This window comes from Flavihumibacter profundi, assembly GCF_020076305.1.
GTDB lineage: Bacteria > Bacteroidota > Bacteroidia > Chitinophagales > Chitinophagaceae > Flavihumibacter > Flavihumibacter profundi.
Map to the genome: position 1 here is coordinate 517,979 of NZ_JAIQXE010000001.1, position 57,671 is coordinate 575,649.

45 protein-coding genes and 1 tRNA gene (2 of these 46 running past the window's edge) are annotated in these 57,671 nt (G+C 43.6%); 38 read left to right on the forward strand and 8 right to left on the reverse strand.

All coding sequences use genetic code 11. The features are described 5' to 3' along the window. From LAQ65_RS02175 to LAQ65_RS02200, 6 genes are all read left to right on the forward strand, one after another. Positions 1-482, forward strand: the 3' portion of a protein-coding gene (locus tag LAQ65_RS02175; protein ID WP_224115291.1) for an aminotransferase class I/II-fold pyridoxal phosphate-dependent enzyme. The gene continues 604 nt to the left of window position 1, outside the view; 482 of the gene's 1,086 nt are visible here — the last part of the coding sequence; the start codon falls outside the window, past its left edge; its stop codon occupies positions 480-482. A gap of 219 nt (positions 483-701) precedes the next feature. After that, positions 702-3,164 carry a penicillin acylase family protein gene (locus LAQ65_RS02180; RefSeq protein WP_224115292.1) on the forward strand — a complete coding sequence of 821 codons (2,463 nt, stop codon included), beginning with the start codon at positions 702-704 and terminating at the stop codon, positions 3,162-3,164. Positions 3,165-3,192: 28 nt separating this feature from the next. Further along, positions 3,193-3,534: a hypothetical protein gene (locus tag LAQ65_RS02185; RefSeq protein WP_224115293.1), complete on the forward strand. Its 342-nt coding sequence runs from the start codon at positions 3,193-3,195 to the stop codon at positions 3,532-3,534. 81 nt (positions 3,535-3,615) lie between these two features. After that, positions 3,616-6,087: a DUF5686 and carboxypeptidase regulatory-like domain-containing protein gene (locus LAQ65_RS02190; RefSeq protein WP_224115294.1), complete on the forward strand. Its 2,472-nt coding sequence runs from the start codon at positions 3,616-3,618 to the stop codon at positions 6,085-6,087. 86 nt (positions 6,088-6,173) lie between these two features. Beyond that, the gene (gene trhO / locus LAQ65_RS02195; protein WP_224115295.1) at positions 6,174-7,220 is read left to right on the forward strand and encodes an oxygen-dependent tRNA uridine(34) hydroxylase TrhO; all 1,047 of its coding nucleotides are present in this window, start codon (positions 6,174-6,176) and stop codon (positions 7,218-7,220) included. A 313-nt stretch (positions 7,221-7,533) separates the two neighbouring features. Further along, positions 7,534-9,642, forward strand: a complete 2,109-nt coding sequence (locus LAQ65_RS02200) for an endonuclease MutS2 (RefSeq protein ID WP_224115296.1) — start codon at positions 7,534-7,536, stop codon at positions 9,640-9,642. Positions 9,643-9,668: 26 nt separating this feature from the next. Here the strand turns inward: LAQ65_RS02200 and LAQ65_RS02205 are convergent, their stop codons facing one another. Beyond that, positions 9,669-10,100: a CBS domain-containing protein gene (locus LAQ65_RS02205; RefSeq protein ID WP_224115297.1), complete on the reverse strand. Its 432-nt coding sequence runs from the start codon at positions 10,098-10,100 to the stop codon at positions 9,669-9,671. Positions 10,101-10,204: 104 nt separating this feature from the next. Between LAQ65_RS02205 and LAQ65_RS02210 the strand changes: the two genes are divergently transcribed. Then, positions 10,205-12,811 (forward strand): MGH1-like glycoside hydrolase domain-containing protein, encoded by a 2,607-nt coding sequence (locus LAQ65_RS02210; RefSeq protein WP_224115298.1) that lies wholly within the window; start codon positions 10,205-10,207, stop codon positions 12,809-12,811. Positions 12,812-12,825: 14 nt separating this feature from the next. Then, positions 12,826-13,647, forward strand: coding sequence for an aminotransferase class IV (locus LAQ65_RS02215; RefSeq protein WP_224115299.1), 822 nt, complete (start codon positions 12,826-12,828; stop codon positions 13,645-13,647). Here the strand turns inward: LAQ65_RS02215 and LAQ65_RS02220 are convergent. Continuing rightward, positions 13,640-14,635, reverse strand: coding sequence for a Gfo/Idh/MocA family protein (locus LAQ65_RS02220; protein WP_224115300.1), 996 nt, complete (start codon positions 14,633-14,635; stop codon positions 13,640-13,642). The two genes, LAQ65_RS02215 and LAQ65_RS02220, sit on opposite strands and share 8 nt — an antisense overlap. Before the next feature lie 141 nt (positions 14,636-14,776). On the opposite strand from LAQ65_RS02220, the gene LAQ65_RS02225 reads away from it, so the two are divergent. Then, on the forward strand, positions 14,777-15,268 hold the full coding sequence (locus LAQ65_RS02225) for a cold-shock protein (RefSeq protein ID WP_224115301.1): 492 nt from the start codon (positions 14,777-14,779) through the stop codon (positions 15,266-15,268). Positions 15,269-15,292: 24 nt separating this feature from the next. On the opposite strand, the gene LAQ65_RS02230 is transcribed toward LAQ65_RS02225, so the two are convergent. Further along, complete coding sequence (locus LAQ65_RS02230) at positions 15,293-17,836, reverse strand: TonB-dependent receptor domain-containing protein (protein ID WP_224115302.1); 2,544 nt, start codon at positions 17,834-17,836, stop codon at positions 15,293-15,295. A gap of 130 nt (positions 17,837-17,966) precedes the next feature. Between LAQ65_RS02230 and LAQ65_RS02235 the strand changes: the two genes are divergently transcribed. From LAQ65_RS02235 to LAQ65_RS02280, 10 genes are all read left to right on the forward strand, one after another. Beyond that, positions 17,967-18,524, forward strand: a complete 558-nt coding sequence (locus LAQ65_RS02235) for a hypothetical protein (RefSeq protein WP_224115303.1) — start codon at positions 17,967-17,969, stop codon at positions 18,522-18,524. Positions 18,525-18,677: 153 nt separating this feature from the next. After that, the gene (locus LAQ65_RS02240) at positions 18,678-19,244 is read left to right on the forward strand and encodes a carboxymuconolactone decarboxylase family protein (protein ID WP_224115304.1); all 567 of its coding nucleotides are present in this window, start codon (positions 18,678-18,680) and stop codon (positions 19,242-19,244) included. Further along, positions 19,241-20,506, forward strand: a complete 1,266-nt coding sequence (locus LAQ65_RS02245) for an MFS transporter (protein WP_224115305.1) — start codon at positions 19,241-19,243, stop codon at positions 20,504-20,506. The genes LAQ65_RS02240 and LAQ65_RS02245 overlap by 4 nt, the downstream gene beginning before the upstream one ends. 8 nt (positions 20,507-20,514) lie before the next feature. Further along, entirely contained in the window at positions 20,515-21,057 is a 543-nt protein-coding gene (locus LAQ65_RS02250) for a carboxymuconolactone decarboxylase family protein (RefSeq protein WP_224115306.1), read from the forward strand. Positions 21,058-21,081: 24 nt separating this feature from the next. Next, complete coding sequence (locus LAQ65_RS02255) at positions 21,082-21,633, forward strand: carboxymuconolactone decarboxylase family protein (RefSeq protein ID WP_224115307.1); 552 nt, start codon at positions 21,082-21,084, stop codon at positions 21,631-21,633. Positions 21,634-21,643: 10 nt separating this feature from the next. Next, positions 21,644-22,216 carry a carboxymuconolactone decarboxylase family protein gene (locus LAQ65_RS02260; protein WP_224115308.1) on the forward strand — a complete coding sequence of 191 codons (573 nt, stop codon included), beginning with the start codon at positions 21,644-21,646 and terminating at the stop codon, positions 22,214-22,216. Between the two features lie 39 nt (positions 22,217-22,255). Next, the gene (locus LAQ65_RS02265; protein WP_224115309.1) at positions 22,256-25,195 is read left to right on the forward strand and encodes a SusC/RagA family TonB-linked outer membrane protein; all 2,940 of its coding nucleotides are present in this window, start codon (positions 22,256-22,258) and stop codon (positions 25,193-25,195) included. A 17-nt stretch (positions 25,196-25,212) separates the two neighbouring features. Further along, positions 25,213-26,523 (forward strand): RagB/SusD family nutrient uptake outer membrane protein, encoded by a 1,311-nt coding sequence (locus tag LAQ65_RS02270; RefSeq protein WP_224115310.1) that lies wholly within the window; start codon positions 25,213-25,215, stop codon positions 26,521-26,523. A 97-nt stretch (positions 26,524-26,620) separates the two neighbouring features. Beyond that, complete coding sequence (locus tag LAQ65_RS02275; RefSeq protein WP_224115311.1) at positions 26,621-28,588, forward strand: glycoside hydrolase family 172 protein; 1,968 nt, start codon at positions 26,621-26,623, stop codon at positions 28,586-28,588. A 34-nt stretch (positions 28,589-28,622) separates the two neighbouring features. Beyond that, positions 28,623-30,305 (forward strand): apiosidase-like domain-containing protein, encoded by a 1,683-nt coding sequence (locus LAQ65_RS02280; RefSeq protein ID WP_224115312.1) that lies wholly within the window; start codon positions 28,623-28,625, stop codon positions 30,303-30,305. A gap of 674 nt (positions 30,306-30,979) precedes the next feature. Here the strand turns inward: LAQ65_RS02280 and LAQ65_RS02285 are convergent. Further along, a tRNA-Ser gene (locus tag LAQ65_RS02285) sits at positions 30,980-31,067 on the reverse strand. Positions 31,068-31,314: 247 nt separating this feature from the next. Here LAQ65_RS02285 and fucP point away from each other — a divergent pair. From fucP to LAQ65_RS02345, 12 genes are all read left to right on the forward strand, one after another. Further along, positions 31,315-32,598 carry an L-fucose:H+ symporter permease gene (gene fucP / locus LAQ65_RS02290; RefSeq protein WP_224115313.1) on the forward strand — a complete coding sequence of 428 codons (1,284 nt, stop codon included), beginning with the start codon at positions 31,315-31,317 and terminating at the stop codon, positions 32,596-32,598. A gap of 22 nt (positions 32,599-32,620) precedes the next feature. Further along, positions 32,621-33,385 (forward strand): SDR family NAD(P)-dependent oxidoreductase, encoded by a 765-nt coding sequence (locus LAQ65_RS02295; protein WP_224115314.1) that lies wholly within the window; start codon positions 32,621-32,623, stop codon positions 33,383-33,385. 4 nt (positions 33,386-33,389) lie between these two features. Then, positions 33,390-34,247: a fumarylacetoacetate hydrolase family protein gene (locus LAQ65_RS02300; protein ID WP_224115315.1), complete on the forward strand. Its 858-nt coding sequence runs from the start codon at positions 33,390-33,392 to the stop codon at positions 34,245-34,247. After that, entirely contained in the window at positions 34,234-35,064 is an 831-nt protein-coding gene (locus tag LAQ65_RS02305) for an amidohydrolase family protein (RefSeq protein ID WP_224115316.1), read from the forward strand. The genes LAQ65_RS02300 and LAQ65_RS02305 overlap by 14 nt, the downstream gene beginning before the upstream one ends. A 9-nt stretch (positions 35,065-35,073) precedes the next feature. Further along, complete coding sequence (locus LAQ65_RS02310) at positions 35,074-35,859, forward strand: L-fucose dehydrogenase (protein WP_224115317.1); 786 nt, start codon at positions 35,074-35,076, stop codon at positions 35,857-35,859. A gap of 9 nt (positions 35,860-35,868) precedes the next feature. Beyond that, positions 35,869-37,506, forward strand: coding sequence for a UxaA family hydrolase (locus LAQ65_RS02315; RefSeq protein ID WP_224115318.1), 1,638 nt, complete (start codon positions 35,869-35,871; stop codon positions 37,504-37,506). Positions 37,507-37,544: 38 nt separating this feature from the next. Next, positions 37,545-38,330 (forward strand): carboxylesterase family protein, encoded by a 786-nt coding sequence (locus LAQ65_RS02320; protein ID WP_224115319.1) that lies wholly within the window; start codon positions 37,545-37,547, stop codon positions 38,328-38,330. Positions 38,331-38,569: 239 nt separating this feature from the next. Further along, a complete protein-coding gene (locus LAQ65_RS02325; protein WP_224115320.1) occupies positions 38,570-40,405 on the forward strand; it encodes an ABC transporter ATP-binding protein in 1,836 nt (611 codons plus the stop codon). A 119-nt stretch (positions 40,406-40,524) separates the two neighbouring features. Next, positions 40,525-40,956: a DUF3276 family protein gene (locus LAQ65_RS02330; protein WP_224115321.1), complete on the forward strand. Its 432-nt coding sequence runs from the start codon at positions 40,525-40,527 to the stop codon at positions 40,954-40,956. Between the two features lie 167 nt (positions 40,957-41,123). Then, positions 41,124-41,831, forward strand: coding sequence for a succinate dehydrogenase cytochrome b subunit (locus tag LAQ65_RS02335; RefSeq protein ID WP_224115322.1), 708 nt, complete (start codon positions 41,124-41,126; stop codon positions 41,829-41,831). Between the two features lie 63 nt (positions 41,832-41,894). Next, on the forward strand, positions 41,895-43,868 hold the full coding sequence (locus LAQ65_RS02340; protein WP_224115323.1) for a fumarate reductase/succinate dehydrogenase flavoprotein subunit: 1,974 nt from the start codon (positions 41,895-41,897) through the stop codon (positions 43,866-43,868). Between the two features lie 20 nt (positions 43,869-43,888). Then, positions 43,889-44,653 (forward strand): succinate dehydrogenase/fumarate reductase iron-sulfur subunit, encoded by a 765-nt coding sequence (locus LAQ65_RS02345; RefSeq protein ID WP_224115324.1) that lies wholly within the window; start codon positions 43,889-43,891, stop codon positions 44,651-44,653. Positions 44,654-44,787: 134 nt separating this feature from the next. On the opposite strand, the gene LAQ65_RS02350 is transcribed toward LAQ65_RS02345, so the two are convergent. Then, positions 44,788-45,015: a YdcH family protein gene (locus LAQ65_RS02350; protein WP_224115325.1), complete on the reverse strand. Its 228-nt coding sequence runs from the start codon at positions 45,013-45,015 to the stop codon at positions 44,788-44,790. Positions 45,016-45,138: 123 nt separating this feature from the next. Between LAQ65_RS02350 and LAQ65_RS21035 the strand changes: the two genes are divergently transcribed. Next, entirely contained in the window at positions 45,139-45,273 is a 135-nt protein-coding gene (locus LAQ65_RS21035; RefSeq protein WP_262901396.1) for a hypothetical protein, read from the forward strand. Positions 45,274-45,319: 46 nt separating this feature from the next. Further along, positions 45,320-46,960 carry an ABC-F family ATP-binding cassette domain-containing protein gene (locus LAQ65_RS02355; RefSeq protein ID WP_224115326.1) on the forward strand — a complete coding sequence of 547 codons (1,641 nt, stop codon included), beginning with the start codon at positions 45,320-45,322 and terminating at the stop codon, positions 46,958-46,960. On the opposite strand, the gene LAQ65_RS02360 is transcribed toward LAQ65_RS02355, so the two are convergent. After that, positions 46,957-47,769 (reverse strand): hypothetical protein, encoded by an 813-nt coding sequence (locus LAQ65_RS02360; protein WP_224115327.1) that lies wholly within the window; start codon positions 47,767-47,769, stop codon positions 46,957-46,959. The two genes, LAQ65_RS02355 and LAQ65_RS02360, sit on opposite strands and share 4 nt — an antisense overlap. 111 nt (positions 47,770-47,880) lie before the next feature. On the opposite strand from LAQ65_RS02360, the gene LAQ65_RS02365 reads away from it, so the two are divergent. Next, positions 47,881-51,402, forward strand: a complete 3,522-nt coding sequence (locus tag LAQ65_RS02365) for a hypothetical protein (protein ID WP_224115328.1) — start codon at positions 47,881-47,883, stop codon at positions 51,400-51,402. 105 nt (positions 51,403-51,507) lie between these two features. Next, positions 51,508-52,035: a hypothetical protein gene (locus tag LAQ65_RS02370; protein WP_224115329.1), complete on the forward strand. Its 528-nt coding sequence runs from the start codon at positions 51,508-51,510 to the stop codon at positions 52,033-52,035. 71 nt (positions 52,036-52,106) lie between these two features. On the opposite strand, the gene LAQ65_RS02375 is transcribed toward LAQ65_RS02370, so the two are convergent. Beyond that, positions 52,107-53,081 carry a hypothetical protein gene (locus tag LAQ65_RS02375; protein ID WP_224115330.1) on the reverse strand — a complete coding sequence of 325 codons (975 nt, stop codon included), beginning with the start codon at positions 53,079-53,081 and terminating at the stop codon, positions 52,107-52,109. 212 nt (positions 53,082-53,293) lie between these two features. Between LAQ65_RS02375 and holA the strand changes: the two genes are divergently transcribed. After that, the gene (gene holA, locus LAQ65_RS02380) at positions 53,294-54,289 is read left to right on the forward strand and encodes a DNA polymerase III subunit delta (RefSeq protein WP_224115331.1); all 996 of its coding nucleotides are present in this window, start codon (positions 53,294-53,296) and stop codon (positions 54,287-54,289) included. A gap of 5 nt (positions 54,290-54,294) precedes the next feature. On the opposite strand, the gene LAQ65_RS02385 is transcribed toward holA, so the two are convergent. Beyond that, a complete protein-coding gene (locus tag LAQ65_RS02385) occupies positions 54,295-55,242 on the reverse strand; it encodes a bifunctional riboflavin kinase/FAD synthetase (protein ID WP_224115332.1) in 948 nt (315 codons plus the stop codon). A gap of 170 nt (positions 55,243-55,412) precedes the next feature. Here LAQ65_RS02385 and LAQ65_RS02390 point away from each other — a divergent pair, with 170 nt between their 5' ends. Together LAQ65_RS02390 and LAQ65_RS02395 are read left to right on the forward strand one after the other, a co-directional pair. Beyond that, positions 55,413-56,588, forward strand: a complete 1,176-nt coding sequence (locus LAQ65_RS02390; protein WP_224115333.1) for an AIR synthase related protein — start codon at positions 55,413-55,415, stop codon at positions 56,586-56,588. 226 nt (positions 56,589-56,814) lie between these two features. After that, positions 56,815-57,671, forward strand: partial view of a sigma-70 family RNA polymerase sigma factor gene (locus LAQ65_RS02395; protein WP_039132713.1) — the 5' portion only. 1 nt of this gene lie beyond the right edge of the window; 857 of the gene's 858 nt are visible here — the first part of the coding sequence; it begins with the start codon at positions 56,815-56,817; the stop codon is cut by the window's right edge — 2 of its three bases fall inside, at positions 57,670-57,671.

Sequence of the window (57,671 nt, forward strand, 5' to 3'; positions counted from 1 at the left end):
CACAATCAATTAATGTACACCAAAAATGTTTCGCACGGATTTATACATATGGAAAAGCTGCCGGGGCACATGGCGCAGCTGTGGTTGGCAGCCAGCAATTACATGACTACCTGGTGAATTTTTCCAGGCCATTTATTTTTACAACAGCATTACCACCGATTGCTTTATATGCTATCAGGCAGGCATACACACAATTCCCGGTAATGGTGGAACCACGCAGTCATCTCCGGCAAATGATCTCTGTATTCCAGGCAGCTGAACTGGGTTATGAAAAACTGGCATCAAAAACACCTATCCAGGGTATTGTAGTGCCAGGCAATGCTGAGGTTAAAGCACTTGCCGCGAAATTACAGGCTTCGAATTTAGACGTTCGTCCCATTTTATACCCGTCAGTACCTAGGGGAAGTGAACGCCTGAGGATCGTATTACATACGTTTAACCAACCGGGTGAAATGGAGCAATTGTTGTATTGCCTCCGCTAAGGGGTTATTTTATTAGGCCTAAAGCCAGTAAAGCAATAAATAATAAACCGAGGACCAGTTTTTTATTCCTGCTTGTTTTTGTAATGGCTGTTTCCATGGTAAAGATTTTTAAAGGATTAAGACTTCCTTGTATTAAAGACCTGAAATCAGCCAAATAGTTTGAAAGAAAACTGTTAAATAGAAATTAATATTACTTTTAGCTGTAGCAAAAGCTTGACTATGAGATTTTTGTTTCTTGCCGGCACAGCGCTGGTTACCATTGGTTTAATCTTCATTTTTGATTCGAGACAGGTCCTGCCTGCTCCATTGGGAAAATTATTGAGTCCGCAACACGGAATCTGGCAAAACGCTGAACCTGCCAATATTTCCTTTAATGATGAGCTGAGATTACCCGGACTGAAGGGAAAAACTGACGTTTACTTCGATGAGCAACTAGTACCCCATGTATTTGCCGAAGATGAACAAGATGCTTACTACGTCCAGGGCTACCTGCATGCCAAATTCAGGCTCTGGCAAATGGAATTCCAAACGCATGCTGCTGCAGGACGCCTGAGTGAAATACTGGGTGAAGGTCCGGGTGGCAGGATCCTCGATTACGACAGGAACATGCGGAGGCTGGGCATGACTTATGCCGCTGAGAAATCTGTGGCAGAGGTCGAGAAATCACCCGCTTCAAAAGCGCAGTATGAATCTTATGCAGATGGCGTAAATGCTTATATAGACCAGCTAACAGAAAGCCAATTACCCATTGAATACAAATTATTGGGCTATTATCCCGAGAAATGGACAACACTCAAGACTGCTCTTTTCCTGAAATATATGAGCTATGATCTGGCAGGTGGAGAGAGTGACCTGGAATTCACCAATGCCAGGAATAATTTTTCAAAGGCCGATTTTGAGAAACTGTTTTATTACCTGGCCGATTCTTTGAAACCGATCGCCCCCAATACACCAGAATCACCATATCCAGCTGTTGCTGCAATGGACCTGGCTCCCCCGGCAAATGCCGATTCAGCTTATTTTGGATTCCGCAGAGATAGTTTAAGTATCTCTCATGTAAATACCCATAAGCCCAACCCTGAAAACGGCAGCAATAACTGGGCGGTTGCAGGTTCCAAAACAAAAAGTGGCAGGCCTATTTTGTGCAACGATCCGCACCTTGGATTGAACCTTCCTTCCTTATGGTATGAAATGCAGATTACCACACCGAATTTCAGTGCATATGGCGCAACTTTTCCCGGTTCACCCAATGTTATTATTGGCTTCAACCAAAATATCTCTTTCGGGTTTACCAATGCCGGCCGCGATGTAAAGGATTACTACGAAATAGAATTCCAGGATGATAGCAAGGCTGCATATCTGTATAATGGGAAGTGGTTGCCTTCCGACAAAAGGGTGGAAGTAATTAAGATTAAAGGCAAGCCTGATTTGTTAGACACGGTTACCTATACCATTTTTGGACCTGTGATGTATGATGAAAATTACAGGGCCAGTGAAAAAGATGTAAGGAATCTTGCTGTAAGGTGGAAGGCCCATGACGCGAGTAATGATGGTCTGGCATTTTATGGCCTGAACCATGCAAAGAATTACCCAGAATATCTTGAGGCGATCAAAAACCTGACTTGTCCGGGCCAGAATTGCATATTTGCATCCCGCAGTGGTGATATAGCCATCTGGCAACAAGGCCAGTTCCCGGCAAAATGGAGAAGGCAGGGTGATTTTATTATGCCTGGAAAGGACAGCAGTTACCGATGGAAAGGCATGATCCCGCAGGCCGAGAACCCGCACCTGGTAAATCCTTCACGAGGTTATGTCAGCAGCGCCAACCAATTATCTGTGGATGGATCCTACCCTTATTATACGGGCGATGTTTTTCCGGTTTACCGGGGATATATTGTGAACCGGTACCTCGATACGGCAAAGCATTTGGGGCCTGAAGATATGATGCGTATGCAGACAGACAATTACAATGTAAAAGCAGAGTTCGCCAGGGATATCCTGGAGCGGGTAAACTCTGCCCAACTTGATGAAATATCAAATAAATATTACAGTATTTATAAGCAATGGGATAACCGGTATGACGTGGGAGCAGAAGGGGCTATAGTGTTTACCTTATGGTGGGCAGCTCTTGAAAAAGCCACATGGGGTGATGAATTTGGTAAAGTAGGCTTGCCATTGCCAAATCCCGGGGAGTATGTGCTGGTTGAATCCTTGCACAGGGATTCTGCTTATTCATTTATAGATAATATCAATACACCTGAAAAGGAAACCCTGGAAGATTTGTTGGTTTCCTCGCTGAAAGAAGCTTCCGATTCTTTGGAAAAGCTATCTGCAAGCGGACTTCTACCCTGGGAAAAAGTCAAAGACACACATATACGCCATTTGCTGAAAGTAATTGATCCCTTTAGCAGGCTGCACCTGCCCATTGGCGGAGGTAAAGGTGTTATCAATGCCACAGAGGCGGATCACGGGCCAAGCTGGAGAATGATTGTACATATGACAGATGATATTGAGGCATATGGTGTTTATCCGGGCGGACAAAGCGGTAATCCCGGAAGTGCTTATTACGACAATTTTGTGGATGACTGGGTTGCCGGAAAATACCATAAGCTCTGGTTAATGAAAAAAGAAGAAAATACCGATCCGCGTATTAAATGGACCATGCATTTCAGTAAATCCTGATGATTGATGAAGCCTTAAAGCAATACACATGAAATTCACTGTATCAATACTTCTTACAGCGCTGTTAAGTTTCGCATTATGCATCTTCCTGGAATGGTGGTCTATCGCTATAGCCGCATTTATTGTTGCGGCTGCCATTCACCAGGTACCCTGGAAAGCTTTCCTTTCGGGGTTTCTGTCCTTGTTCCTGCTGTGGGTAATATTATCCTGGATAATAAGTTCTGCAAACAATGATATCCTGGCACAGAAAGTTTCTATTATTATTTTAAAGAAGGAAAGTCCGGGCTTACTGATACTGGTAACCGGTATAATAGGTGGATTGGTAGGAGGATTTGGGGCACTTACAGGATGCTTTGCAAGAAAGCTATAATCCTTCGTTAAATCTCCCGGTAAAGGCTCTCGTGATGTTTGCATTAACTCCTGGCCGGTTATATTCGGACAGCCAATCATTATGAGGATAGTTGTATGCTTTTTGTTGTTGCTTGGATTTTTTCCGGCATTTTCCGGCACCATCAGTGGTTTTGTAAAAGATGACGCAGGTAAGCCGCTTGCGTATGCATCAGTTTACGTAAAGAATGGCAGGGAGGGCACTACAACAGGGGTAAATGGTAACTTCCAGCTTAACTTACCAAATGGTGAGTATACGCTTATTGCCCAGTATGTAGGGTATGCCAGGCAGGAAAAAACGATTACAGTTGTTGCGGAACCTCAGAAACTGGATTTTATACTTACCCTGCAACAGGTATCATTAAACGAAGTTGTGGTAAGGCCGGGTGGTGAAGACCCGGCGTATGAAATTATCAGGAATGCCATAAAGAAGCGAAAAGACCATTTGCAGGAACTGGACCATTTCAGCAGTGAAGTGTACACCAAGGAACAACTCCAGCTCAGGAATTTTCCGGATAAATTCATGGGTAAAAAAGTAGATTTTGAAGATGGCGATACCAGCAAACGAAAAATTTTATACCTCTCCGAAACCGTTGCGAAATATTCTATCCGGCCACCGGATAAATCAAAGCTTGAAGTTTTGTCAACACGGGTTAGCGGCAGCAGCAATTCCTTCGGTCTGAGCCTGCCGCAAATCATCAATTTTTACGAAAACAATATAGAGGCAGGCGGATTAAATCCGAGGGGATTTATATCGCCGATTTCCGATAATGCGCTTAATTTTTACAAGTATCATTTTGAAGGGAGTTTTTGGGAAGATGGTGTTGAAGTAAACCGTATCAAAGTAACCCCGAAGCGAAAGTTTGAGCCAGTTTTTTCAGGATATATAATGATTGTTGAAAATGAATGGCGCATCCACAGCCTGCAATTGAAATTGCTGAAGTCATCGCAAATGCAGGTGCTTGATACCCTAACCATAGAACAACTGTATGCACCACTAACAAAAAATGCCTGGGTGATACGAAACCAGGTATTATATCCTGCAATAAAGTTTTTTGGATTCGATGCATTTGGTAGTTCAGTTACCGTTTACTCAAAGTTCAACCTTGATGCCGAATTTGCACCGAAATACTTCAACAATGCGGTGGTAAAATATTATGAAGGGTCAAACAGGAAAGGGGCTGAGTATTGGGATTCTGTAAGACCATTGCCACTGCAGCCGGAAGAAATGCTAGACTTCCACCGGAAGGACAGTCTTGAACAGGTTCGGAAAAATCCCCGATACCTTGATTCCCTGGACCGTCTTAGAAATAAAGTATCTGTTACAGGAATTCTGTTTACCGGTGAATCTTTTGAAAGACAAAAAAAGCGAGAAACTTATTCTTTCAATCCATTGCTTCAAGCGGTAAGCTTTAATACAGTTGAAGGTTGGTTATTGAATATTTCTGGAAGTTATTCTAAAAGGATTGACAGTACTGATATCCGCAAGATGCTGTTTATAAGACCTGTTATGCGCTATGGATTCAGCAGCCAGAAATTCTACGGCAAACTGGAAGGGAGTTATAGCTATGGGAAAAAGGAATTGTCCACCGTTTCCCTTGTGGGTGGAAAATATGTTTTTCAGTACAATAACAATAATCCGATTGGCACATTTGCAAATACACTGGCATCCTTATTCTGGGAGCAGAATTATATGAAACTGTATGAAGCAGGTTTCATCAAATTCAGTTATACAAAAGAGCTTGGAAATGGCCTGAACCTTTTAAGCCGCTTGCAGTACCAGGACCGGGCGCCACTTGAAAACAGCACTTCTCAAACCTGGCGGAATGTTAAGGACCGAACCTATACCCCCAATTACCCGGTTGAAATAATGAATGCCCCGATGGAGAAGCACCAGGCAGTGATACTGGATATCGGTTTGACCTGGAGGCCGGGAGTTAAATATATAGAATTTCCAGATCGCAAAATGAACCTGGGTTCAAAATACCCCTTGTTCAGCTTTGGCTTCTCCAAAGGTATCAAAGACCTGTTGGGAAGTGATATTGATTACCTGAAATGGGAGGCGGGTATAAAAGATGACCTCAACTTTAAATTAGGCGGCGAGCTGCAGTACAATATTTCCGCGGGAGGATTTTTGCAACACCAGACGGTTCAGGTTCCGGATTACAAGCATTTTAATGGAAACCAGGTTGCCTTGGCCACAAACTACCTGAGCAGTTTCCAGGCCCTGCCTTATTACCAGTACAGCAATACGGAAAGCATATGGTTTGAAGGGCACCTTGAGCACCATTTTAATGGGTTACTAACCAATAAAATACCAGGGTTCCGGTCTTTTAACTGGTACCTTGTAGGTGGTGCAAATGGGTTATGGCTTGATGGCAACAAGCATTATGAAGAGCTATTCCTCGGACTTGAAAATATATTTAAGATTATCCGGGCAGATGTCGTTTGGTCTTTTGACCAGGGGCATTACCAGGGTGCATTTTTCCGGATTTCAGCGCGTGGCATATTATCGGGAAGTGGCAGTGCTGAATGATTTGCGCCGGAACAAAACTCTTGTTACCTTTGCGCCTGTTTCAGAAATTTTGTTCACAAGGCAAGTGTCCTTAAAATTTCCATATAATGGCTGTATTACACAATCGTGTCTCCCAGGAGGAGCTGAAGAAGCGTTTAATGGAGGAATCCGAACCCCGGATAACTATCTCCTTTTATCATTATTTTTTTATTGAAGATCCCCGGGCTTTCAGGGATGAGTTGTACAAAAACCTGCATGCACTGAAGGTATTTGGCCGGATTTACGTAGCCAATGAAGGTATCAATGCGCAAATAAGTGTACCTGCATCGTCTTTTGAAGTGATGAAGGCTTATTTGTATTCCATTGAGCCATTAAATGGGCTGCGCCTGAATATTGCAGTAGATGATGATGGTAAATCATTTTGGGTATTAAAAATTAAGGTCAGGGAGAAGATAGTGGCGGATGGCATAACTGACCCTGATTTCGATATGCGAAATAAGGGCCGGTATGTAAATGCCGTTGAGTTCAACGAACTCACCAGCGACCCGGATACCATTGTGATAGATATGCGCAACCATTATGAATATGAAGTGGGCCATTTTGAACGTGCCATTGAAGTACCCAGCGATACCTTCCGCGAACAATTGCCCATGGCCGTAGATATGATGAAGGAAAACCGCAGCAAAAACATCATCATGTATTGCACAGGTGGCATAAGGTGTGAAAAGGCAAGCGCATATATGTTACACAATGGCTTTAAGAATGTTTTTCACCTCGAAGGCGGAATCATTAATTATGCGAATTCAGTAAAGGAAAAAGGCCTTCCCAATAAATTCAAGGGAAAGAATTTTGTATTTGATAACAGGCTGGGGGAGCGGATTAGTGAAGAAATAATTGCACGTTGCCACCAGTGCGGGGAACCTGCTGATACACATACCAACTGCAGGAATGAGGGCTGCCACCTTTTGTTTATCCAATGTGAAAAATGCGCAGAAAAATACGAAGGATGCTGTAGCCATGCCTGCCAGGATACTATTCATCTGCCTGAAGAAACGCAGAAGGAATTGCGGAAAGGCATTGTAAAAGGACAACACATATTCAATAAATCAAAGGCGAGGGTGCGTCCCTTGCTGCAAAAAGACCCGGGTATATAACACTGGATGTTAAAATGCATTAACGGGGAAATTCCCGGTTGTAAACGGCATTATTGACTTTGTTTTCGGGGGTTTCAGCATTGTAAATTTGGTCCGGTAGCAAGCCTTATTTCTCACGCTGAAACCTTTTGTTATGAAAAAGAATTTCATTCCCGTTACAGTTATTATGGCGGCATTGATTATGGGTTACAGGTATACCTATTAAATTATTCACCCGCCGGGTAATACCCGGCGGGTGAAAATGGGTGAAAATTTACCCTAACTTTGCCGGTCGGCGGAAAACCGGGTTTTCGTGCCTTTACTTTGAAAACTTATGAAACTTTTTCCTGAATCGGCGGTCGTGCAACTGGAGTTTGAGAAAATCAAGACCCTGCTCGAAACGCATTGTAAAACTGAATACGCGCGTCAAAAGGCCGGAGACCTCAGGATACATACACGTCTTTCTTTTATAGAACTGGAACTGCGGCAAAGCCACGAATACCGCCAGTTGCTGCAAAATTCGGTTTACTTTCCCAATGACTTTATCATAAACCTTTCCAAAGACCTGAAATTGCTGGGAATTCCCGGTGCAGTAATGTCGGGTGAACAGTTGGTGAATATCAGGAAACTCGCAGAAAATATCCAGAATATATTCAGGTGGTTTGATAATGAACGAAGGCTGGCTTATGGAGGGTTAGCACAGGTAATTGAAGGCACTTATTATGAAAAAGGCATCCAGGCAATGATAAATGAGGTGGTTGATGAGCATGGGGTAGTGCTGGATAATGCATCAGAGGAACTGCGAAAAATCAGGATGAGTCTTTACAAAAAAAGGGCCGACCTCCGGCGGGCGTTTGAGCGGGTCGTCCAAAAATTAAACAAGCAGGGATACCTGGCTGATATTGAAGAATCTTTCCTGAATGGCCGACGCGTCCTCGCTGTTTTTGCGGAACAAAAAAGAATGATCAAAGGTATCCTCCATGGGGAAAGCGATACCCGTAAAACAGCATTTATTGAACCTGAAGAAACCATTGAACTAAACAATGATGTATACTCACTCGAGAATGATGAAAAACGCGAAGTGTACCGGATACTTCGGGCACTAACTGCAAAATTATCGGCCTATGCAGATTTGCTGAAAGCCTACCTTAATGTAACAGGCGAATATGATTTTATAAGGGCAAAAGCAAGATTTGCACAAGATTATAACGGTGAATACCCGGTGGTTGTTGATAAGGCCCATATCCATCTTGTTAATGCATACCACCCGCTTTTGTTCATCTATAACAAACGACAGGAAAAACCAACTATCCCGGTTAGTTTAACCCTCGACGATAAAAACCGTATCCTGGTAATCAGTGGTCCCAATGCCGGTGGTAAAACAGTGACAATGAAAACTGTGGGGCTTAACCAGATGATGGTACAAAGCGGATTGCTGGTGCCTGTCCATCCTTCTTCCCAGTTTGGTATTTTCAAACAATTGATGATCCATATTGGTGATACACAGAGCCTGGAATTTGAATTGAGTACTTATAGCTCCCACCTCAAAAACATGAAGCATTTCATGGAGACAGCTAATGGGAAAACGCTCTTTTTCATTGATGAACTTGGCAGTGGATCTGATCCTAACCTTGGTGGCGCTTTTGCGGAAGTGATTATGGAAGAATTGGCCAGGAAGCATGCCATGGGCATTGTAACCACACATTACCTGAACCTGAAAGTAATGGCTAACAAAACACCAGGTATCATAAACGGCGCAATGGCATTTGATGAAATGAGCTTAATGCCATTATACAAATTAATCATAGGAAAACCAGGCAGTTCTTATACTTTTTCAATTGCTGAAAGGATCGGTCTGGACAAGCGACTTATTAACCGTGCACGTGCATTGGTAGATGAAAACCATTTTAGCCTGGATAAATTGCTGAACCGAACAGAACAGGATTTGCGTGAACTGGAGAAAAGGGAAAAAGAGCTGGCTAAACTAATGAAAGAAAATGAGCGCCTGAAGAAAGAAATGGAGCAGGTAATGGATAAGGAAAAACACCGTCAGCAGGTTGAGTTACTGAAGCAGCAGAATAAAATTACCGAAGACAGGATCGACTACCTGAAAGATATGGACAGGAAGATGAAACAGATATTGATAGAGTGGAAAAAAACAACCGATAAAGAAAAGGTTATGAAAGAAATGTTCAACCTGCTTTTCAAAAAGGATGAACACAAAGTTGTTAATAAACTCCAGAAAAAAATTGACTCAAAATTCGATGAGATCGGTGGCGATATCCAGGTTGGTATAAAAGTAAAAATGAAGCGCAATCACCAGGTTGGAGAAGTCATCGAACTGAGGGGGAAGCGGGCAGTAGTGAAAATAGGACTACTTCCCATGCAGGTCGATATCAAAGACCTCGTGGCAGTTAAAGAAAAAAATATTTCCGGCTCATAACCCGCTTACCGTTCACCGCTCATAGTTTACTGCGAGTGTATATAAGTCTGTAAATGCGAAATCGTTTCCGCCTGGTTGGCAATCACCGCCTTAATTACGTCATTCACGGAAATGATGCCTGTAAGCTGATCTCCGTCAAATACCGGCAGGTACCGGATATTGTTCACCGACATCAGCTGCATGCATTCTTCAATAGAGCTGGCCGGACTAATCCTTGGTAAATCGGTGGACATGATATCGCCTACAATGGTATCGGTAGAAGACTTTCCTTTAAGAATTACTTTCCGGGCATAATCGCGTTCTGTCATAATGCCCATATACCGGTCATTTTCCAGTACCAGGATGGAACCGATATTGTTATCGCTCATAATCTTTAAGGCATCCAAAACCGTGTGGGCCGGAGCTACGCTGATTAATTCACGGTGTTTACGGGCAAGAATATCTGCTACTTTTTTCATACAGGAGCTTTATCGTTTGGCTGTATAAGATACTGATTTATTCCCAAAATGTTAAAATGCCGGTATGCTTATCTTTACCACTACCGAAACGAAAAAAGACCTGCATGAATGTTGAGCAACAGCGCCTGACTGATCCTAAGTGGAAGAAATGGGGACCCTATGTTTCCGACCGCCAATGGGCTACTGTTCGGGAAGATTATACCGAAGATGGCAATACCTGGGAAGGGGTAACCTATGATATGAGCCGAAGTTATGCCTACCGTTGGGGAGAAGATGGAATAGCGGGTATTTGTGACGAAGCGCAGCGCATTTGCTTTTCAGTGGCCATGTGGAACAAAAAGGATCCCTTTATAAAAGAAAGGCTGTTTGGTTTAACAGGGCCAAGGGGAAATCACGGGGAAGATGTAAAAGAACTCTATTATTACCTGGATAGTTCCCCTACGCATTCCTATATGAAAATGCTCTATAAGTATCCCCAGAAAGCATTTCCATATGATGAACTCTATGCCGAAAATGATAAAAGAAACAGGGAACAACCTGAATTCGAACTTGTAGACACCGGCATCTTCGACACCGGTGCGTACTTTGATGTTTTTGTCGAATACGCCAAAGCCACTCCAACAGATATCCTCATCAAAATATCTGTCGCTAACCGCAACAAGGAAGGAGCTTCCCTTTCCCTCTTACCAACAGTCTGGTTCAGGAATACCTGGTCCTGGGGAATTGACGAGTACAAGCCAAAATTAGAAGCGGATGGCCCTAATGCCATCCGGCTGAACCATGAGCGGTCCGGGCAATATTTCATGTATTGCAACGGCAATTGCGACCTGCTTTTTTGTGAAAATGAAACCAACTCAAAAAGATTCCAGGGGAAAAAGGGGATTCAGCCTATTGCAAAAGACGGGATCAACGAATTCATTGTCAATAAGAAGCGTACCACCATCAGTAAATCTAAAACGGGCACCAAGGCCTCAGCGCATTATAACCTTGTGGTTGGAGCAGGTGAAACGGTTACCGTACAGTTAAGGTTATCCAGGGAAGCGCTGGACTATCCTTTCCACGATTTCGATGCCATTTTCTGGCAGAGGATGAATGAGAATGAAGAGTTTTATACCGATTTGCAAAGGGGTGTCCTGTCTCAGGAAGACCGCAGGCTGCAAAGGCAGGCTTACGCAGGTATGCTGTGGAGCAAACAGTTTTACTATTATGATGTAGAAAAATGGTTGAGTGGCGATCCGAACAAACCCGCACCCCGGAACAGGGCCTGGGGTAGAAACCACGACTGGAGCCACCTGAATAATTTTGACATTATTTCCATGCCCGATAAGTGGGAATACCCCTGGTATGCCGCCTGGGACCTTGCTTTCCATTGCATCCCCCTGGCGTATTTAGACCCTGCCTTCGCGAAAAACCAATTGCAGTTACTTACAAAGGAATGGTATATGCACCCCAATGGCCAGTTCCCTGCCTATGAATGGAACCTGGGCGATGTGAATCCGCCAGTACATGCCTGGGCAACCTGGCGGGTATACGAGATCGATAAAAATATGCATGATGGGAAAGGGGATATTGTATACCTGGAAAGTGTGTACCATAAACTGTTATTGAATTTTACCTGGTGGGTCAACCGGAAAGACCATGATGGGAACAATATCTTCCAGGGCGGATTCCTTGGTTTGGATAATATCGGGGTATTTGACCGGAGTGCGCCTTTGCCGGGTGGCGGCCACCTGGAGCAAAGCGATGGCACAAGCTGGATGGCTATGTATTGCCTGAACCTGCTGCGCATTTCCCTTGAACTGGCGGCCCATAACCATGTATATGCCGATATGGCGACCAAATTCTTTGAGCATTTTGTGTATATCGCAAAAGCCATGAATAGTTTTGGTGAAAAAGATGCCGGCCTTTGGGATGAAAAAGACCAGTTTTTCTATGATGTGCTGAAAAAGCCGGATGGTTCAGAACTGAAACTTCGGGTAAGGTCAATGGTTGGACTAATCCCGCTCTTCGCGGTAGAAGTAATCGATCATAGCCTCTTCGCGCAGATACCTGAATTTGTGCACCGGCTTGAGTGGTTCCTGAAACATAAATCTTCTTACTCTTCCATCATATCGGAGTGGAGCAGCACACTTTCCGGCGAAAAACACTTGCTTTCCCTGATCAGGTCCGATAAACTGATCGCCATTTTGCAGAAAGTGCTTGATGAAACGGAATTCCTCAGTGAATACGGGGTACGCGCCTTATCCAGGTTCCATGAAGAACACCCATTCAATATTGAAATTGATGGTAATAGTTTTGGCGTGAAGTACCTGCCGGCAGAATCAGACAGCAATATGTTTGGCGGTAATTCCAATTGGCGTGGGCCGATCTGGTTTCCGTTAAACTACCTGATCATAGAATCTTTGCAACGGTACCATTACTATTATGGCGAAGCTCTTAAAGTGGAGTACCCTAATGGCTCAGGAAATTTCATGACCCTTGATGAGGTGGCCAATGAATTATCGAACCGTTTATTGAAAATATTCCGGACCGACGAGAATGGCAGGCGACCTGTAAATGGCGATTATGACTTATTGCAGAAAGACCCGTATTTCAAGGATTACTTTTTGTTTTATGAATATTTCCACGGGGATAACGGCAGGGGTGTGGGTGCATCCCACCAAACAGGCTGGACGGGACTTGTAGCCAAATTATTACATCCCAGGCATTAAATATTTTTGAAAGAATGAAAGCAGGATTTTGTTGGATAAATGGTGAGCTGCACACAATGGCTGATGCTTCACTGCAACTTAATGATTTAAGTATCCAGAGAGGCTATGGCATTTTTGACTTCTTTAAAGTTGTTGGCGGTGAACCGGTTTTTCTTGAAGCCCATCTTAACAGGTTGCAGTCATCTGCCGAAAAGATGCGGCTGGCGGCCGGCTATTCCAGAAAAACCCTGGTGGAGCAGATAACTGTTTTATTAGCGAAAAATCAAATGCCGCAATCAGGGATTCGTATAACCATTACTGGTGGGTATTCACATGATGGTTATGCGCTTGCCACACCCAATTGCATTATTACCCAGCATCCGCTGCAACTCAGCAGGGTTTTACCTCCCGGAATCAGGTTGGTCACCTATCCTTTTCAAAGGCAGTTACCCGAAGTGAAAACCATCGATTACCTGATGGCAATCTGGCTGCAACCGTTTATTAAAGAGAATAATGCCGATGATGTTTTATATGAATCAGGCCATATTGTAACAGAATGCCCAAGGGCTAACTTCTTTATTGTGAATGATTCAGGGGAAATCCAGACTACCAGGCACCAGGTACTGGCCGGTGTAACCCGGAACAAAATCCTGGCGCTTGCTGCAAAAGGATTTAAAATTGCGGAAAAGGATATATGGCCGGACGATATTTACAGTGCGAAGGAAGCATTTATTACCAGTACAAGCCGGCATGTAACCCCCGTCCTGTCTGTTAATGGCCGGACTATTGCCAATGGCCAGCCCGGTGAAATTACAAATTTGCTTAGCGAAGCTTTGTTGCAGGAAGTATTCAGGTAATATCGTCCATCGGGTAATGGACATTGACCTGGCGGCGGACTTCCATCATTGTTTCCTGCCATTCCCTGCTCAATGACAACGGTACGATATCACTTTCCAGTTTCCCGGCCAGGATACAGTCTGTTGCTTCCTGCATTTCAAAATTAAATCCGCGTGATGTACGTTCATCAAAATAGCTGTCAATTAGATTTTTGTCCCTGTCGTAAAGGTTAGCTTTCGTGGCTTTCCAGTATTCTGGAACTTCAATAGTTCCTTCTTCCCCAAAAAGATAAAGGGTATTGTTCATCCGGGTAACGTTAGAACTGGCCAGCATCGCGGTTATTCCCGCATACTCCATCAAAATAAAGGCACTCTCATCAACGCCTGTATGGGCAAGCACTGCGGTTGCTTTAATGCCAGTGGGTTTGCTATTGGTGAAATAAGATGCCATCGAAATAGGATAGATACCGATGTCGAGTAATGACCCTCCGGCGAGGGCAGGATTATACACCCTGCTTTCATAATTTTTTTCAAATGGGAAAGAGAAGTCCGCCTGGATCACTTTTAGCGGCCCGATCCTGCCCGCATCCAACCATTGCCTGGCTATTTTTATGGCAGGTATGAAGCAGGTCCAAAGGGCCTCCATCAAAAAGACCTTATGCTCCCTGGCAGCTGCCGCGAGAAGGTTAAACTCACGTATATTAACCGTGATCGGCTTTTCACATAAAACAGCTTTGCCATGCTGAATACATTTTAAGGCCTGCTCAATGTGGAAGTTATGCGTTGTAGCTATATACACGGCATCAACCTGCGGGCTGGTATACATTTCTTCATAGTCCATAAAAAGCGGGATATTATATTCCCTGGCAAAATTTTCCGCTTTATTCTTGTCCCTTGCTGCAATAGCCACCAGGCTCGCATTCTTTATATATGGGAAATCATTAACAAAAGCGCGGGCGATCTTACCTGCACCTATTATACCCCACCTGATGTTTTTTGGTTCGTTCATGCCAATTGATCTTTTCGTTATTGCTTTTATTGCCTGAATATAAGCTGCAAAAAGGAATTTGCAGACCAAAATGGTTGGCGATTGGGTTTCCAGGGCTCTTCCCGATAAAAAAATTCATATTTCAGATAATCTGACTGTAAAATGCGACCTTTGTACCTAAATCAATTCAGGATAACGATGGCTAAATCGCAGGAGACCTTTGGTAAAAAGGAAAAAGAAAAGAAGCGCAACAAGCAGCGGCAGGATAAAGCAGAGAAAATGGAGGAACGCAAAGCAAATGCCAAGAAGGGCAAATCTTTGGAAGAAATGATGGCGTATATTGACGAGAACGGAAATATTTCTTCAACGCCACCAGATCCGCGGCGCATGAAAACTTTTAAGGTGGAAGAAATGCAGATCGGGGTTCCAAAACAGGTGCCCGGTGAGCCTGAGGATTTAATCCGTACAGGTACAGTAACTTTCTTTAACGAGGGTAAGGGTTTCGGTTTTATTAAGGACTCGCAAACCCAGGAAAGTGTTTTTGTCCATGTGAACCAACTCACCGAGCGGATTGGCGAAAATGATAAAGTGAATTTTGAAGTTCAGATGGGACCCAAGGGCCCAAGTGCTACCAATGTAAAAAAGGCAGTTTGATGCCATCCTGAAGACAAGGGAAGTTTATCCCCTGTCTTCATCCGTGTTGGTCTCCTTACGTTTGAATAAGTCCAGGTCGTGGTTACCGAAGCGATAACTGAAGGTGAGGCGGAAACTCCTCACATTCCACCTTTGGTAAGCATCCTGGTAGAAATTTTCAGTATCTGTAATACTGCCATATTTCCAGGAATTCAGGACATCGTTGATACTAAAGGTCAGAGTTCCTGCTTTCTTTTTCAGGAAGTCTTTACGAGCAGCAAAATCCATACTATACCTTTCTTTCTGCGAGCCCTGTGGCATTACCCGGGGTGACTCATACCGGCCCGATAACTGGAAAGAAATATTGTTCGTCAGCTTTTGTTTTGGGGTTACTATTTTGTAATTGACCATAAGTTTCGAATTCCAGTTCAACCCGTAATTGCTGAGATTAAGGCCATTTACCGTTGCTTTCACATCGCGATATTGTGCCCCGAAACTGGGCGTTATATCCATATTATCTCCAAATTTCTGCCGCCAGGTAATTTCCATACCAGTCCTGTTCGTCCTGTCGGCATTGATAAAAGTTGACATTATCGCATTTGGTGAAATCGCTGCATTGTTCAGGTTGGTAAGCTCTGCCTGGCTGATGGTATCACTGTACGTAGTAATATCTGCTGTATTATTGTGGTAATAAAGTGAAACCAATACACTACCGGTTTTATATTGACGGTTATAATTCAGCTCAAACGAGTTGGTGAATTCAGGTTGTAACTCAGGGTTACCTTTCCGGATATTCATGGGGTCGCTGATATCCACATAAGGATTGATTTCCCAGAAATTTGGCCGCCTGATCCGTCGGGAAAAATTGAGCTGGATATCATTTCCCTCAGTAATCGGGTAAGTCAGGTAAAGGCTTGGGAAAAAGGCATTCCAGAGATCTTTGCCGCCAGAAGGATAATCGTACCCGAATGATTCAGAACTGTCTGGTAATTCCCCTTTGAAAGTAGATTGTTCAATTCGTATACCTCCCTGGTATTTTAATTTACCGATAACATTGGAGTAATTACTGTAAACCGCATTCACCATTTCTGTAAACCGGTAATTATTGCTGAGCGGTAATTTTATTTCACCCGTGTTGCCCATAGAGTAAACATCCAGTTTGTTGGTGGAATTATTGTGGTAACTGCGGGCTCCTAATTCAATTTTGCTTTTTTCATTGATCTGGTTTTCATAATCTGTCTGGAAAGTGAATTGCCTGCCGGAACCACTGCCCTGGCCTGCAACATGGTTTACCGGCCCTGAGGGCTGGCCATCCGGCTCGAATAGCTGGTTATTGATAATGCCGTCACCGCCATTATTCCCGCTATTATACGTGATGTCAGCGGTCCATTCCTTTCCGGTTTTTTTGTAAGTACGCCGGTAATTTAATTGTGTGCTGGAGCGGTTAAAATAATCATTCTCAAGGTTATAACGTGTACCTGTATTCGATATGGCTTGGTTTTTATCAAGATATACCTGTTGCTGGTTTTGCGTATTATTGAACCGCCCGCTGACAAATCCCTGCGAGAAAGTAAGGGTATTATGCGGATTGATAAAATAATCCGCACCAAATCGGATAGAACTGAATTTCCGTTGCCGGTCGGTGGAAGTCTCCTGGTTAAAATAATCTGTAGCTACTCCGGCTGACCTGTTTTCCCGGTATGCCATTTCTTCGGTAACACCACCGGAACTGTTATAGTTCCCGCTGGCAAAGACATTTACCTTACCCTGCCTCAGGTTCAGGCTAAGGTTGCTGTTAAACAATTGGGGTGAACCGGCCCCGATATTAAATACACCGTTTAACCCGTTTTGCCTGTTTTTCTTGAGTATGATATTAATAATGCCGCCGGTGCTGCCAGCATCGTATTTGGACGAAGGGTTAGTGATAACTTCCACTTTATCTATATCATCTGCTGGGATTTGTTCCAGCGTAAGGATAGTTGGCCGGCCATCCACCAGTATCTGCGGTGTGCTGTTCCGCATTTCAATAACTCCGTTAATGCCAACAGAAAGCGACGGGATGTTTTTCATCACATCCACCGCATTGCCGCCTTTACTCGTTATTAAACCATCTGCGTTATAAGTACGGCGGTCAACACCTAAAACCATCACAGGCTTTTTAGCGGTTACTACCACATTTTCCAGGTTTGTTGAACTACTGACAAGTTCGAATTTCCCTGCATTAAATTCATTTACCGCTTCATTTATGAGAAGGTTTTTTTCCAATTTTTCAAAACCAACGGCTGTAATGGTCAGGTGAAAGGCATTGGCCTGGGCGCTATTGATGGCGAAACCACCCTGCTTGTCTGTTATAGTGAAACGGCCTGAACTGTCTGCAGAATGGGTGCTGTCCTGTTGTATGCGCGTTATTTTGATGGTAGCTGACTCAAGGCCCTTACCTGTTTTCTGGTCAATGACCTTGCCCGTTATTTTCAGCCGTTCAGCAGGGGCTTGCTGGGCGGAAACCGAAATAGAATATGAGATTAAAACCAGGTTAAGCAGTAAAATTCTGGTTGTAGTGCGGACGAAAAAGCGTTTAATCAGAAGCATGGCGCAAAAAAAGGCTATAAATAATTAACAATTCCTTTCCTAAGTCTTAAAGAAATATTAAAATGGATTTTGACACTTATTGTTTTTGTTTAATAATAAAACAATATATTAGGGCAACTAAACAACTGCGTTGAAAAAAACGATAGCCATATTATTGCTGATAATTCATTGTTTTAATCTAGCTGGCTATCCTGTATTTTTTGCCATTTTGCAGCATTCCGCTTCGGAAAAAGTCATTTCGCAATTAGATAACGGTGAGTATAATGATTCTGAACTTGTAGAAGTGAAAGTTGCCTATTCTTTACCGTATTCTACAAACTGGAAAGAATATGAGCGCTATAACGGGGAACTGGAAATTAATGGTGTTCATTATAATTACGTGAAACGGAAATTGTATAATGATACCTTGTACTTAATGTGTATCCCCAACCGGGAAAAGACCAATTTGGGATACGCGAAAAATGATTATTTCAATTCGATCAATGGCGTAACAAATCACGGTCCGGAAAAAAAATCCCATGCTCCGGTTAACTCTATCCAGAAATCATTCGGGCAGGAATATAACCTGGATGGTAACGACTATTGCTTATCTCTTCAGGAAAGTAATATAGACCTGAAATTTCCATCTTTAAACTGTGCATTACCATACTGGTATGCAAACTCCTGTTTCCAACCTCCAAAGGCCTGATCAATCTTTATTTGTTGCATCTTGATTTCCACCTGAAAATCAGTCAGGGAAAATCATGTGCTGTCTTATCATAACAAAATGAACTGCTATGATATCCTGGCCATGCATTTATGTCCTGGCGGATTGAATTTTATTTAAGTAATAAGAATTGTTATGCCTTTTATACCATTAGAAGAGCATCTGCCCGGTATTACAGGATTATTGGAGTACCGGAAAGATACAGCCGCACCAATCCGCGAACTTACACAAATCCTGCTTCGTGGACCGTCTTCTCTAACCGAAGGGGAAAGGGAGTTGATTGCTACATTAGTCTCTTATCGTAATGAATGTACATTTTGTACTACAGCACATACCGCTGCTGCCAATGTTTTACTCGGGGAAGAAACTACGTCAGCTATGTTAAAGCAGGATATTAATTCTGCCCCTGTAAGTGAAAAACTTAAGGCCTTGCTAAACATTGCAGCACAGGTCCAGCAAAGTGGTAAAAATGTTACTGCCGATTTGATACAAAATGCAAAAGAAAAAGGTGCAACTGATCTCGAGATTCACGATACCGTCCTCATTGCTGCTCTCTTTTGCCTTTATAACAGGTACGTAGATGGACTTTCTACTGTTACGCCAACAGATCCTGCTTTTTATAATGGGTTGGGCGAAAGGCTAAAGGCCAACGGGTATAATCGTTTGCCACAAGGGTATGATCATTTAAAAAATAAACCATGACCGCATCAAGCCAGCAAAAAATTACACTTTATCACTGCGTGATGTTTGCCATCTGCTTTTTTGGGACTGCTTTTGCAGGAACGGTCTCAACACTTATGAGTGTTTATCTTCCTGTTGCAGTGACCGACCTGCTTGGCAAAACTTCCGGAGACGACCTGAATTATATCAGTTCTTACATAAATGCCATTTTCATTTTCGGCGGTGCTTTGGGTGGGGTTTTAACCGGAATTTTAAGCGATAAGGCAGGCAGGAAAACCGGTGTAATTGTTTCAATTGCCAGTTATGGCATTTTTACAATCCTTACAGGATATATGCAAACCTGGTGGGGCGTTGTGCTTTGCCGGTTTTTCAGTGGTTTTGGCTTAGGGGCAGTACTGGTTACTACAAACACATTAATGATGGAAGTATGGCCGGAAAAAACCAGGGCAATATTTATCGGGATACTTACAATTTCAATCCCCGTTGGAATATTTTCTGCAGGTGTAATTGATTATTTTGTTTCCTCCTGGCGCCAGGGTTTTTTGATTGGCATTATTCCGGTGGGGATATCCCTGCTTTCTTTTTGGGCTTTGCGCGAGTCTCCTGTATGGGAAAGTCAAAAGGGAATAATCACTGGCCGGAAACAAGGTGGGGAAAGCATTTTTGCAGTACACTACAACAAGGACCTGGTAATAGGATCAGTAATATTTGGCGCAATGCTTATTGGCTTATGGGCAATTTTTTCCTGGCTTCCAACCTGGATACAAAGCCTTATTACCAATGGCGATGGCCAGAAAGAGCGTGGCCTGAGTATGATGATGCTTGGTATGGGCGGATTAACCGGCGGCTTTTTATCTGGCTGGTTAACCAATGCAATCGGACTTCGGAAGTCAATGATCCTATGCTTTTCAGTATGCGCTGTTTTGTCTTTCCTTTTATTTAAAACGAATGCTGTTTTTTCCCCGATAATTTATGTGGAAATAATTATCCTGGCTTTGTTTTTTGGTGTCAGCCAGGGCGTACTATCGGTGTACATACCGAATTTATTTCCGGTGTCCATACGTGGAACTGCCACAGGCTTTTGTTTTAACATCGGGAGGCTCTTTACGGCGACTGCTGTTTTGTTTGTTGGTGTGTTGGTTTCCACATTAGGTGGTTTTGGTAATTCATTATTTATTTTTTCCCTTGTATTCGTGGTCGGATTAATTGTAACCATTTTTTCAAAAAAGAGCCAGGATGTTTTATCAGACAAAGTGGCTGAAAATTCCATTAACCTTCAATAATAAATCATATGGCACATATCAAAGTTGAAGTAGGTGTGCCTGGTATCAGGAGCCTGGTTATGTTCAGGCCTGAAACAGGTAAACCATTGTATGAATTGGCTCAGGTGTTATTAAGAGGACCTTCGACTTTATCTCCGGCTGAGCGGGAATTAATAGCCGCATATGTTTCGTTCCGGAATAACTGCGGGTTTTGTATGAACAGTCATGCTGCAGCAGCAAGATGTTTATATGGGGATGAAAAAAGTATTGTTGATGATGTACTTGCTGACATGCAGCAATCAGGCGTTTCACCAAAAATAAAAGCATTGCTGAATATAGCAGGCAAAGTACAGGTACTGGGCAAGGAAGTCCATGAAGAAGATATTGCCTTAGCACGGAAATATGCAGCAACCGACCGTGAGATCCATGACACGGTATTAATTGCAGCTGCATTCTCAATGTTTAACCGGTACGTTGACGGGCTGGCCAGTTGGACACCCGATGATCCGGCTGCCTATGCAGAAATGGGGCAGCGGATGGCAGATAAAGGATATGTTATTCCTAAACCTTAATCCGATTTATTAAATAAAATAAGTATGGCACATATTCAATTTGAAGAAGGTTTACCAGGCATACGCGGACCAATGGCTTTCAGGCCTGAAACTGCAAAACCTTTAAATGAACTCGCAGAACTGCTGCTTCGCAATGATAATAGTACGCTTTCACGTGGTGAAAGGGAATTGATCGGTACCTATGTGTCCTCCCTTAATGATTGCTTCTTTTGCCAGAATATTCACGGGGCAATCGCAGGACATTATCTGGAATGTGATATTTCCTTTATCGATGCAGTGAAAGAAAATTACCTGTCATCTGATATCACTGAAAAATTGAAATCATTATTAACAATTGCAGCTGCAGTACAAAAAGGAGGAAAGAAGGTAACAGCAACAATGGTGGATGATGCCAGGCAAAAGGGAGCAACCGACCGCGAAATCCATGATACGGTTTTAATTGCTGCTGCATTTTGCATGTTTAACAGGTATGTTGACGGGTTGGCTACCTGGGCACCTGAAGACAGAATGTACTACGTGAACCGGGCCGCCCGACGGGCCGAAGAAGGCTATGTTGATTTCGATATCCACCAATAAACAAACTGCTATGGAAAGAGAACCGCATATTAACCTGGGCAATAATTTCCCGGGGATAAGGGGCTTAATGGCTTTTCGGGAAGATACCGCTGCACCGATGGGTGAGCTGGCCAATATCTTGTTGCGCGATTCCATTGGATTGACTCCTGCTGAAAGGGAACTGATCGGTACTTATGTTTCTAACCTGAATGATTGCTTTTATTGCGATCAATCCCATGGGGAAATTGCCTGTATCTACCTTGACGGTAATCGCGAATTGGTAGACCAGGTTCGTACAGACTACGAGCATGCAGATATTTCAGATAAATTAAAGTCCTTACTAAACCTTGCCGGCAAAGTCCAGCAAAGCGGAAAGGCTGTCACGAAATCAGATATTGCCTACGCAAAGCTGAATGGTGCAAGTGACAGGGATATACATGACACGGTACTAATTGCTGCTGCATTCTGTATGTTTAACCGTTATGTGGATGGCCTTTCAGCAAGGGTTCCGGCCGATTTATCTTCTTATCCACTGCGTGCGCGCCAGATCGTGGAAACCGGCTATGGTAACCACATTCTTCATACAAAACAACCGGGAACCTGAGTTCCCTCAAACCATTAATTACAAACAAAAACTGATATGATGAGAAAATTGATACTGTTTGCAGCATGGCTGCTATGTATACTGTTTTTGCCTGGCCGGTTATTTGCACAGGACAGGACAATTACAGGAAAGATTACCGACCAGAATGCTATTCCACTTGCAAATGTGAGCGTGTTTATTGCCAAAACAAATATTGGCACAATTACAGATGGTGAAGGAAAATTTAGTCTCTCCGTTCCCCCGAACACAACGCTGCTGGTAAGTTCTGCCGGTTATAAAACGCAAACGATAAAAGTGGACAATACAGTTGGCGATATCCAGGTTAAATTACTGGAGGATGTTTCTAAACTGGAAGAGGTAGTGGTAACAGGTTTGGCAACCAGTGTGAAAAGAAGAAACCTGGCCAACTCTATTGCTACAATTTCCAGCAAGGAATTGCAGGGTACAGCCCCGGCACAAACTTTTGATGCGGCGCTGAACGGAAAAATTCCCGGTGCCTATATCAATGCCAATACAGGCGCACCCGGAGGGGGCTTGTCCGTAAAATTGAGAGGCGTCACTTCTATATTTGGCAATACACAACCACTGTATGTTGTGGATGGTGTATTTATGGATAACACGGCAACATCAGCTGGATTAAATGCTGTAACCGGTGCCGCTACCGGTGGTAATTCTTCAACCCAGGATAATCCATCAAGCCGGATAGCTGATTTACGAAGCGAGGATATTGAAAATATTGAGATACTCAAAGGTGCTTCTGCTGCTGCAATCTATGGTTCAAAAGCAGCAGCCGGTGTAATTATCATCACCACAAAAAGAGGAAAACAGGGAAAGACCAGGGTTAGCTTTTCACAGGACCTTGGCTATTCACAAGTTCGCAAACTACTGGGTACCCGCCCGTTGAGTGAATCAATAGTGCAGGGGCAGGGTTGGGATGTAGAAGAATACAAGGCCGCAGTTGCTGCCGGGAAAATTTACAATTATGAAAAAGAAATGTATGGAAATACCGGTTTCACCCGGAACAGCGTACTTAGTATGACAGGCGGAACAGATAAGACAAGTTTTTATTTTTCCGCTGCAACAAAGAAAGAAGAAGGTATAATAGCAAGGACCGGTTATGGCAATAATAGTTTCCGTTTAAATGTTGACCACCGGATCACTAACAATATTAAAATTGGTATAAGTACTAACTATATCAACTCTTCTTCAGACAGGGGTTTAACGGGAAATGATAACAGCGGGGTTACTTATGGAATTGCATTGTCGTCAACTCCCAGCTTTACCGAATTGCATCCGGACGTAAATGGTCAGTATCCCCGGAATAAGTATGCAGCTTCGAACCCCATTGAAACAAGGGATAAAATGACCAATAATGAAAATGTAAACCGGTTTGTAACCGGGCTTAACCTTGATGCCATTTTGCAAAAAGGAGGAAAATCAACCACCAGGTTTATTGCCAGGGGCGGATTTGATTTTTATAACCTGGTCACGACTGCATTATTCCCCAGTTCATTGCAGTTCCAGACTGTGAATAAGGGAACATCAATACAGGGATTCACCAAGAACATGAACACCAACTATATCCTTTCACTAGTGAATGCTTATACACCATCTGATAAACTTTCACTCACTACTTCAGCAGGCATTACCCAGGAAACCGGGGATTACAATAATTTGCTGAATGTAGCTACCCAGGTTATTGCAGGACAGTCGAACGTTGACCAGGCCGGAGCTCTGACGGCCTCACAATTCAGGACAAAAGTGCAGGATAACGGGATTTTTATGCAGGAAGAAGCAAGTATTATTGATGCGATTACCTTAACAGCCGGTGTGCGATTTGACAAGTCTACAAACAACGGCGATCCCAACCAGTATTATACTTATCCAAAAGCAGGTATTTCATGGAACCTTACTAAGATGGACTTCTGGAAGGGCAGTTTTTTTGAAAACTTCAAGGTTAGGGCTGCTTATGGACAGGCAGGGAATTTCCCGGCATATGGAAGCAAGTTTACTTCAATGCCGATATCAAATATAACCGGCCTGCCAGGATCTGTTGTAAGTACACAACAGGGTGAAAAAAATATAAAACCTGAAACGCAAACCGAATTGGAAGCAGGGTTTGATTTCAGTATATTCAAAGGTCGCTTAAGTATGGAGTTTAGTTATTACAACAAGAATGTTTATGACTTCCTGATGCTGAATACCTTGCCGTCATCCTCTGGTTTTACTAACCAATGGGTAAATGCAGGTGACCTTCGCAATGAAGGGATAGAAATCGGGTTAAATGCACAGCCGGTAGTAACCAAAAAGATCAGGTGGAATACTACAGTAAATTTCTGGTTCAACCGTTCCAAAGTAACCAAACTGACTATACCTCCAGTTCAACTGGGTTCTTTCGGCGTTGCCTTAGGTACCTTCCAGATTGAACAGGGCAAGTCTGCCACGCAGATCATCGGACTTACCGATGAGCCGGGATACACTGTTCCGATAAAGGTTTGGGGCGACCAGGAGCCAAGGTTCCAAATGAACAGTTTTAATGAAATTACTTTTAACAACAGGCTAAGTCTCCGTTTCCTGGTACATTGGAAATATAAGGGCGATAATATTAACCTGACAAACCTGCTCAATGACCTTGGCGGTACCAGTGCGGACTTTGATAGCGATAATAATAAGAACGGCGTTCCTGATGGGGTTGACCGTATCCATAAAATAGGATCAACAGCTACAGAGTTTATCCAGAATTCAGGCTACCTCCGGTTCAGGGAAATTGGCATGTATTATTCCTTTAACAGGCTACCTGGAAAATTAGTGAAAGCATTAAGGCTTGGTGTTTCCCTGAATAACTACATCACAATAACCAACTATGCAGGGTACGATCCTGAAGTATCCAACTTTGGTACCGGATTTTCAACCGGTGTGGATGTAGATCCATTCCCGGCCTCAAAACACGCCGCTTTCCACATTTCTGTTGATTTCTAAATAACTAAAAGAATTTTATGAAAAAGTTGATCAATATAAATTTTCTCTTTCTATTAATACTGGCTGTTTCTTTCGCATCCTGTAAGAAAGAGTACGGTAACCTGAATAGTCCCACTGTTGAAGATTACCTGGATAATGCATCAATTGACCAGTTGAATAACCTGGTAAGTGGCACAGAGTCTGCCATGCGGAATAATCTTGGTTTGTATCTCGATGATATCGGCGTACTAGGTCGTGAAATGTATCGATTTTCAGGTGCTGATCCGCGTTATGTAACCGATTTACTTGGTGGTGGTAATTCAACCCTGAGTAATTCCGGTTTTTATATTACCAATGTTTGGTCCAGCCGGTACCGTGTTGTGAAAAACTGTAATGTCCTCGAAGAAGCCGCAGCAAATAGTACTTATATTTCTGAAGCTGAAAAGAAAGGCTATAGCGGATTTGCCAAAACAATAAAGGCTTACCAATTATTGCTTGTTTTGAACCTGACCAGCAAAAATGGTATCCGGGTTGATGTGGCCGATCCGAAAAACCTTGGACCCATATTAAATGAAACAGATGCACTTACAGCAATCGCAACGCTCCTGGATGAAGCAAATACTGAACTTGCCAGTGCGCAGGTTGATTTCCCCTTATCCGATGGGTTTGAAGGGTTTAAGGATGCTGCAGGGCTTGCCAAATTTAACCGTGCCCTGGCGGCAAGGGTGGCTGTTTACCGTAAGCAATGGTCAGCTGCTCTTTCCGCATTGGAAGGATCATTTTATTCATTAGATGGTGACTTTAATACTGGCGTCTATGATGTATTCGGTACTGGTTCAGGGGACCAGTTGAATTCTGCTTTTTTCCCGCAAAACCAGGCAGGTGAAGTAAGGCTTGCGCATCCAAGCTATGCAACTGAGATTGAAGCCAGTGATGACAGGATCGGGAAAGCTTCAATGAGGACTGCGCCCACTTCCAGCAGTGGACTTACCAGCGACAGGGATGTTTGGGTATACACTTCAAGTACAGCACCAGTTCCCATAATCAGGAATGAAGAATTGATCCTGATTTATGCTGAAGCGAATATTCAATTGGGTGGTGCAGGACTTAACAATGCTGTTTCTGCATTAAATAAGATCCGCACCAAACACAACCTTGGAGTTTACTCTGGTGCTGTTACTCAGTCGGACCTGGTCACTGAAATGCTGAAACAGCGTCGCTATTCCTTATTTTTTGAAGGCCATCGCTGGATTGATATGCGCAGGTATGACCTGTTATCAACACTGCCAATTGACAGGCCGGAAGATGATATTTGGAGTGAGTTTCCGATACCCAATACAGAGCAGTAAGATAAATTGAAAAGCAGATCCCCTGATTACAGGGGATCTCTTTTTTTAATGTAAATTGGTCATTGCCTTCCCGTATTAACTACAAATCAATTTCATCATGAAGGGTGTACTTTGTTTGCTGCTGCTCACCAGTTTTGCCGGTCTTGCACAAAAGCCGGGTAATAGCCGCCAGCCCCTGGACCTTGCATTTTTCCTGCACCAACTCTATGACATAAGCACACTGCCGGTTTATGAAGAAGGTACATATTCAGCCGAAACATCCACTTATGACCGGACCGGCGGAAACAATGATGGCTTTGAAGGAACCTATTCCTATATAAGGCGGAATGCCGACAGCAGCCTTGTGATCTTTGACCAGAAAGGCCCGGGCGTGATTAACCGGATTTGGACGCCAACCCCAACTGATGATACACTTGATTTTTATATTGACGATCCATTGAAGAAGACATTTTCTATAAGGTATCTTGATTTGTTCACGGGCAAGGTCTTTCCCTTTGTTGCTCCTCTATGCGCTAATCAGCTGGGTGGCTATTATTGTTACCTGCCCATCCCTTTCAGCAGGTCCTGTAAAATAGTGTTCCGTGGAAAAATGACCCGCTTCCACCAGGTTGGGTACCGTTTATACCCACCATCTACAGCAGTTAAAAGTTTTTCGGTAACATTAGACCAGCCCGAAAAAACAGCCTTGCAGCAAGTGCAGAAGACCTGGAACCGGGATAAGCGCAGCGTTAAGGATTTCTATGGTGACAATTCAGTATCGGAACACCAGCAAACTATTACGTTGAGGCCCGGAAATTCAGCCATATTGTTCCAGTCTGTGCAACCCGGCCGGCTTGCTGGTTTTGAGTTGCTGAGCTCCGCACCATTGGATACCATCGCCAGGAACATTGACCTGAAAATCACCTGGGATGGCGATCCCCATCCGGCAGTATATTGTCCGTTGGCCGATTATTTCGGTTATGCATTCGGGAAAGCTTCCTTGCAGGGTTTACTGGCAGGGTCGGATGGTAGATTATTCTATTCCCTTTTTCCCATGCCTTATGACCGTTCTGCAAAAATTGAATTGATCTACAGGAAGACGAAGGTGCTGAATGAACTGTCTGAAGTAAAGATCATGGGCAGGTTCTATACCAGTACGAAAAAACGGGATGCATTAAGGGAGGGAAAGTTTTATGCCAACTGGAACCGCGAAAACCCGGTGACTCCGGGAAAGCCTTTCACTATGCTGCAGGCAAAAGGGAAGGGGCATTTTGTTGGCGTTAACCTGCAGGCCCAGGGATTAAATCCCGGTATTACCAGTTTCTTCGAAGGTGATGACTCCACTGTTGTAGATGGTGAGCTTCGGATGCATGGCACCGGCTCTGAAGATTTTTTTAACGGTGGCTGGTATGCGCTGCTCGATTGCTGGGATGATGGAATGAGTTTGCCCTTGTCGGGCGCGCTGGATTACTCTATTCCACTTGCACGCACAGGCGGCTACCGGTTCTTCCTTGGCGATAAAATTTCATTTACTAGCAGTTTTGTGCATACGATAGAACATGGCCCTGAGCATAACCAGGTTCCCGCAGATTATACTTCTGTGAGCTATTATTATTGCAGCGGCAATAACGCGCAGCGGGAATTGCCTGCGAACCATAACACGGACATATATGTGCCTGATACGCTGGAGATATACCCGCAACTGACTCTGACTGCCATGGATGAAAGCCTGGCTGCTGAAGCGAAATGGGACGGCACCCCTGCTAAGACCATGTACTATACGGTAGGAAACGAAACTATCCTGAAAATGTCCCTGCAGGATATCCCATTCGGGGAATATGATGTTTACCTGGATTACCGGACCACAAGCGGATCTGCACAATTTTCCTTATGGCAGCGGCAAACGCAGCTGACTGAGTGGACTGATGCATGGTCCTCCCAACCCACTAAAATTGATATGCGAAAAATGGCGCGGGTCAGGCTAAGCGAACTCAACCATTCCCTTAGTTTCCGGTTCAGGACCAGTCCGCAGCGGGATAAATTTATCCTCTGCAGGATGGTGTTAATCCGGAACCATTACCATTAACCGCAACCATAATTACCACAAATTATAGGATCAAATGAAACACAGCATTACCATCGCTTTTTGCTTTGCGGCACTATTTGTTGCGGCTAACGAAAAAGATCCGGTTATAAAAACAGCAGCCAATAAAATGGCAGAGATAACGCTAACGGCTACACGTAACTATTCCGACCCGTTCAACCAGGTTATACTGGATGCAATATTTACAGATCCGCAAGGTAAAGAACTAAGGGTCCCCGGTTTCTGGGCAGGCGGTAATACCTGGAAACTGCGCTATGCATCACCTGTTTTGGGTGAGCATAGTTTCCGGACAGTCTGTTCCGAAACAGGTGACAAAGGCCTGCAGGGCGTAGAAGGAAAAGTGATAGTAGGCGGGTATACTGGAAAGAACCTGCTTTACCAGCATGGCCCGATTAAGATCGCTGATGATAAACGCCATTTTGCCTATGCAGATGGCAAACCATTTTTCTGGTTAGGCGATACCTGGTGGATGGGTTTGACAAAACGGTTACAGTGGCCGGAAGATGTAAAGTTGCTTGCAGGCAATCGCCTGGAAAAGGGATTTAATGTTATCCAGATTGTTGCCGGGTTATATCCCGATATGCCTGCCTTTGACGAAAGGGGCGCAAATGAAGCCGGGTTTCCCTGGGATACAGCATATACCGCGATCCGTCCTGAATATTTCAATACTGCAGATAAGCGGATCATATATTTAGCCGAGACCGGACTGGTTCCCTGTATTGTAGGGGCATGGGGTTATCATTTGCCCTGGCTGGGCACTGAAAAAATGAAAAAGCATTGGCGTTACCTGATTGCCCGCTGGGGTGCTTTACCTGTGGTTTGGTGTGCCGCCGGTGAAATTACCATGCCTTTTTACCTCTCAAAGAATGCTGCAGCAGATGAAGTGTACCAGAAAAATGAATGGACAAAAGTCATACAGTATATGCGGGAAACAGACCCATTCCACAGGTTGATTACGACCCACCCAAGCAGGACCGCCCGGGCCTCTGTAAACGATCCTGCATTGCTGGATTTTGACATGCATCAGAGCGGACATGGGTCTGTTGCGGCAGAGCATGCGGCATTGGCCCTGGAAGGCTGGAAGACCCAGCCGGTAATGCCTGTATTGAGTGGCGAAGCAAGATACGAAGCACTTGAAATTCCACTTCCCCTTCCTGCCGCTGCTGCCCGGCAGGCGTTCTGGGCACACACCATCAACTCAGGACTGGCAGGCCATACTTATGGAGCAAATGGAATATGGCAGGTCAATGGTCGTGATAAACCCTACGGTAATTCTCCCGGTGGAAATAATTGGGGCACAACACCCTGGAATAAAGCGATGGACCTTCCCGGATCGGCCCAGGTCGGTGCTGGCCGCAGGCTGATCGAATCACTTCCCGGGTGGAACAGGTTTGAACCACGGCCGGAATGGATAGTAGGATGGTCGGGAAAAGATATTTCCATGTATGCCGTTGCGGGGGAAGAAACGGCATTGGCATACATACTTGCGCCAGGTACCATAAAACTTCGGCTACCCCTTGCCGATACCAAATATACGGCCTGCTGGTTTGACCCTATTGCCGGAAAAAAGCTCAGGGATTTTACCATTACTACTGATCATGCCGGGATGGTTAGTTCCGCATCACCAGCGGGCAAGCAGGATTGGGTGCTTACTTTGAGAAAAGGAAAACAGGCAGCACCCAGGAAAAGTACTTTATGAATATGGCATTAAGCAGGGGTCATACGTATAAGCGAACAAATTGGTCAGGGTTTAGAAACCATGTGCCATCCATGTGCCAACCATGCGTCAACCATGTGCCAACCATGTGCCAACCATGTGTCAACCATGTGTCAACCATGTGTCAAGCATGTGCCAAGCATGCTAAAACAGGCTATTTTACGCAGGATAGCACATGGTTGGCACATGGTTGGCACATGGATTATCATTTGTACCCACCTCTTTTACTCCCCCCTAAAATTCAATTCAGCCCAGAATTGCGTATACCTGGTCCCTGTTTTAAATACAGCCCGTCCCAAATATTGGAACCGGGTTTCACTGCTGATTATTTTTGAGTTGTCAGTTATTGCTGAAGAAGCATCACTTAAGCTGAAACGGGAGATGTGACCCGCCAGGGGGGCTTCTTTTGGCGGCGGTGACAAAGGGCTAAACCATTTTCATTTAAACCGAAGAAATTCAATGTTATGGCAAAAATCACAGACAACCTGATCGTAAATGGAAAAAGGGCGACATGGGGAAACCGCTTATAACCTGGCTTTTCCTGCGCTGGCTGGCTGTATTATCAATGCCATTGCAAGATTTAAATCGGCACATATTGCAAAAATCAATAAATAAAAAAGCGCAAACCCTTGCTGAATTGAGTTTGCGCTTAAATATGGCGGAGAGAGAGGGATTCGAACCCCCGGACCTGTAACAGTCAACGGTTTTCAAGACCGCCGCATTCGACCGCTCTGCCATCTCTCCGGGCGCAAAATTAGGGTTTGGAAATTGCTGCCAAAATTTTTTTTTAACTGACCCCGGAAATCACCATGCTAAAATCATGTAATTATTACCAGTAAAGGGTTTTGGGGCAAAATGATCATTTTTTGATGGAGATTATTTTTTGATGGCATGTTAATTAATTTGGATAATTTGACACTATTCGCGTTGTTGCCCATTACCGCTATCTTTAATTTACAGCACCAATTCATTCTCATTAAATAAACCTTGCATGCCCCGTTCCAACAAATACTTATTACCCTTTATACTGGTTACGTCATTGTTTTTCCTTTGGGCTTTCCTGCATAATATCAATCCCATTTTAATTCCACACCTGAAGAAAGCCTGCCAGTTAAGTGATACCCAGTCTGCCCTGATTGATTTCTCTGTGTATATGGGATATTTCGCCATTGCCCTGCCTGCAGGTTGGTTCATGAATAAATATGGCTTTAAAAAAGGCCTTTTATTCGGCCTTATCTTATACGGTGCGGGGGCATTGCTTTTTTACCCGGCAGCAGCGACCCGCAGTTATACCTTTTTCTTATTTGCCCTTTTTGTTATTGCAGCCGGCGCCACATTCCTGGAAACTGTTGCAAACCCTTATATCACAAAACTTGGAGACCCCAGTACCGCTACGCAAAGACTGAATTTTGCACAATCCTTTAATGGTGTTGGCGCATTTGTTGCACCTATCATTGGCGGTAAATTTATATTGTCGGGCATTGAACATTCAAAAAATGAACTCAACCAGATGCAGTCCAGCGGCACCCTGAATGCCTACCTGCAAACCGAGGCTGATACTATTAAAATGCCTTACCTGATTATCGGTGCACTTGTCTTTTTACTGGTAGTCATTTTTTATATTGTAAAATTGCCGGAAGGGGAAGAAGCCACAACTGAATTAAAACCTGAAGACGAAAAATTCTCACTGGCTATAATGAAGAATCGCCAGGTTCGCAATGCGGTAATTGCACAATTCTTTTATATCGGGGCCCAGGTTTGCGTGGGAAGTTTCTTTATCCGGTTTTCCCGCTATGTGATGGACCTGCCTGAAAAAGATGCGGCATACTGGTGGGGATCAATTGCTATGGTTGGATTTATGGTAGGGCGTTTTACAGGGACCTTCCTGATGAAATATATCCGTCCTGCAAGATTGTTGCTTGCCTATTCCCTGATCAGCGCAATCCTTCTTATTGCAGGTACTATTATAAGTGGGCCAGCAGCCGTGTTTTGTATAATGGCAACGCCATTTTTCATGTCCATCATGTTCCCGACCATCTTTGCCCTGGGCATAAATGGCCTTGGCCATGCAGGCCGAATGGCATCTTCATTGTTGGTTATGTCAATTGTTGGCGGTGCATTTTTCCCGCTGATCATGGGACAGGTTTCAGATTTGACAGGTGGAAATATACAACTGGCTTACATCGTACCCCTGTTGTGTTTTGTGGTTGTAGGCTGGTTCGCCTGGTCGCAATCAAAACAGGATATTACTGTAGTGGTAAGCGCTGCGCATTAATTAATGCTGAAAACTAAAAATTATGTTTAATTACCAGGATAAGATTGTTGTTATAACCGGGGGTGCAAGTGGCATTGGCCGGGCCGCTACAATTGCATTTGCCAGGCAGGGCGCAATTGTTCATGTAATCGAATTACAGGAAACCGGCTGGGATTCCCTTGAAGCAGAAATTAAAGGGCTGGGCGGGAAAGCGTTTATCCATTTGTGTGATGTTAGCGACCAGCAAAAAATACTGGGTGTATTCCAGCAAATCGGTCGTGTTGACGTATTGGTGAACAATGCCGGAATAGCCCATATCGGCAAGGTTACCACCACTTCAGAAAAAGACCTGGACCGGTTGTTCAATGTAAATGTTAAAGGCGTATACAATTGCATGTTTGCTGCCATTCCGATGATGCAGCAACAGGGCGGGGGCGTTATCCTGAATATGAGCTCAATAGCATCCATGGTTGGTCTGCCTGACCGCTTTGCGTATTCCATGACTAAAGGAGCTGTTTATGCAATGACCATTTCAGCAGCCCGCGATTACCTGAAAGACAATATAAGGGTTAACTGTATTTCTCCAGCAAGGGTGCATACCCCGTTTGTTGATGGCTTCCTGGCAAAAAATTACCCTGGGAAGGAAGAGGAAATGTTTGAGAAGTTATCGGCATCACAGCCTATTGGCCGTATGGGAAAACCGGAAGAAATAGCGACTTTACTATTATACCTCTGCTCAGACGAAGCTGCATTTATTACCGGAAATGATTACCCTATTGACGGGGGATTTGTAAAATTAAATACCTGATAACATGAAACTGATCAGATTTGGCGAATCGGGAAAGGAAAAGCCCGGCATATGCATTGGCGATAAATATTATGATGTATCCGGTTTTATCCAGGATTATAATGAAAGTTTTTTTGCCAATGGCGGGATTGCGCACCTGCAATGGATGCTGGGCAGGTATGAAAACCAGTTACCGCTTATTCCGGCCGGAAGCCGCCTGGGGGCGCCGGTTGGCAGGCCATCAAAGATCATTTGCATCGGGCTGAATTATATTGACCATGCACGCGAGACAAATGCCAAACCGCCTACCGAGCCCATTATATTCATGAAAGCAACAACAGCTGTCTGCGGCCCTTTTGATGATGTGGTTATCCCCCGTGGCTCTGAAAAAACGGACTGGGAAGTTGAACTGGCAGTTGTTATTGGTAAAACCGCCAGCTATGTTACAGAGGCAAATGCTATGGAACATGTAGCCGGCTACTGCCTGCACAATGATGTGAGTGAGCGGGCTTTCCAACTGGAAAGAGGCGGCACCTGGGATAAGGGTAAGGGTTGTGATACCTTTGCCCCGCTTGGTCCATACCTGGGTACTCCCGATGAAATTGCCGACGTACACCAACTTCGTTTGTGGCTTTCTGTTAATGGTAAAAAGATGCAGGACGGATCAACCAGTAACCTGATTTTCAATATTCCTTTTTTAATTTCTTATACCAGCCAGTTCATGACCTTGTTGCCCGGTGATATCATTTCAACAGGAACACCCGCAGGCGTTGGTCTTGGCTTTGATCCGCCTGTTTACCTGAAACCAGGCGACGTGATCGAACTGGGCATTGACGGACTGGGAACTTCCATGCAAAAGTGTAAAGCATATGGCCAGGATTGATGCACACCAGCATTTCTGGAAATTTGATCCGGTGCGTGATGCCTGGATTAATGAGGATATGCATTTAATCAGGCGTGATTTTATGCCGGAAGACCTGCTGCCGGAACTGGTTGCCGCGGGAATATCGGGGACAATCGCTGTCCAGGCCGATCAAAGTGAAAATGAAACCGAATTCCTGCTTGAATTATCCCGCCAAAACGATTTTATTAAAGGCGTGGTGGGATGGGTTGACCTCTGCTCTGGTGGCATAGAAGAAAGACTGCAGTATTTTAAACAGTTTGAAAAGATCAGGGGATTCAGGCATGTTTTGCAGGGCGAAGCAGACCGGGCATTTATGTTAACTCCGGCTTTTCTTAAAGGAATTTCTTTGTTAAGGAAGTTCGGGTTTACTTATGATATTTTGATCTACCCCGATCAACTCACTTATTCTTTAACGTTATGCCGGAATTTCCCTGATCAGCCTTTTATTATTGACCATCTTGCGAAACCCTATATTAAGAAGGGTGAAATTTCAGATTGGAAAAGGGATATCAGTGCTTTTAAATCCTGTGACAATGTGTATTGCAAGGTATCCGGAATAATCACTGAAGCTAACTGGGAGACCTGGAAAGCAGATGATATTTTTCCTTACCTGGATGTTGTGGTAGAAACATTTGGCGTGGACCGGCTGGTATTTGGTTCTGACTGGCCGGTATGCAGGGTAGCAGGTAATTACCAGCGGGTAAAAGGATTAACTGACCAGTACTTTTCCTCATTTACTGCTTCAGAAAAAGACAAATTCTATGGCGGGAATGCCACCATTTTTTATAAACTATAAAAACATTATATGAACCTCGAACTACAGGATAAAGTGATCATCGTTACAGGTGGTGCCAAAGGAATTGGGGAAGGAATTGTGCGCCTGCTGGCAGCAGAGGGTGCAATCCCTGTAATTGTTGGCCGGCGTGAAGCCGACAACCTGAACCTGGTGAATGCCCTCCATAAGCAGGGACTGAAAGCTGCGCAGGTTGTAGCCGAACTGACCGATCCCGAAGCTTCCCGGATAGCAGTGGATACCGTAATGCAGCAGTTTGGCCAGATTGACGGATTGGTGAACAATGCAGGTGTAAATGATGGTATAGGCCTGGAATCGGGCGATTATCAAGGATTCATTGCCTCACTGCACCGTAACCTGGTTCACTATTACCTTATGGCAAAATATGCTTTACCCGCCCTGAAAAAATCAAAGGGTGCGATTGTCAATATCACTTCTAAGACTGCAGAGACCGGCCAGGGTAATACCTCAGCATATGCTGCGAGTAATGGTGGCCGTAATGCCTTAACCCGCGAATGGGCGGTGGAATTATTAAAGTACGGCATCAGGGTAAATGCAATTGTAGTTGCTGAATGCTGGACGCCACTTTATGCCAGCTGGATAAATTCATTACCCAACCCGGCAGAAAAGCTGGAGCAGATCAATGCGAGTATTCCATTTGAAAACAGGATGACAACAGCTGAAGAAATTGCGAATATGGCTGTCTTTTTATTGTCCGGCCGTTCCAGCCACACAACCGGGCAATTGATCCATGTAGATGGTGGCTATGTGCATCTCGACAGAGTAATTAAGTCGTAAAACCTTACCATGAACATAAAGATATTACAGATTAACCCAAAAGACAATGTTCTTGTTGCATTGACAAATCTCCACAAAGGTGAATTGATACCCTGGGAAGGGGACCAGATAGAATTAATTGATAACATTCCTGCAAAGCATAAACTTGCTATTACACCATTAAAAACCGGCGACCCCGTGTTTATGTACGGGGTATTGGTAGGCAGGGCGCAGGCCGATATCCCACGCGGCGGATGTATTACCACAGCTAACCTTAAACACGCCGCAGAACCATATGATTACCATGGGGTAAAATATAGCTGGACACCACCAGATACCAGCCGGTTCAAAAACCGGGATTTCTTAGGTTATTATCGCAATGATGGCAGGGTAGGAACTGCCAATTACTGGTTATTTATACCTACCGTTTTTTGCGAAAACAGGAACCTTGATGTTATTAAGGAAGCACTTGTAAATGAATTGGGTTATGGTGTAACAGATAAGTATAAACGATATACCAAACAATTGGCCGATGCTATCAGGAATGGCGATAAACTGGATTCGGTTTCATTGTCTCCGGATACCTCCAGCCAGCATCGCCTGTTTAAAAACGTTGATGGTATCAAATTCCTGAACCACGACGGTGGATGCGGAGGGATACGGCAGGATTCTGCAATACTCGGTAAATTATTGGCGGCCTATGCCAACCATCCAAATGTTGGTGGTATAACCTTACTGAGCCTGGGTTGCCAGCACCTGCAGACCAAAGACCTGGTGGATGAAATCCGTATTCAAAACCCGGCATTTGACAAGCCATTATTTGTTTTTGAGCAGCAACAATCGGTTAGCGAACCGGAATTGATTACAACTGCGATCAGGAAAACTTTTGAAGGTTTGCAAATGATCAACCAGCAGGAAAGGAAACCGGCAACTCTGGACAAACTTTGTGTTGGGGTTAAATGTGGTGGCAGCGATGGATTTAGCGGTATTTCCGCTAACCCGGCTGTTGGTTATTGTTCTGACCTGCTTGTCGCTTTAGGCGCAAAGGTACTTCTGGCAGAATTTCCGGAATTGTGTGGTGCTGAGCAGGAATTGATCGATCGTAGTGTGAATGAAGCTACAGCCAGGAAATTCATGCACCTGATGCAATCTTATGATGCACAGGCCCATTTGGTTGGATCCGGATTTGATATGAATCCATCTCCGGGAAATATCAGGGATGGATTAATTACTGATGCTATCAAAAGTGCGGGAGCTGCGAAGAAAGGGGGGCATTCCCCGGTTGTTGATGTGCTGGACTATACAGAACAAGCTACCAAACCCGGTCTTAGCCTGGTTTGTACACCTGGCAATGATGTGGAGGCCACTACAGGTAAGGCTGCAGCAGGGGCTACCCTGATTTTGTTTACAACAGGTTTGGGAACGCCAACCGGAAACCCGGTTTGTCCAACTATTAAACTGGCTACAAATACAACCCTGGCCAAAAGGATGCCCGATATTATTGATATTGATACGGGGCCGATCATTACGGGAGAAAAAACAATTGCCGAAATGGGCGAGGAAATATTGGAATACTGTATACTGGCAGCCAGTGGCAAAGTGATACCAAAGGCAGTTCAGTTGAACCAGGATGATTTTATCCCCTGGAAAAGAGGGGTAAGCCTTTAATCCGTAAATTGATCATTTAAAATCAATAAATAAATTCCATGCGGCAATTGATCCTGGTGTTCCTGCTTATTGCAGGTATGTTTTCCCATGCTGGTGCGCAAGACCTTTCCTTATATGAGAAAAGGACCTTTATTAGTCCGGAGGGTGATACGCTTCCTTACAGGATATTATACCCTGAAAACTATGACCGCGGCAAAAAATACCCGTTGGTTCTTTTCCTGCATGGTGCCGGTGAAAGGGGAAATGATAATGAATTGCAACTGGTGCATGGTTCAAAATTATTTCTTGCTGATTCCAACCGGAGGAAGTATCCTGCAATTGTAATTATTCCCCAATGTCCATTGAATGTTGCCTGGAGCTCTGTTTCTGTAGACCGGCAAAAGCAACCGATGGAGTTCCATTTCAGTTATAAAAATCCATTATCTGCGCCTTTACGTTCCGCAATAGCACTGACACAGTCTTTGATAAATTCAGAGAGTGTTGATGCAAAAAGGGTATATATAACGGGTTTGTCTATGGGAGGTATGGGTACTTATGAAGCTGTTTACCATATGCCTAAATTATTTGCAGCAGCAGCACCGATTTGTGGTGGCGGTGATGCAGCATCATACACGCGCAAAACCGCAAAAGTGCCTTTCTGGATCTTCCATGGCGATGCTGATGCCGTAGTTAATGTGCAATTGTCCCGGGATATGGTTGCCCGCCTTAAAGAGTTAAAAGGGAAAGTAAAGTATACCGAATATCCCGGCGTTAACCACAATAGCTGGGACAATGCTTTTGCTGAACCTGATTTCCTGGCCTGGATTTTTGCACAGCATAGATAAGGTAATAAGGTTAGTATACCTGTTTATTCCCTGATGCCACTGTTTTTTAGGATTTGGCATTCTGTAATAGTCGGTCTCCGTTTCATTTCCTGCTTCATCGGGCTTGACGGTTTTGGCGCGAAATAAAGGTGATCTTTTTTGGAAAACAGGGCTTTATGGAGGGGCTTTGGCCGGGGAGATATCAAAGAAATAAGGGCAGGAAACCCTTTCGGCCAGTTTCTCCCTACCTTCGCGCTTCGATGAAGCAACTTTCTACACTTAACAAATATTTTTGGAAGTACAGGTGGCGATTTATCCTGGGTGTATTTTTCATTATACTGTCAAACTATTTCGGCATACTGGCTCCCCAGATTACTGGTTACGTGGTAGACGCCGTAGAACAGCACCTTCCTGGGTATATTTCAAAAAAGACCAGCCATGCCTATGATCCCCTGGTAACCCGGTTAATATCCTGGACCAATTCAGTCAGTTTTACTCAATTGCTGCTGGCTTGCGGCCTTACTTTATTAGGCATTGCCTTACTACGGGGTTTTTTCATGTTCCTGATGCGCCAAACCATTATTGTGATGAGCCGGTTTATAGAGTTTGACCAGAAAAACGAAGTATATAATCATTACCAATTGCTGGACCTTAGTTTTTACAAGAAGAACAGTACCGGCGATTTGATGAACCGTATCACGGAAGATGTAAGCCGTGTAAGGATGTATACAGGTCCGGCAATTATGTATTTTATTAACCTTGCAGTAACTATCAGTTTCAGTGTGTTTTATATGCTGAACACGAATACGCGGTTAACCATCCTGGTGCTTTCCCCATTGCCTTTGCTGGCCATCGTCATTTATTTTGTAAACACGATCATTAACCGGCGCAGTGAAAGGATCCAGGAACTATTATCCGACCTCACTACAACCGCACAGGAATCCTATTCCGGCATACGCGTCATTAAATCATTTGTCCAGGAAAAATCGCAGCAACTTTTTTTCGAACAAAACAGCGAAGCTTACAGGAAGAACGCAATCGGTTTAGCGAAGGTGGAAGCGATTTATTTCCCTTCCATGTCATTTATGATCGGCATAAGTACACTCTTAACTATTTTGATTGGTGGCATATATTCCCTTCAGCCGGGAAGTGGTGTAACTGCAGGCACCCTGGCAGAGTTCATCATGTATATTAATATCCTTACATTCCCGGTTAGTGCAATCGGGTGGACGGCAAGTATGATCCAAAGGGCAGCCGCCTCTCAGAAAAGGATTAATGAATTCCTTGATACTAAGCCACTCATCAGGCAACCCGAGCCCGCATTAACGCCCGTGTTTAGTGGAAATATTGAATTTAAAAATCTGGCTTATACCTACCCCCAGACAGGCATAAAAGCAATTGACAATTTTTCCCTGTCTGTCCGAAAAGGGGAAAAAGTGGCGATAATTGGCCGTACTGGAAGTGGCAAAACCTCATTAGCGCAACTGTTACTCCGGATGTATGATCCCGACGAGGGAACTATTACTTTTGATGGTACGGATATCCGGCAACTGGACCTGCATCATCTCCGGAACCAGGTGAGTTATGTGCCGCAGGATGTTTTTTTATTCAGTGATTCGATCCGGAATAATATTGGTTTTGGAATGGAAGTCGTAAATGAAGAAGCCATTATAAATGCGGCCAGGGCTGCCTGTGTGCATAAGGAAATAGAAGGGTTTGCCCAGCAGTATGATACCGTAATAGGGGAGCGCGGGGTAACATTAAGCGGCGGACAAAAACAAAGGATCAGTATTGCCAGGGGCTTGTTGAAGAATCCCCAGATAATTGTTTTTGATGATTGCCTGAGTGCGGTTGATGCCAAAACGGAAAAACAGATAATTGCAAACCTTTATTCGTACCTGCAGGACAAAACTGCAATAATCATTACACACAGGATTTTTTCATTGTTTTCATTTGATAAAATTGTTGTGCTTGAAGATGGCCATATCGCAGAAATTGGTACTCATGAGCAATTGGTTAACAGTAATGGTTACTACCGATATCTTTTTGAACACCAGCAGGATGAATCAGAAGAAGAGGCTGTTAATAACGGGTAGTGGTAAACACTTAGGGTGATATAAAAGTTTTGTAAAATTTTGATAATTCCAAAACAACTCCTTTATTTGCTTCTACTTAATCAGTATCAAAAAAAATTATTAACAGAAAAACAAACACTGTGGCGTACGAGAATAATGAAAAAAAGATGGAGAGCGTTTACAGTAAGCGCATCAGAGCAGGTAAAAGAAGAACATACTTCTTTGATGTGAGGGCTACCCGGAGCAATGATTATTACCTGACCATTACGGAAAGCCGGAAGAGGTTTGATGACAACGGTTATGACCGGCATAAAATCTTTTTATACAAGGAGGACTTTAATAAATTCCTGAAAGCATTAACAGAGGCTGTTGATTATGTAAAAACAGACCTGATGCCTGATTTTGATTTTGATGCATTTAACCACGACAACATTGAAGAAGGTGGCGATGTAATTGATGCAGTGGAAACTGAAATAGTAATTGTTGAAACAGTTCCTGTTGTAAACAATCCTGTAATCAGTTCAGAAATCCTGCCTGCCGCCGGAAATGATGAGGAAGTAGATAAGTGGTAAACCGACCAACCAATTGCTTATTTTCAAATGGCCTCGTCAGAGGCCATTTTCTATTTTAATCCTTATGTTATTGAAATACAGGAGCTGCCAGAATAAAAACTAAACAGAATTGCATAAGGATAGCCTGCAATCACTAAATTTGTTAAAATTTTAAACTAAAGCTCTGTATGCAATGGTCTGAATTCTTCACCTCATCGGTTGGCAAGAAATTCGTAATGGGTCTTACCGGATTATTCCTGATCGCTTTCCTGGTTGTTCACGTTGGTATTAATGCCTGCATTTTTGCAGATTTGCCCATTTTCAATGAAAATGATAATGGTGCGATGTTCAATAAGGCGGCCCATTTTATGGGTTCAACCGTCCTGATCAGAATTATGGAAATTGGGCTCTTCATTGGGTTTATCATCCATATAGTCCAGGGATATGTACTGGAAGTCCGCAACAGGGCAAGCAGGGGGATAGGTTACGAAGTGAAAATGGGTAACAAGGGAAGTAAATGGTATAGCCGTTCAATGGGTTTACTGGGAACAATCATCCTGCTTTTTTTGGTGTTGCACCTTGGCCATTTCTGGGTTAAAGCCCGTTTTACACATGAAATAATGCCAGTTACTTATAACGGTGTAGAAATGCATGATATGTTCATGGAAATGCAGATGGTGTTCATGGAGCCCTGGGTTGTTGTAGTGTATGTATTAGGATGCTTTTCCCTGGCCTATCACCTGGCCCATGGCTTTCAGAGTGCCTTCAAAACAATTGGAGTTCATAATAAGAAGTACAGCCTGATGATCACCAGCCTTGGCTATGGCTTTGCCATCCTGGTTCCGCTGGTTTTTGCACTAATGCCTATTGCCATGTACTTTCAGTGGGTTAAATAGCTGTGGCTGTTTAAAGGCTATGCCCCGCTAATTTCAAAACATAACGTTTCTAATCATCGATATATGATCAACTCAAAAATACCTGCTGGTCCATTAGAAAATAAATGGACTGATTTCAAGGGACACTGTAAGCTGGTTAATCCGGCGAACAAAAGAAAGTTGGAAGTGATTATTGTTGGAACCGGTTTGGCGGGAGCTTCTGCTGCTGCTTCCCTGGGGGAGTTGGGCTATAAAGTAAAAGCATTCTGTTTCCAGGACTCACCACGCCGGGCACATAGTATTGCAGCCCAGGGTGGAATAAATGCTGCAAAGAATTACCAGAATGATGGTGATTCGGTTTTCCGTTTATTTTATGATACTATTAAAGGCGGAGACTACAGGGCACGCGAGGCCAATGTGCACAGGCTTGCGGAAGTAAGTACAAATATTATTGACCAGTGTGTTGCTCAAGGTGTTCCTTTTGCACGTGAATATGGTGGATTGCTGAGCAACCGTTCTTTTGGTGGAACCCAGGTACAACGCACCTTTTATGCTGCCGGTCAAACTGGCCAGCAATTGCTTATTGGTGCATACCAGGCATTGGAAAGGCAGGTAGCCCTGGGAAATGTTACCATGTATAGCCGCCATGAGATGCAAGATGTTGTGCTAATAGATGGAAAGGCAAGGGGAATAATTGCACGTAACCTGGTTACCGGCGAACTGGAACGCTATTTCGGCCATGCGGTACTTTTATGTTCCGGTGGTTATGGGAACGTCTTTTACCTTAGTACCATGGGGATGGGCAGTAATGTTACTGCAGCATGGAAGGCACACAAAAAGGGGGCATTTTTTGGCAACCCTTGTTTTACCCAAATCCATCCTACCTGCATACCGGTTAGTGGCGACCATCAGAGTAAACTGACCTTAATGTCGGAATCCCTCAGGAATGATGGAAGAATCTGGGTGCCCAAAAAACAGGGTGATGACCGTAAGCCCAATGAAATTCCTGAAGATGAACGCGATTATTACCTCGAAAGAAGATACCCTGCATTTGGAAACCTGGTACCCCGTGATGTTGCCAGCCGCGCAGCAAAAGAGCGTTGCGATGCTGGTTATGGTGTAGGCACTTCCAAGCAGGCGGTTTACCTCGATTATGACGATGCTTTCAAGCGCTATGGTGAGATTGAAGTGAAAAAGCGCAACCTGGACAATATCTCCGCTGAAGAAATTATCAGGTTGGGTAAGGAAGTTGTAAAAGAAAAATACGGTAACCTTTTCAACATGTATGAAAAGATTACCGGTGAAAACCCATATGAAGTGCCGATGCGGATTTACCCGGCTGTGCACTATACAATGGGTGGATTATGGGTTGATTATGAACTGATGACTACTGTTCCGGGGTTATATGCCCTTGGTGAAGCCAATTTTTCTGACCATGGTGCCAACCGCTTAGGTGCTTCTGCACTGATGCAGGGATTGGCCGATGGTTATTTTGTGATCCCTTATACTATTGGGAATTACCTGGCAGATGAAATCAGGACACATTCTATTCCGACCGATCATCCGGCTTTTGTCGAGGCTGAAAAAGAAGTGGCCAATCGCATCAACCAACTGATGAATATTAAAGGAAAGCAAACTGTGGAAAGCTTCCATAAGCGGCTTGGAAAAATCATGTGGGATAAATGTGGTATGGCACGGAATGCCCAGGGGTTGCAGGAAGCTATCGGATCCATCCAGGCCCTCAAAAAGGAGTTTTGGTCTGATGTGCGGATACCGGGCAGTGTAAAAGAAATGAACCCGGAGCTGGATAAAGCCAGCAGGGTAGCAGATTTTCTCGAATTGGGCGAACTGATGTGTATTGATGCCCTGAACAGGAATGAAAGTTGCGGCGGGCATTTCCGGGAAGAAAGTCAAACTGAAGAAGGAGAAGCAAAACGTGATGATGCAAATTTCGCTTATGTGTCAGCGTGGGAATATAAAGGTGAGCACGATTGGCAATTACACAAGGAAGTGCTTGATTTCGAAGTAGCAAAACCAAGTCAGCGGAGTTATAAATAATTAGAAATAATTTTTTCACTATGGAACACGGAACCATAAATCTGACCTTAAAAGTCTGGAAGCAACAAAACAGCCAGGAGAAAGGACGTTTTGAAACTTACCCGGTTAAAGGCATTTCCCAGGAAATGTCATTCCTGGAAATGTTTGATGTATTGAATGAGCAACTTATTCGTGATGGTAAGGAACCAATTGCATTTGACCACGATTGCCGCGAGGGAATTTGCGGGATGTGTTCCATGTATATAGATGGTAAACCCCATGGTCCATGGAATGCCAATACGGTCTGCCAGCTGCATATGCGGGCGTATAAAGATGGCGATACCATTGTGGTTGAACCCTGGAGGGCCAATGCTTTCCCGGTGATTAAAGACCTGATGGTTGACCGCAGTGCTTTTGACCGGATCATCCAGGCCGGCGGTTATATTTCAGTGAATACCGGCAATGCAGTAGATGCCAATTCTTTGCCTGTTGAAAAGAAAAACGCTGATAGTGCTTTTGCAGCAGCTGCCTGTATCGGTTGTGGTGCATGTGTGGCAGCCTGTAAAAACAGCTCAGCAATGTTATTCCTTTCTGCAAAAGTTAGTCATCTTGCTTTACTGCCACAGGGAGAGCCTGAGCGCAGGACCCGTGTACTCAATATGGTTGCACAAATGGATAAGGAAGGATTTGGTGCCTGTACCAATACCGGGGCCTGTGAAGCAGTTTGCCCGAAAGAAATATCTATCAGTAATATCGCCAGGCTGAATGCGGAATATATTAGTGCAGGTTTGGTTTCGGAAGGATAAAAAGAGTAAACGGTGAGCGGTAAGCCGTGAGCGGTGGCCTCCAGGATGGTACAATATAAAAATTGAAATAAGAAAGCCAGTGATTTTAAATTCACTGGCTTTCGGCTTTAATAAGGTCGTTTCAAGACATAAACTCACTGGAGTAAAGCATACAACTGATCTTTCAGTTCTACCCGCTTCAGCCTCAGTTCATTTAAATAAGCATCTGAAGTTGGTTCCAGGCCGTTTTCTATACGCTCAACTTCATGGTTAACGGTATTGTACTCATCGTAAAGTGTTTTAAAAGCAGGATCGGAAGCTTTTAAATCAAGTATTTTCTCTTTCTGCTCAGGGAATTCATTCAATAAATAATGCTTGTCCATAACAATTGATTATGGCCTAAAAATAATTGGATCTGTTTGCTGGCAGGCTGATTATAGTTAACCAGGATATTGATATTTATCAATAGAAAAATTAAAAAAATCTGCTGCAACCATTTACTCAGGATGCAGGGGCCAATGGCCTGTGCGGGTGTTGGTACTTTGCCAACTGGTATGCCGGATGGCAGCAGGGGCATTGCCGTTCCCAGGACAATTGTCTCGGTTGTTAAAATGGAAAAAGTGCTGAAACTGTCCACATAAGATCATTCCTTCTTCGTACCTTTGCGCCTCGAAAAGGGATATTTATATGATTTCAGTTAATAATGTAACGCTGTCTTTTGGAAAGCGGGTTTTGTTTGATGAAGTGAACCTAAGCTTCAACAAAGGCAATTGTTATGGGGTGATCGGTGCAAATGGCGCAGGCAAATCGACTTTCCTGAAAATATTGTCCGGGGAAATTGAACCTACGAAAGGGTCTGTAAGTATTTCTCCTGGCGAGCGTATGGCCGTTTTGAAGCAGAACCACTTTGCATTTGACGAAGTTACTGTTCTTAATACCGTGCTGATGGGTCACCAGAAGATGTGGGATGTGATGCAGGAGCGGGATGCTATTTATGCCAAAGCCGATTTCTCTGAGGAGGATGGTATGCGTGCCGGTGAACTTGAAGGTGAATTTGGGGAAATGGGTGGATATACAGCAGAAAGTGATGCCGGTAGTATGTTAAGTGAACTGGGTGTTCCTGAACAGTTCCACCAAAGTTTGATGAAAGATATTCCTGGTAACCTGAAATTACGGGTATTGCTGGCCCAGGCGATATTCGGGAATCCGGATATATTATTATTGGATGAACCTACAAACGGTCTTGATATTGAAACAATTAGCTGGTTGGAAAACTTCCTTGCCGATTATGAAAATATCGTTCTTGTAGTTTCCCATGACCGTCACTTCCTCGATGCGGTATGTACCCATGTGGCTGATGTGGATCGCCAAAAAATCAAAATTTTCACAGGTAACTATACCTTCTGGTATGAGAGTTCGCAATTGATGAGCCGCCAGATAAATGATAAGAACAAAAAAACCGAAGAAAAGCGCCAGGCCCTGATGGAGTTCATTGCCCGGTTCAGCGCGAATGCTTCCAAATCAAAACAGGCCACCAGTCGGAAAAAAGCCCTCGAAAAACTTACTATTGATGAAATCGAGCCATCGAACCGTCGCTATCCGGGTATCATTTTCCAGCCCCAGCGTGAGGTAGGTAACCAGATTTTAAATGTGGAGAAACTGGCTTCCTCTGTTGATGGCAGGTTATTGTTCGATAAAGTGAGTTTTAGTGTAAATAAGGGCGATAAAATTGCTTTCCTTAGCAAGGATCCTCTTGCCATCACCAATTTCTTTGAAATCATCACTAACCACAAAAAGGCCGATAAAGGGCATTTTGAGTGGGGAACCACTATCACTACAGCTTACCTTCCCCTGGAGAATAACGAGTTCTTCACTAATGGACTAACACTCATGGATTGGCTGCGTCAATATGTGCCTCCACATGTTACGGATGCTGATGAACCATTCCTGCGGGGATTTTTAGGAAAGATGCTGTTTGGAGGCGATGATATCCTGAAGAAAACCAATGTACTTAGCGGGGGGGAAAAAGTACGTTGTATGCTCAGCCGGATGATGCTCCAGAACCCCAACCTGATCATACTTGACCAGCCAACAAACCACCTGGACCTTGAAAGCATCCAGAGTTTCAATGAAGGTTGCCAGAATTTCCCTGGTATAGTTTTGATGACTTCACATGACCATACGTTTATGCAAACGGTGGCCAACAGGATTATTGAACTGACACCCGGAGGTATTATAGACCGCCTGATGTCCTTTGATGAATATCTTGAAAATGATCGTGTCAAACAACTTCGGGAAGAATTGTATGGTGAAAAGGTGATGGTTTAAAACCGGTAGGATACCCCACATAAAAAACCGGCAAAATAGTCACCGAATCTTCCCTGGAAATAACCAGTATACCGGTCAATGGTAAAGTGATAACCCATAATATAATACATTGTATTTATACGGTTATAGTATTGTACTTTGCTATCTAGTGTGGTAAGTCCTGACCCCAGGCCAAACTTCATGCCCATACTTTTTTTGTTTTTCAGCGCAAAATTAAATTCTGTAAAACCACCAACGCTTCCAGGCAAAGATTTCCTGTCTACCATTGTCACCAGAGAGTCTGGAATATTTTCCCTGAAACTCTGGTAATCACCAAATTCTTTTGAAACAGATCCTTCAACGCCAATAACTTTCCATTCAAACCTGTGTCCCATTGGAATTACCAGGGATACTCCGCCAAGTAAGCCGGCTGAGCCTGTAAACCTCCCACCTTCTAAAGCATGTAATCTTACAGGATCAACATAGTAAGGATAGGAATAATAGTCGGCCCAGTTAACCTTATAACTACCTGCGCTTCCCTGAAGCCCATAAAAAAACTGCACGTTTTTTCCAACCAGTAAACTCTGGTGGAACTTCAGGTGTGCAATAAAAAGACGGTCTGAAAGATTATCATTTGAACTTCCATTTGTAAAGCCAACGGAACCATAATTGGCTACCCGCATGCTGTCCCGTAAAAGTGGTGTGGCATTATAACTTGTCTGGATATTTGGATAGGGACTAAGAAAAATTACTTGTTGTTCAATACAGCTTGTTAGCAAAGGGGGAATAATTGCAATGAGCAGCAATAAACGAAGAAAGCTTTTTTTCATTAAATAGGGTTTAGCAGTAAAGATAATAGTAATAAGGGCCTGTTATAAGCGGTGGGTCATGAATTAGACAGTAGAATCAGGGGTTTCGTTGCACCATTAAACGGGCAATAAATGCTACTTTTAAACGCTTTTAAGCAAACCGGCAGATTGGGAAAATTATTGTTGATATGTATACTGATCGTATCCTTTACGGGAATTGCTGTGGCACAGGTACCCTTACCTGACCATAGTAAAATACCTGTATCCAACCTGAAAATCCGGCGTATTCCAGTTTATGCCGGTAAAACTGTTCTTGATTCGCTTAGCGTGGTTCCGGGATCTGTGAAGATTACAGGTTTTCCTGATTCCTCCTTCCAGGTAGATTGGCTGAATGCCAGTATTTTCTGGATACAAAAACCACCTTTTGACTCGGTAACAGTAAGGTACAGGGTTTTGGAAAGTCGCCTTAATGCCAAAAAACAACCCCTTAATTTTGACAGTTTATTGAATATTCTGGTTAGCCAGCAAACAATTAAGGGTTTAAGCCCGGTAGCCAGCGCCGGGGAGGATTTTTTCAATTTCGGGAACATAACTTACAATGGTAGTTTTGGCCGCGGCATTTCTTTCGGTAATGCGCAGGATGCAGTGGTAAATTCAAGCCTGAATTTGCAGATCAACGGGTACCTGGCAGACAGCATTGAAATAGCTGCTGCCATTACTGATAATAATATTCCCATCCAACCCGATGGAACAACACAGCAATTGAATGAATTTGACCGAATTTTCCTGCAATTTAAGAAAGACGGTTGGCAGCTTAGTTTGGGTGATATTGATATAAGGCAGAACAAAAACTATTTCCTTAATTTCTACAAAAGGCTGCAGGGGGGCGCGTTTGAAAATATTTCCAAAATCGCACCAAATATTACCAATAGCACAATGGTCAGCGGATCAATTGCAAAAGGAAAATTTACCAGGAATGTATTTGATGGACAGGAAGGAAACCAGGGGCCTTACCGGCTGACCGGTGCTAATAATGAACTTTATTTTGTTGTTCTTGCCGGAACTGAACGTGTTTATATTGATGGTGAATTACTGCAAAGGGGAGAAGATGCCGATTATGTTATCAATTACAATACTGCAGAAATTACTTTTACGCCAAGGCGGATGATCAATAAAGACCGCAGGATACAGGTGGAGTTTGAATATGCCGACCGTAATTACCTGAACACCAATCTTTACCTGGCCAATGAAACAGGATTCGGTAATCGTTTTCGGTTGCGCATGGGTGTTTTCTCCAATAATGATTCTAAAAATTCACCAATAAACCAAACACTCAATACGCCCCAAAAACGATTCCTCGGCGCACTGGGCGATAGTATTCAATATGCATATTATCCCATAGCTGCAATTGATACCTTTTCACCTGGTAAGATATTGTACAAAAAAATCGAAGTGCTGGTTAACGGAGTGCCTGATTCTATTTATGTGTATTCAACAAACCCGGACAGTGCAAAGTATAACCTGTCATTTATTGATGTAGGCGATAAGAAAGGAGATTATGAGCCCGACCTCAATGGTGCAAATGGTAAAGTGTACCGCTGGATTGAGCCGGTGAATGGTGTGCCCCAGGGCAGGTACGAACCTGCTACATTCCTGGTTAGTCCAAAGAAGCAGCAGGTTTTTACGATTGGTGGTGACTATACAGTAGCAGGCAAAACAAGTATTAGTGCCGATTTGGGTATGAGTAATTATGATGTAAATACTTTTTCAAAAAAGGATAAGGGTAATGACAAGGGCTTTGCCACAAAATTCCAGGCAATGCATATCATTCCCCTCAATGCTATATTGAAGTTGCAGGGTGATGGTAGCCTTGAATCAGTACAAAGCAATTTCAAGCCACTGGAGCGTTTGAGGAATGTTGAGTTTACGCGCGATTGGGGCTTGCCGCTTGTTGTAAGTGCGGCTGATGAAAAAATGTATAGTGCGGGCCTGGAATTGTCCGACAAAAAAGGTAATAAAATCAGGTACCAGTTAACCGGCTACAACCGGAGTGATTATTTTAATGGCATCCGCAACAGCCTGCAACATTACCAGGAATTTAAAGGATGGCATTTCAACAACCTGATCAGTTATACAAAAACCAGCAGCCAGTTGGATAAGGGGTATTTCCTGCGGCCTTCGGTGGATATTTCCAAATCATTGCCTGCGATAAAGAATTATACTGTAGGGTTTAGCTATGCACTTGAGCACAACGAAGCCAGAAATAAGGCAACAGATACAATTACTCCCAGTAGCTTTTCCTTTGATATCCTGAAGGTTTACCTGAAATCTGATGATAAAAAGCAAAACAGGTGGGGACTAAGTTATTATACCAGAAGCGACCAATTACCAATTGGGAAAGACCTGGTTCGCACAGATCGCAGCCAGAATTATACCTTGACCACAGAACTGTTATCGAATCCCTCACACCAACTGCGCATAAATACTACCTACCGTACCTTGCAGGTTTTTCAAAAAACATCGGCCAATACTGCTGCCGATAATAGTCTTCTGGGGCGCATGGAATACCAGGTTAACGAATGGAAAGGCATGTTAACGGGAAATCTATTATATGAATTGGGGGCGGGCCAGGAACAAAAAAGGGATTTAGCATTTCTTGAAGTGCCGGCCGGGCAGGGTGAGTACACATGGTTTGATTATAACAATGATGGAATCCAGCAACTAAATGAATTTGAGCTTGCCCTTTTTCCCGACCAGGCCAAGTTTATCCGCATTTTCACTCCCACCAACCAATATGTAAAAACATCTTATAATAGTTTTAATTATAGCCTGGCCCTGAATCCAAGGTCTTTGATAGATCCATTAAAATCCAGCGGGTTTAAAAAATTTGCAGCAAGAATCAACCTGCAGTCTTCCTTACAATTGTTCAGGAAGCAGATAGCAGACGGCACCATAAATTTCAACCCATTCAGTAATCAACTTGAGGATAGTTCCCTTCTTAGCCTTACCAATATTTGGGTAAATAGTATTGCATTTAACCGGTTCAATCCAAAATGGGGATTCGATGTCAGTAATGCCCGCAACAAGGGTAAGGTTTTGCTTACATATGGGCTTGAGAGCAGGGCGTTAACGGAATGGACTATGCGAAGCAGGTGGAATATTACCCGTCGGTTCACCGTGGAAGCTATTGGTAAAACAGGCACAAACCAGTTGATATCAGATAATTCGAAATTCGATAATAAAAACTACAAGATTGGGCAATATTCACTCGAGCCGCGCCTTACCTATACACGGGGTGCGAATTTCAGGGTTATAGGCAGCTTTAAATTCAATAATAAAGAAAACCAGGAAGGTGCTGGTGAAATATACCATTCCAATTCTTTCAATACCGATATCAAATACAATATTTTACAAAGTGCATCCATTCAGGGAAAGTTCACCTATGCGAACATTTCTTATCCCTACCCAACTAATACTACAGTAAGTTATATTATGCTGGAAGGTTTACAGCCCGGAAAGAATATGCTTTGGAGCCTTGACCTGACCAAGCGCCTGGGAAAAAACCTGGAAATGAATATTCAGTATGAAGGCCGGAAACCAGGCGAGAACCAGGTAATTCATATTGGCCGTGCTTCTTTGAGGGCCATCCTCTGATGGTTAAATCAACCTGATTTATATATGTAATTACAGCCTCCGGTTGAAAATAAAGTACCAGTTTTTTCGTTTTACACGTGCCTTTTTTTAATCAAATCCTCTATCATGAAAAGATTGTTTTTTACAGGTTTTTTTATTTGCAGTTTATTTACAGCTGGCTTTGCACAGGATTCAGAATACAAATCTGCCATTGGAGGCAGGCTTAGCAGTGGTTATTATGACCTTATTTCAGGTTCATATAAAACATTTATCAGTGACCAGGGAGCCTTAGAGTTTAACCTTGGTTTTCGAGGAGATAGTTATGAAAGTTATGATTGGGTTACGGCCACATTCTCCGCAGCTTACCAGCATCATTTTGATATTAAACCTGTGCCGGGGTTGAAATGGTTTATTGGGGGAGGTTTGGCCATTTATAATTCCTTTTCCGGCGATCCGAATTACCGTGGATTTGGCATGGGTATATTTCCAACCGGGGGTATCGACTACAAGTTTGGCAATATCCCGCTGAACCTTACTGCAGATTGCCGGCCAACTATTTCTTTAGTTGATCCGTATAAGGATAGCAATTATCATGGACATGAAAGTTTTGATGGTTCAAATTTTGGTATATCTGTGCGATACACCCTCAGGTAAATAAATTAATTCCATAAAAAGAAAACCACCCAAGCGGGTGGTTTTCTTTTTATGGAAAAGTTCATTAAATATTAACCAAACAGTCCGCCTTTTTTCAACTCACGGGTTCCTTCACCTATCTTGAATCCATTGTGGTAGATTTCGATCTTGTAATTTCCTTTCTGGAAAGTTTCAGCTTGCTTCAGGGCAAATTCAACTGCAATCTTTTTATTTGTTTCGATTTTAACAGGAACTTTTGCAGTGAAAGGTTTCTCGCCTTCTTCACGGGTAGTGAATGTACCGGAACCAAGGGCTTCCTGTGCAACAGGCTTTCCGTCCGGACCGGTAACGATAACATAAACATCAGCAGTTCCGGCAGGAGCGATGCGGTTGTCTACATCGAAAGAAACAACCAGCTTGTCTACTTTTTTAGCGGTAGTAGTTACTTTTTCCTTGCCGCCTTTTTTCTCGTTGATTGGAGTTATAGCGATATTAGATGCATTCAATGTTGAAGCAATATCTACAGTTTTCTCCAATTCCTGCTTTTGAGTGGTTGTTGTAGCCAGGTCACTTGTCAATTGAGTTGTCTTTCCTTTTTCTGCAGTAAGGTCAGTAGTCAGTTGTGTATTTTCAGTTGTCAAACGGGCAACTTCCTGCTCTAGTCCTGCAACTTTATCATTCAATTCAGTAATCAGTGCTTTTGCTCTTGTCAATTCAGCAGCAGTAGCATTCTTTTTATTCAGGATACTGCGGATCTCACCTTTCAGTTTAGAGATTTCACTGTTCTTTTCTGTAAGTTTTCCCTCCAGGGCATTGTTGTTGCCGGTAACAGAATCAAGGCGGGCAAGGGATGCATCAAAATTGCGCTGCAATTCAGTTTTTTCATCAGTTACCTGGGAAATTGTAGCTTCTTTTTGCTGAATAGTTTGCTCGTTCTTATTGTTATTCCATAGTAAATATCCCCATGTTCCAAGAAGACCTGCTGCCAGTAAAGCAATAATCAGACCTTTGTAGTCTTTTTTAGGTTCTTGTGTTGGGGTTGCCGACGGGTAATTAGAAGTGCTCATTGCGTATTTGTTTTTCTGAGTTTAGAAATGATTAATGTTTTGGTCAGAGAGGTTTTCCTGGGGAACGGGTATTGATGGCCTTTCGAAAACCGTGCCAGAAATTATTCATTACTCCGCAATTGCAACTTTAAGCACTTGAGATACAGGCTGCTGCTAATTTCCGACTTTTTTCCCAGCTTTCAATTATTATTGCAATTCTGAATGAAAAATAAATGTCTGTAGAAAAAATCCTGGGTGATTGGAAAAAAAAGGCTTTTAAACCGGTTTATTGGTTTGAGGGGGATGAGGATTATTATATTGATAAATTAATGAAGGAAGCGGAGCATACCCTGTTATCTGAGGCGGAAGCAGGGTTTAACCTGACCGTTTTTTATGGTCGTGAAGCCAATTGGGCTGACGTCGTCAATGCCTGTATGCGATATCCGATGTTTGCAGAATTCCAGGTTGTGTTGTTAAAAGAGGCCCAGCAGATGAAAGAAATTGACAGGCTGGAAGGTTATATAGCAAACCCACTGAAATCAACCGTATTCATAATTGGCCACAAGGAAAAAAAAGTTGACGGCAGAAGTAAACTGGCCAAATTGCTGAAGGACAAAACAGAACTGCTACAGACAAAAAAAATGTATGACAGCCAATTGCCGGGGTGGACAGAGAAACTGGTACAGTCTAAAGGTTACCAGATCAACCAGAAAGCCCTTTTGCTATTGGTAGACCATATAGGGAATGACCTTAGCCGCATAGACAATGAAATTGAAAAGCTTTTACTGAACCTGGGCTCAAGGAAATCAATTACAGAAGATGATATTGAAAATTATGTAGGCATCAGTAAGGAATTTAATGTTTTCGAACTGCAGGATGCCATTGCCAGGAAAGACCTTCCCAAAGCGATCCGGATCATCCAGTACTTTGAAAGCAATCCAAAAGCTGCACCGATCCAGATGGTTTTACCAGCCCTCTATAATTTTTTCAGTAAAGTCTTCCAGGTTTTTGGTGTTCAAAGCCGTGAAGAAAAAATGATTGCATCAGCCCTCGGCGTTCCACCTTTTTTTGTAAAAGACTACCTGGCTGCAGCGCAACGATACGACTATCCTGGAATAGAAAGGCTCCTGCTATTGCTGCATGAATACAACCTCAGGTCGGTAGGTATTAATGACAGTGGAACGGGCGATGCCCAACTGATGAAAGAAATGGTGTTTAAAATGATGTAAGTGATTCAGGCACCTAATTTGTCTTTACTGTCTATCCTGTCTTTTGCCAGTTGTTTTTTTAAGGCTTCGAGCCCTTCGAATTTTTGTTCGGCCCTTAGTCTATGGATCACAGTTACCCGCAGTGTTTCCCCGTATATGTTTTCGTTGAAATCAAATATGTGCACTTCAATGACACGGTTTAATCCATCTACGGTCGGACGAACCCCAATATTCATCATGCCTTTTAATTCTCCATTCTTGCCGGGTCCCAGTTCCGGTCTTTCCACGGTAACTGCATAAACCCCATTGGCAGGAATAAGCTTTTCATTATCCGTTAAAACAAGGTTTGCGGTAGGAAAGCCAATGGTTCTTCCCAGTTGGTTGCCTTTTACTACCAGGCCTTCAAAGAAATAAGGATAGCCAAGCAGCGAGGCGGCCATTTTTACATCACCCTGTAATAATGCCTGCCGGATGCGGGTGGAGCTAATCGTTGCTTCTTCCAGTAACCTGGCAGGTATTTCCACCAAATTAAAAACTTGTTTAATAGCGTATTCTTCAAGCAGGTGAAAGTCCCCGGTGCGGTTTTGACCGAACCTGTGATCGTATCCAATAATAATAGTATTCGGGTGAAAATACCGTACTAAAAATTCCTCCACATAGGCTTTTGGTGTTTGCGCGGCAAATTCCTGAGTAAAAGGAACCACTACCAGGTGGTCAATACCGGCTGCCTCCAGTAACCCGATCTTTTCAGTAAGGCTGTTTAAAAGCTGCACAGATTGAGGATCTTTCCCCACAATTCTACGGGGATGGGGGTGAAAAGTGATGATAACGGTTTCCCCGGAAACTTTTTTGGCCTCTGCCTTCAGTTGATTAATAATACTAATATGTCCGATATGAACACCATCAAAAGTGCCGATAGTTATAATGGCATTCCGGAACTCTGGCAAATTGCTGATATTTCTGTGAACCTGCATGGGGAGGGCAAAATTAGGGGAAATGGGTGAGAGGACAGCGTTCTGTGGTTAGCCTCCATAGTCTCAATGTTAACATTATTGTCTAATATTATTTCTTACCACTTACTACTTACTGCTCACTGCTTTCCATTAAACTTTTTTCCGCACCTTCGCAGTTCGAAAACAATACCATGAGTCTTTATTCGCAAAGGGGCGTTTCAGCGCAAAAAGAAGAGGTACACCAGGCCACAGAGAAACTCGACCAGGGGCTATTCCCGAATGCGTTTTGTAAGATTTATCCGGATTATTTAGGGGGCGATGCGAATTGGGTGAACCTTATGCATGCCGATGGAGCCGGAACAAAAAGCATCCTGGCCTACCTGTACTGGAAAGAAACCGGTGATATCAGCGTATGGAAGGGTATTGCGCAGGATGCCATCGTGATGAATATTGATGACCTGCTTTGTGTGGGAATTCACGATAATCTACTTTTTTCCTCTACTATTGACCGTAATAAGCGCCTGATTCCTGGTGAGGTTTTATCTGCAATCATTGCCGGAACACAGGATTTTTTTGATGAATTAAAGGGTTTTGGGGTAAATATCCATTACCTGGGTGGCGAAACTGCAGATGTAGGCGACGTAGTCAGGACAATCGCTGTAAACGGTACTATGGCTGCCCGCTGGCCAAAAAACAAGCTTATAACCAATGACCGGATCATTGCTGGTGATGTAATTGTAGGATTTTCCAGTGCAGGAAAGACGAACTATGAAAAACGATACAATAGCGGTATCGGCAGTAATGGCCTTACCAGCGCCAGGCACGATGCCCTCCATAAATTTTATGGTACGGCCTTTCCCGAGTCATTTGATACCGGTTTAAATGAGCAGGTGGTATATATTGGTCCAAACCGCATGACCGACGCGGTAGAAGTGGCCGGTTATGGAAATTCCGATATTGGCCATCTGTTATTGAGCGCTACCCGGACCTATGCGCCCCTCTTGAAAGTATTACTGGCAGAGTATTTCGGGGATATTCACGGACTGGTACACTGTAGCGGAGGCGGACAAACGAAATGTTTAAAATACCTGCCGGCCCCTTTCAGGATCATTAAAGACAGGCTTTTTGAACCACCGGTAGTTTTTGACCTGCTGCAACAGGCATCGGGATCCGATTGGCGCGAAATGTACCAGGTATTCAATATGGGCCACCGACTGGAACTATTTACAAGTGAGGCTTCCGCTGAAAAAATGATCATGGCGGGGAAAGCATTTGGCATTGAAACACAAATAATAGGAAGGGTAGAAGTATCAGATAAGAAGGAATTGGAGCTGGTTTGCCCGGATGGAACAATTGTTAATTATTAATTACAATCGTTTGCAGCCAGCACTGGCAAGGGTTTCAATACCTGCCTTAAAATATTTATCTATTAAAAGCAGATAATTATCCACATAAACTATGAAAATTGTAATTCTGTAGTTATTTTTGCAGACAGTTCTGGACCAATTTCGCCATCCTTTAACCTTCTTCCTTGCAACTTACGGCGAATCGTAAGCGTCATTAGAGCGTTATTCATTAAATTAACAGACAGGCATGAGGCAGCTTAAAATTGCTACACAGATTACCAATCGCGATTCGCAGGCGGTAGAAAAGTATCTTCAGGAAATTTCCAAGATTTCAATGATTACTCCCGAAGAGGAGACCACGCTGGCCCAGCGCATAAAAATGGGAGATCAGCGCGCGTTAGATAAGTTGGTTCAGGCCAACCTCCGTTTCGTAGTTTCTGTGGCAAAGCAATACCAACACCAGGGTTTATCCCTGAGTGACTTGATCAATGAGGGAAACCTTGGTTTGATTAAGGCTGCCCAGCGTTTCGATGAAACCAAAGGTTTTAAGTTCATTTCTTATGCAGTTTGGTGGATTCGCCAGTCCATTTTACAGGCTTTGGCCGAACAGGGTCGCCTGGTTCGTTTGCCCCAGAACAAAATTGGCACCTATAACAAGGCCAACAAGGCCTATATGGCATTTGAACAGGAGCATGAGCGTGAACCTTCTACTGAAGAGCTGGCTGAGATCCTCGAAATGAGCGAAACTGAAATCAATAATATCTTCCAAAGTAATACCCGCCACACATCACTGGATGCCCCGGTTCACGAAGCAGAAGATGTAGCAATGGGCGACCTTTTGGAAGGAAGTGACGATACTGACGAAGATGTTATGCAGGATTCTCTGCGTAATGAAATCCGCCGTGTATTGAAATCCCTGAGTCCCCGGGAAGCAGAAATTGTTAACGCGTATTTCGGACTGGATGGCGAAAATGGGGTTACCATTGAGCAAATCGGTCAAAAATATGATTTGACAAAAGAAAGGATCCGCCAGATCAAGGAAAGAGCTATTAAACGTTTGCAGAAAGCACGTTATAGCAATGCTTTGAAAGCTTATTTGGGATA

Coding starts and splice junctions, on each gene's coding strand:
- LAQ65_RS02180 (WP_224115292.1), top strand. CDS start 702: ATGAGATTTTTGTTTCTTGCCGGCACAGCGCTGGTTACCATTGGTTTA.
- LAQ65_RS02185 (WP_224115293.1), top strand. CDS start 3,193: ATGAAATTCACTGTATCAATACTTCTTACAGCGCTGTTAAGTTTCGCA.
- LAQ65_RS02190 (WP_224115294.1), top strand. CDS start 3,616: ATGAGGATAGTTGTATGCTTTTTGTTGTTGCTTGGATTTTTTCCGGCA.
- trhO (WP_224115295.1), top strand. CDS start 6,174: ATGGCTGTATTACACAATCGTGTCTCCCAGGAGGAGCTGAAGAAGCGT.
- LAQ65_RS02200 (WP_224115296.1), top strand. CDS start 7,534: ATGAAACTTTTTCCTGAATCGGCGGTCGTGCAACTGGAGTTTGAGAAA.
- LAQ65_RS02205 (WP_224115297.1), bottom strand. CDS start 10,100: ATGAAAAAAGTAGCAGATATTCTTGCCCGTAAACACCGTGAATTAATC.
- LAQ65_RS02210 (WP_224115298.1), top strand. CDS start 10,205: ATGAATGTTGAGCAACAGCGCCTGACTGATCCTAAGTGGAAGAAATGG.
- LAQ65_RS02215 (WP_224115299.1), top strand. CDS start 12,826: ATGAAAGCAGGATTTTGTTGGATAAATGGTGAGCTGCACACAATGGCT.
- LAQ65_RS02220 (WP_224115300.1), bottom strand. CDS start 14,635: ATGAACGAACCAAAAAACATCAGGTGGGGTATAATAGGTGCAGGTAAG.
- LAQ65_RS02225 (WP_224115301.1), top strand. CDS start 14,777: ATGCGACCTTTGTACCTAAATCAATTCAGGATAACGATGGCTAAATCG.
- LAQ65_RS02230 (WP_224115302.1), bottom strand. CDS start 17,836: ATGCTTCTGATTAAACGCTTTTTCGTCCGCACTACAACCAGAATTTTA.
- LAQ65_RS02240 (WP_224115304.1), top strand. CDS start 18,678: ATGCCTTTTATACCATTAGAAGAGCATCTGCCCGGTATTACAGGATTA.
- LAQ65_RS02245 (WP_224115305.1), top strand. CDS start 19,241: ATGACCGCATCAAGCCAGCAAAAAATTACACTTTATCACTGCGTGATG.
- LAQ65_RS02250 (WP_224115306.1), top strand. CDS start 20,515: ATGGCACATATCAAAGTTGAAGTAGGTGTGCCTGGTATCAGGAGCCTG.
- LAQ65_RS02255 (WP_224115307.1), top strand. CDS start 21,082: ATGGCACATATTCAATTTGAAGAAGGTTTACCAGGCATACGCGGACCA.
- LAQ65_RS02260 (WP_224115308.1), top strand. CDS start 21,644: ATGGAAAGAGAACCGCATATTAACCTGGGCAATAATTTCCCGGGGATA.
- LAQ65_RS02265 (WP_224115309.1), top strand. CDS start 22,256: ATGAGAAAATTGATACTGTTTGCAGCATGGCTGCTATGTATACTGTTT.
- LAQ65_RS02270 (WP_224115310.1), top strand. CDS start 25,213: ATGAAAAAGTTGATCAATATAAATTTTCTCTTTCTATTAATACTGGCT.
- LAQ65_RS02275 (WP_224115311.1), top strand. CDS start 26,621: ATGAAGGGTGTACTTTGTTTGCTGCTGCTCACCAGTTTTGCCGGTCTT.
- LAQ65_RS02280 (WP_224115312.1), top strand. CDS start 28,623: ATGAAACACAGCATTACCATCGCTTTTTGCTTTGCGGCACTATTTGTT.
- fucP (WP_224115313.1), top strand. CDS start 31,315: ATGCCCCGTTCCAACAAATACTTATTACCCTTTATACTGGTTACGTCA.
- LAQ65_RS02295 (WP_224115314.1), top strand. CDS start 32,621: ATGTTTAATTACCAGGATAAGATTGTTGTTATAACCGGGGGTGCAAGT.
- LAQ65_RS02300 (WP_224115315.1), top strand. CDS start 33,390: ATGAAACTGATCAGATTTGGCGAATCGGGAAAGGAAAAGCCCGGCATA.
- LAQ65_RS02305 (WP_224115316.1), top strand. CDS start 34,234: ATGGCCAGGATTGATGCACACCAGCATTTCTGGAAATTTGATCCGGTG.
- LAQ65_RS02310 (WP_224115317.1), top strand. CDS start 35,074: ATGAACCTCGAACTACAGGATAAAGTGATCATCGTTACAGGTGGTGCC.
- LAQ65_RS02315 (WP_224115318.1), top strand. CDS start 35,869: ATGAACATAAAGATATTACAGATTAACCCAAAAGACAATGTTCTTGTT.
- LAQ65_RS02320 (WP_224115319.1), top strand. CDS start 37,545: ATGCGGCAATTGATCCTGGTGTTCCTGCTTATTGCAGGTATGTTTTCC.
- LAQ65_RS02325 (WP_224115320.1), top strand. CDS start 38,570: ATGAAGCAACTTTCTACACTTAACAAATATTTTTGGAAGTACAGGTGG.
- LAQ65_RS02335 (WP_224115322.1), top strand. CDS start 41,124: ATGCAATGGTCTGAATTCTTCACCTCATCGGTTGGCAAGAAATTCGTA.
- LAQ65_RS02340 (WP_224115323.1), top strand. CDS start 41,895: ATGATCAACTCAAAAATACCTGCTGGTCCATTAGAAAATAAATGGACT.
- LAQ65_RS02345 (WP_224115324.1), top strand. CDS start 43,889: ATGGAACACGGAACCATAAATCTGACCTTAAAAGTCTGGAAGCAACAA.
- LAQ65_RS02350 (WP_224115325.1), bottom strand. CDS start 45,015: ATGGACAAGCATTATTTATTGAATGAATTCCCTGAGCAGAAAGAGAAA.
- LAQ65_RS21035 (WP_262901396.1), top strand. CDS start 45,139: ATGCAGGGGCCAATGGCCTGTGCGGGTGTTGGTACTTTGCCAACTGGT.
- LAQ65_RS02355 (WP_224115326.1), top strand. CDS start 45,320: ATGATTTCAGTTAATAATGTAACGCTGTCTTTTGGAAAGCGGGTTTTG.
- LAQ65_RS02360 (WP_224115327.1), bottom strand. CDS start 47,769: ATGAAAAAAAGCTTTCTTCGTTTATTGCTGCTCATTGCAATTATTCCC.
- LAQ65_RS02365 (WP_224115328.1), top strand. CDS start 47,881: ATGCTACTTTTAAACGCTTTTAAGCAAACCGGCAGATTGGGAAAATTA.
- LAQ65_RS02370 (WP_224115329.1), top strand. CDS start 51,508: ATGAAAAGATTGTTTTTTACAGGTTTTTTTATTTGCAGTTTATTTACA.
- LAQ65_RS02375 (WP_224115330.1), bottom strand. CDS start 53,081: ATGAGCACTTCTAATTACCCGTCGGCAACCCCAACACAAGAACCTAAA.
- holA (WP_224115331.1), top strand. CDS start 53,294: ATGTCTGTAGAAAAAATCCTGGGTGATTGGAAAAAAAAGGCTTTTAAA.
- LAQ65_RS02385 (WP_224115332.1), bottom strand. CDS start 55,242: ATGCAGGTTCACAGAAATATCAGCAATTTGCCAGAGTTCCGGAATGCC.
- LAQ65_RS02390 (WP_224115333.1), top strand. CDS start 55,413: ATGAGTCTTTATTCGCAAAGGGGCGTTTCAGCGCAAAAAGAAGAGGTA.